Below are 57671 nucleotides of genomic sequence, written 5' to 3'. Positions count from 1 at the left end.
CCTTGGTGGATGGCAACGACCTTGGACGTGATGACCACCACGTCGCCGTCTTGCAAGTGGGGCAGGGCTGGATCGAGTGCGTCCCACAGATTATCCCGCGGTGGCAGGAGCGGTCTGGTCCTGATCCTGATCAGGGTTGTTTCTTCCAGCGCGTCTTTCATCTCGTTTTCTTTCGCTTCCAGCGCAGCCTTCGTCTGAACGCGAGCTGATGCCAACTGCTCCCGTTTCATGCGGCGTGCCACCCATGTTGAAGATAATGGCTTATCCTGTTCGGGAGCGCTATCGCATCAGTCTGGTGCGCGCCGAACATGGGGTCAAAAGGACCATCACTGGTCTGGTCGGCACAGCGCTGCGAGCCGCTGGTAACACAGCCGAAGCTCCGCCAGCACGGCACAATCCTGACCTGCGACGGTCTCACGTAATGTCGCCATCTTGTGGCAATAAAGGCGTATTGCAAAGGAGAGGTCATGGACTGGTTACGTCGAAAAGTTCTGGTGACCGGCGGTGCCGGGTTCCTCGGCGCCAACCTGTGTCACGCGTTGGCGGCGCGCGGCGCCCGCGTGGTCGCACTCGACGGGTTCCTGTTCGGTGGCGGCGCCAATGCGCGCAACCTCGACGGCGCCGACGTGGACCTGGTGCGTGGCGACATTCGCGAGATCGATCTGCGCCCGCTCTGCGAGGGCGCCGCGGTGATCTTCAACCTGGCGGCGCAGACCAGCCACATGGGCGGCCAGGCCGACCCGCTGGCCGACATCGCGGTGAACGCGGTCGCCCAGGTGCGGCTGATCCAGGCGGCGCGGGAAGCGGCGCCGGACGCTGTCGTCGTGCACGCCTCCACCCGCCAGTTCTACGGCCGGGTGGAAAAACTGCCGGTGGACGAGAACCAGCCGGTGGCACCGCCGGATGCCAACGGCGTCTCCAAGTTCGCCGGTGAGCAATACTGGATGCTGGAGCACCGCGTCCGCGGCCGTCCGGTCGTCTCGTTGCGGCTGACCAACTGCTACGGCCCGCGCCTGCGCATCCGTGACGCGCGCCAGACCTTCCTCGGCATCTGGATCCGCTGCGTGCTGGAGGACCGTCCGTTCGAGGTCTGGGGCGGCAGCCAGTTGCGTGACATGACCTATGTGGATGATGTGACCGCGGCGTTCCTGACGGCGGCCGAGACCCCGGCCTGCCACGGCCGGATTTTCAACATCGGCGGCGCCCCGCCGGCGTCGCTGCACGACTTGGCCGAGATGGTGGTGCAACTGTCCAGCGGCACCGCCCGCTACACCACGCGCGGGTTCCCGCCCGACCGGGCGCGGATCGACATCGGCAGCTACCACGCCGACGACAGCGCCTTCCGCGCCGCCTCCGGCTGGGCGCCGATCACCAGCCTGCGGGATGGCATCGGCCAGACCCTGGATTGGTATCGCACCCGCCTGGAGCACTACCTGTGAGTTCGCCAGTCTTGATCCCGCCAGTTTTAATTCCCCAGGCCAATCCCGGCGCCGGCTATCGCGCCCTGAAGACTGAGATCGATGCGGCGGTCAGCCGAACGCTGGCTTCCGGCTGGTATATCCTGGGCGCCGAACTGCGTGCGTTCGAGGCCGAATTCGCCGCCTGGCTCGGTGCCGGCGCGGTGGTCGGCTGCGGCAACGGCACCGATGCGATCGCACTGGCCCTGAGCGGCCTGGGCATCGGGTCCGGCTGCACCGTTGTCACCGTGTCGCACACCGCGGTCGCGACCGTGGCGGCGATTGAAATGGCCGGTGCCACGCCGCTGCTGGTCGACATCGATCCGCTTCACTACACCATGGACCCGAACGCGCTGCGCCAGGTGCTGAAGGCCCCGCCGCCCGGGTTGCCGCCGATCCGTGCGGTGATCCCGGTGCACCTTTATGGTCAGCCCGCCGACCTCGACCGAATTCTGCCGCTGTGCCGTGAACACCAGGTCGCGCTGATCGAGGACTGCGCCCAGGCGCATGGTGCTCGGCTGCACGGCCGACGCGTGGGAACCTTTGGCGACGCGGCGGCCTTCAGCTTCTATCCCACGAAGAACCTCGGTGCCCTGGGTGATGGCGGCGCCGTCGCGGTGGCTGACCCCGAACTGGCGATGCGTATTGCCGCCCTGCGTCAATACGGCTGGCACAATAACGCCATTTCCGACATCGTCGGCGTGAACAGCCGGCTGGACGAGATGCAGGCCGCGGTCCTGCGCGTCAAGCTGCCGTATCTGGACCGGCAAAACGAACGGCGAGCCGGGATCGCATCGGCATACGACGCCGCTTTGAAGGGACTGACCCCGCCGCAGCGGCGTCACGACGCAGCGCATGTCTTTCACCTTTATGTCGTTCGGAGCGACGACCGCGATGCGGTCCAGCTCGCCCTGCGGCGGAAAGGCATCGGGACGGGGATCCATTATCCCGTCCCTGTCGATCAGCAGCCGGCTTACGTCGGCCGCATCGCCCTGGCCGCCGCCGGCTGCCCACAAACCGAGGCCGCCGCCTTACAGGTTCTCAGCCTGCCGATGTACCCCGAACTGACGAATGATCAGGTCGTCGCGGTGTGCGACGCGTTGCGCGGCCTGTAGCGCCCGATTTATTTCGGTACGACGGACGGATTCCCACCCGGCGACCCAGGTGGTGGGATTACCGGCATCGTACCCTGCTGCCTGGGTGATGGACTGACCGTCATGCCCGGATCGACATTCGGCGGCCTGACCGTACCCTTCTGCCGGGACAACTGGCTGCTCAGGCTGCCGCTGCCACTACCCGGCTTGCCAGCGCCCTGATTGCCAACAGGCGGCGCCACCCGCTCCGGCGGCGGCGACGGTGCGTTCTGCGGCGCCATCGGAACCGTTGGATTTTCCGGTGCGGCTGTTTGTGGATTCTGCGCCAGTGCCGGTACAGCGATCAGGAGCAACGTCGATGCGGTAAAGAACACAACACGGTTCATGGTTCCGGCTTTCTGCTTTTCGACTTAACGCACGAATGGCCCTGGCGTTCCCCGCCGGGTCCGGTCGCTGTAGTCCGTGGCAACCGTCTCGGCCTGATCAAAGAAGCCCGCCAGCGCATCGCGAATGCGACCTGTTTGCCCGCTGAACGGATCAGCCCGCTCGCTGACCAAGCTCAGAGCAAGCACTTTTCGAGTCCGTACCCAACCGGCCGGATCCTCCGCGCGAACCGCCAGATGAGTGATAAGCTGACTCACCACCGTCTCTAGCGCGCTCAGGCGCGCAGAGATGTCATCGCTTTCCGACATTATTCTCTCCAGCATGGTTGCTGCTGATGAGTTGGATAGCACCGTCCGCGGCAGGCTGAACCGACAATCGGGCATCTGGCAGGATCGTGAGGCGGCGTTGCCAACGAGGCCAGTCCATTGCAAATATGCGCGATTTCCCGCATCAGCACCGGATGGATTGGCGGGACGCCCGCAGTCTGAGTTCGATCACCAAGTGGCGTTGCACGTTCGTTATTGTATCATTAGATCGCGTCGATCCACCTGGGTATCCGACATACTGAAATATCAGCCGTCTGATCGGCATGTTCAGCCGGCTGGCTGCCAAGCATGCTTGAACGCTCGCTTCACACGGGTCCTGCTCAGTCGATCCATTGAGCGTGATTGCCCGAGGCTGACCACTCAGAAGGCGCGAATCACGCAATCAAACAAAGAGTCAGGCCATGATCGGACGCCGGCGAAGGTGCAACCTCAGACGATCATGGTCCAAGCGCGGGACTGGCGTGTCCCGCGGCTTCGGCCGCCCATTGCGCGCGGCCCGGTCCAACACGATTCTGCCAGGCTATCAAATATATGCTGGATGGCCCCGTGATTTTCTGGAGCGTGCGGCGCAGAGAAGGACAGCCGGACAGAAGCGATACGACAGCCGCGTCGTGATCGGCATGGCTGCGATCGGCATGGCTTCGCCAGCCTCCCGACGATAATGTGCAGCCCATCGAACGCCGAGCGGCAAAGGAAACCACGCAGCATGCCACGACACCGAACTGGCTGGACATCATCCGTTATCTTGGCCTGCATCGGCGTAATGCAACCGCTGATGGCCGCGGCCCAGTCTGGCACACAAGTAACGACAGGACCGAAATCCAGCGATCTGGCGCAGCGGTACGTCCGCGATCCGGATCATGAGCCGGCACTGTCGGACGCTGACAAGCTCCGGCTGCTGCGGCAGAAGGTAAAGTACGTCTTTGTCCTGTATCAGGAGAACCGCTCGTTCGATTTTCAGTTCGGCACCTTCCCTGGTGCCGAGGGGCTGTTCTCCCACCCGGCGAACCAGACCCCGGGCTTCGTGCAGCCAATCGTCGGGACCGATGGCAGCATCGGGACAATCTCGCCGTTCTTGATCCCGCCAACTGTCACGGACGTCCACGGCCATGCGGTGCCGCTCTATCCGGCCGATACGGATTCAGTCGACCACTCGCACAAGGGCATCGACAACAGCCTCGACCTTGGCGCGGACGGCGTGCCGCGTAACGACCGCTACGCCCTGAACGCGGAAGGGCTGACGACCAGGAATGGCCAGATCGTCTCGCTGGCCACCGGCGCGCCGGCCACTTTCAACCCAACCCTGACGGCCAGACAGCGGGCGGAGCTGGTAATGTCGCACATCGACTGCGACACGATCCCGTTCATCTGGCAGTACGCCGACCGCTTCACGCTGCTGGACAATTTCCGCCAGACCACGATCGGGCCGTCCACGCCGAACGCGATCGCCATGATCGCCGGCCAGTCGGGCGAGACGCAGTGGGCGCTGCATCCCGAGCAAGCCAGCAACAACACCGCGAACCCCGCGGTCGCCAGCAGCCATGGTGTGCCGGTCGTCGCCGATCCCGGTCCGTTCCCCGGATCGAACCTCGACACCGCTTCGGTCAAGCCGCCCTACAACAGCGGCGATGTCAGTCCGGCCAAGCCAACGCTCAATCAGACCTATGCCAGCCTGCCGCTGTCCTTCATGGGCAACCAGATCGAGCAGACCATCAAGTCCGATGAGAACCCGGCGCTCGACCTGGTCGACGTGCAGCACGACGTCCAGACCATCGCTCGCGGTCTCGGTCCGATCAACTGGGGCTGGTACCAGGAAGGCTATGATGCGGAACCGACGGACACCGCGGGTTCGGCGTCGCATCGCAGCTATATCGTTCACCACAACGGACCCCAGTACTTTGGCTATATCGGCGACAACACGCAGGCTGTCTCCCATCTGCACGGATTGGGCGACTTCTTCGCCGATGTCGCCGCCAAACGCCTGCCGCAGGCCGGCGGCGTGTTCTACGTCCGCGGCGGATACAGCAATATCGCCGGCCTGAAGCCTGTCGATCCAAACCCGACGGTGCGGAAGAACTTCCTGGGCGATGACGATCACCCAGCCTATTCCGACGCACAGATCAGCGAGGCGCTGCTGGCGACCGAGATCAATGCGATCGCCGCCAGTCCATACTGGGCGAACAGCGCGATCATCATCACCTATGACGAGACCGACGGTCTCTATGATCATGTAGTGCCGCATATTCGGTCGTTCGATCCCGAAGGCGCTCCGCTTGCCGGCGGCCCGCGCATCCCGGCCATCGTGATCTCACCGTTCAGCCGAACGCACGCGATCGCGCACGCCTATGCGGAACATAGCTCGGTCATCAAGTTCATTGATGCGCTGTTCACTCTTACGCCTCTTGCCGACCTGCCGGACGAGGTCAGGGGCCGTGAACTTGGATTGCACGCAACCGGGCAGAAGGACCTTGGTCCCGCCGACGACAGGGTGCCGGAGATCAGCAACCTGTTCTCGGCGTTCGACAATGCGCGCCTGACCCGGGCGGCGGAACCGCTGCCGGCCGGATACGCCGAGATCCCCGCGGACGTGGTGGCGGCGCTGCCGCATTATGGCGGCAACGGCTGCGCCGCGCTGAACATCGTTCCCACCGACTATGCCGGCGGTAAACCAATCGACCCGCCGCCGGCCGACTTCAACCCGCGGCCGGCGACGACACCCGGCGTCCCGACCTCCGGCACCTGGACACCGTGAAAGGGGCGTCCGATCCGCCGGTTTCCTGTCGTCCGGCCCGTTCTCGCGCGCCGGGCAGGCTTGAGAGGACAACCGCGGACCAGCCGGGGCTCACCAGGCCGCCTCACCACAATGTCACGCCCAATTAAGGTTGGCTTAACCCGTTTCTTCGTTCCGTCCCAATACGTTCATACGAATGCAATCCTTCTGATGCTACCGCTGGCCCGTCGGCGGCTCAACCGGCTGGCGGAACATCATCAAGTCCATGCTTGCGCTGGTCTGTGCTGGTGCGTGGAGAAGGGATCCATAGGCGATGAAACGAAACGGAACGGCAAGAAGATCATGCGCGGCGCTGGCCGCTATCGGGATGATGCAGCCGTTGATGGCCAGCGCCCAATCCTCCGACAAGATGACAATCGGACCTAAATCCAGCGATCTGGTCCAGCAGTATGTGCGCGAACTTGACAAGGAGCCCTCGTTGTCAAGAGCCGAAAAGCTCCGTCTGCTGCAGCAGAAGGTCAAGTACGTCTTTGTGCTGTTCCAGGAAAACCGCTCGTTCGATTTCCACCTTGGCACCTTTCCCGGCGCCGACGGCCTGTTCTCCAAGCCGGCCAGCCAGACCCCCGGCTTCGTGCAGCCGATCGTTGACACCGATGGCAGCGTCGGAACCATTTCGCCGTTCCTGATACCGCAGACCGTCACCGACGTGAACGGCGCCACGGTGCCGCTGTATCCGGCCGACACCGACTCGGTCGATCACTCGCACAAGGGCCTGGACAACGACCTTGACGTCGACGCCAAGGGCGTGACGCTGAGCGACCGTTACGCGCTGAACGCGGAGGGACTGACGACGAAGAACGGGCAGATCGTCTCGCTGACCACCGGCGCCGCCGCCACGTCGAACCCGACTGAGGCAACCAAGCAAAAGGCCGAGCTGGTGGTATCGCATATCGATTGCGACACGATCCCGTTCATCTGGCAGTATGCCGATCGCTTCACCCTGTTCGACAACTTCCACCAAACGACGATCGGGCCGTCCACGCCCAATGCCCTCGCCATGATCGCCGGGCAGTCCGGTGAGACGCAGTGGGCGCTGCATCCGGAGCAAGGCAGCAACAACACCGCAAGCCCGGTGGTCATCGAAAGCGGCGGCCAACCGATTGTCAGCGATCCTGGACCGTTCCCTGGCTCCAATCTGGACACTTCTCCGGTCAAGCCGCCGAACAACCCGATTGACGAAAATCCCGCCACGCCGGCGCTTAATCAGACCTATGCCAGCCTGCCGCTGTCATTCATGGGCAACCAGATCGAGCAGGTCATCCAGTCCGACGAGAACCCCGCCCTCGACCTCGTCGACGTTCAGCACGACATCCGCACGATCGCCGGGGAGGGCGTCGCGCCGGTCAACTGGGGCTGGTATCAGGAAGGCTATGATACCGAACCGACCGACACATCAGGTTCGGCGTCCCATGCCAGCTATATCCTGCATCACAACGGACCGCAGTATTTCGGCTATATCGGCGACAACACGCAGGCGGTCAGCAACCTGCACGGGCTGAACGACTTCTTCACCGCGGTTGCCGCCAAAAATCTGCCGGCGGCCGGCGGCGTATTCTACGTCCGCGGCGGCTATGCCAACATCGTCAACCAGAAGCCTTCGGATCCGAACCCGACGGTGCAGAAGGATTTCCCTGGCGACGACGATCATCCCGGCTACTCGGACACCCAGATCAGCGAATCGCTGGTAGCGCGGGAAGTCAACGCTATCGCCGCCAGCCCGTACTGGGCGAACAGCGCGATCATCATCACCTACGACGAGACGGACGGTCTGTATGACCACGTCCCCTCGCGCATTCGGTCGCTCGACCCGGAAGGCAGTCCGCTGGCCGGCGGCCCGCGCATCCCGGCCATCGTGATCTCGCCGTTCAGCGCGGTGCACGCGATCTCGCACGCCTATACGGAACATAGCTCGGTCATCAAGTTCATCAACGCGTTGTTCAACCTCCAGCCGCTCGCCGACCTGCCGGACGAGGTCCGCGGTCGTCGTCTCGGCCAGCAGGCGTTCGGCCAGAAGGATCTTGGTCCGGCGGACGCCAAGGTGGCGGATATCGGCAACCTGTTCTCGGCGTTCGACAATGCCCGCCTGACCGGCGCGGCGGACCCGCTGCCGGCTGAATACGCCGAGATTCCAGCGGACGCGGTGAACGCGCTGCCGCCCTATGGCGGCAACGGCTGCTACACGCTGAACATCGTGCCCACCGACTACGCCGGCGGCAAGCTGCTCGATCCGGCGCCGGCCGACTTCAACCCGCGGCCCGGCACCACGCCGGGTATCCCGACCTCCGGCACCTGGACGCCATGAGGCTCCTGCTGATCGGTGCGTTCATCTTTGTGTCGTCCTGCCTCGCCCAGGAAAAGGCGCTGGCAGGCGACACATTGGACAACGTTCGCCAGGCCGGCCGCCTGGCCTGCGGCGTCAATATCGAGGAGGCCGACTACTCGAAGTCGCAGACCCACGGCAACCTGTCCGCACTTGGCCTGGATGTGTGCAAGGCGGTGGCGGCGGCCGTGCTGGGCGATGCCGGGAAGCTCACGCCGGTTGTCCTGCACGACGATCCCCAGAGTCTTGAAGCGCTCAAGTCCGGCAAGATCGCACTGCTGGCCGGCGGCACCCCCGACCTGACCAACCAGGCGGCGTTCGGCGTCGGCTTCGGACCCCCGGTTTTCCTCGACGGGCAGGGGTTCCTGGTCCACAAGGCCACCGGCGTGGACTCGATCACGGACCTGAGCGGCCGGCAGGTGTGCTTCCTGGCGGATACTCAGGCGGAGCAGGATCTGGACGACGGCCTCGCCCAGCGCGGTGTGTCATTCAGGCCGTTTCCATTCGAGGAAACCGGTGAGATGGAGGCCGCCCTGATAACTGGCCATTGCGCGGCAATCGCCGCCCCGATATCCGCGCTTGCCAACATGCGGCCCGGCTTCCACGGCCGGATATCGCAGTACGAGATCCTGCCCGAAACCATCACGCTGGAACCTTTCGTGCCGGTCTACCGCGCCGGCGATCCCCAATGGGCGGCGATCGTTGCCTGGACCATACATGCCCTGGTGCTGGCGGAGGATGCCGGCGTGACCCAGGCCAACGCCGCCGAACTGCGGCGGAACGGCCGGCCGGAGGTGCGCTACCTGCTGGGCGGAGCCGCCGGGATCGGCCGGCCACTCGGCCTGGATGACGACTGGGCATTGCGAGCGGTCCAGGCAGTCGGCAACTACGGCGAGGTGTTCGACCGGGACATCGGCGCCGCTTCACCACTCCGGCTGGAGCGCGGGCGCAACGCGCTGTGGACGCACGGAGGCATGATGTTCGCGCCGCCGATCCGTTAAGGCATGATCGCCTGGCGCCGCGGGCAGTCGAAGCGTGATTGTCGTGCCTTCACCGAGGCGCACATCGATATCCAGCGCGCCGCCGTGCATGGCTACCCGCTCCGCCAACGACCGGATGCCGTCGCTGCGCGCGGCCAGGTCGGCACCAGCGGCATCATCCGTCACGCTGATATGGATCTGCGCGCCACGATCCACCGCTGTCGTCAGAACGTGCCTGGCCCGCGCATGGTGGATCACAGCCGCCAGAAGCGCCTCCAGAAGATCGGTCAGGGCGGCGCCGGTCATCTGGACCAGCAGTCCCGGTAGTACTGCGATGTCGGCCTGAATGCCATGGCTGGCCAGGATGGGCATCAGCCGCCTGAGTGCGATGGACAGCGAATTCCGAACCTCCGCCGGGGCTTCACTGAAGGCCAAACCGGGCGCGGCGCCGGCGGACGGATCATGTTGCCACGACCGGACTTGATGCCACCTGAACCGCTTGGTCCACCAAAACACCGAGATGAACAACATGGCCATCATGGCCGCCGCGGCGAAATAAATCGCTAAAAAGGTCCGCAAGACGCCACCGAAGGATTTACCACCTTGGCGTATCTAAGCCCTGACCGTTAATTCGAAGTAAACAAAACCCGGTGCTTGAAGAGTCCGTGTTCAACAACTCTATCCCGCGTTGCCGCCCGGATAGTCGGCATCTGGCACGACCCGAAACGGCCCGGCATAGGTATCGATGTAGACAGTGTGTGAAACAAAGTCCTGCTTGCCCCGCCACGCGTGCAACTGGAAAGCAGGCGGTTCAAAATTAAACGCGCCGGGATCGTCCGGGTCAAACGACAGTTCCACCTGATGCGCGACGGACGGCGAAATCGACGCGATCGCGTGCGCACATCGCCCGACGATCGGGCGATGATGGTGGCCGCAGATGATCCGTTCGACCTGACGATGGCCTTTGATCAAGGCGCCAAACGCATCCAGGTTCCGCAGCGCGATCCTGTCCATCTGCGCCAGTCCGCATTCGAACGGTGGATGGTGCATCGCCAGCATCGTCGGCTTCGACGGCTGCGCCGCCAATGTCCGGTCCAGCCAGTCCAGTTGCGCCTGCGACAGTTCGCCGTGAGTGGCGCCAGGCACCAGGGTATCCAGCATGACCAGACGCACCGGTTGATCCTCGACCGCATATTGAACGAAGTGCGGATCGCTGGTGACACCCGGCAGGTGCGCCAGCGCGTGCCGAAGATTCTCCCGCCGGTCGTGGTTGCCCGGGATGACGTAGATCGGCATCGGCAGGGTGCGACGGAGGATCGCGGCGAGGTTGTCGTATTCGGCGGGAAGTCCGCAATCGGTCAGGTCACCGGTGATGACCACCACATCGGGGCGCGGCCTGAACGCGGCGGCCACGCGGCAGGCCCGCTCGGTGAACATGTTGGTTTCCGACACCCGGTTGGCGGCTTGGCCGCGGGGGCGGACATGCAGGTCGGTAAGCTGGCAAATCAGCATGCGTGGGTTCCTGTTTCGGCAGCTTTCCTATTCCGCCGAGACAGTGGGGACTAGAGTGGTTCCACCAGGCGTGGAACCACTCTAGTGGTCCGATCCTGACGCTTGGTTTCCAAGCGTTAGGTGAACGGCCCACCAAATCAAAGCCTAGTGGATAAATTCAACGGACCTATCCGTTGGATTTTATCCACTAGCTGTATTTCACGAGCAATTTCATCAGCCTGAGATCGCTTAGCTATTCCAGTCAGGCTGATGTTGCTCTAGCACCCGGTTTCATCGGCCGGCATGCGCTTGCGCCAGTGCCCCCTTGCAGGAGGCTGAGAGCCGGGTCTGGTTAGCCGCCAGGCAACTCATCGCTCGGCCGCCGCCCGGCCGGACGCCGCGGCAATACGCACGGAAATCGCCGCCGCACGCATTGCGCATCAGCCCGGCCTGCTGGCGTGGGGACATGGCGGACGGGGCGCCGGCGGGTGCCGTGGCCTGGGATGCGGCGGGGGAACGCGCGCTGCCGCCTGCCGCGGCCGCGCCGCCGCCTATACCGGCAACCGCGCTTTGGCAGGCCGGCGACAGGTCGGCCTGATGCTGCTGGAGGCACTGCAGCGCGGCGCTGCCGCCGGTGGGGACACTCGCGCAGTTCGACTGGTAGTCCGACCGGCAGGACTGCTTGATGGCGCTGATCTGGGCCTGGCTTGGCTGTTGCGCGCCGGCCGCGCCCGCCACGGCGCACAACACGAAACTGAACAGCAGTGTCGTCCCGATAAACCGGATGACTGGCGTCATGGGAACTGGCCTCCTTGATTTTGCTCTGGATGGTCTCAGCCGCGCCGGAAACGCCCGCCGCCGCCGCCGCCCCCGCCGCCGCCGCCAAACCGGCGCTGCGTGCCGGCGGAACGCGCCCCACGGTCTTGCTCCAGTTGCTGATACGAGCCGCTGTCCATCGACTGACGCGAATTACGCTGGCTTTGGCCGGTGCTGCTGCGCTGTTGCGCCTGCGGCGACTGGGCCAGGCTCGATGTTCCGCCAGCCGAACTGACGGATGAACCGTTCCGCGGTGTTTGCTGCCGGGTGGTGGGTGACGTGCCGGTGGACGCGGTCCCTGTGGACGCGGTCCCTGTGGACGCGGTCCCGGTGGATGATCGGTTGGTCGAGGCCGTGCTGGCAGCCGGCGTATTGGTGGACGATCGATTGCCCGAGGTGGTACTGGTCGAGGGCGGGTTCACCGGCTGCCAGCCCCCGTTGCTCCATTTCGACCATCCGTTTGACGTATGCTGGTAGGCGTTGCCGTCGTGGCCGGCATAGACATCGCCACTCTGGGTTTTCACGGCGCCCCCGCTGTTGCCGTTGACGCCGCGGTATCCGGCGCCTTGCGCCCCGGTGGACGAGGTGAAGCCGCCCGCCGAACCTCGGGCATTGCTGCCGCTCTCGGTGCGCACCGTCTGGTTCGGGCCGGTCATGGTGCTGGAACCCCAGCGGGCGTATGGGTTCGCGTTCTGGTTGGTCGATCCTGAAACGCCGGTGCGCGGATTGTAGTAGCTGCCCTGCGCGGAGCCGCCGTTCGCATTCCACGATGCGCTGCCGCGGGCGTATCCACCCGTGCTTGGGTTATAGTAGGAAACCCCTGCCACGCCGCCATTCGGACCGTAGATCGAGCCACCCCTGCCATAGGCGCCCGTGGTCGGATTATAGTAGCTGCCACCGGTCGCAACGCCGCCGTAGCGCCCATAGGCCGTGCCGCCCTGCACCCAGGCGCCGCTCGTGGTGTTGTAGGCGACGTTGCCGACGTAGGAGTACGGATAAGGATAATAGATCGGCAGCCGGCCTGGAATGACCACCGGCGGATAGTAATAGCCCGTGCCGTAGACAACGACACCGGCCGTGACAAAGCCCATCATGTAACCCGACGTGTAGCCATAAGTCACCGCGACCGGGGTCGCGCCATAGACCTTCACATAAGTAACATTATACAACGGGCTGCTCGGCGGGATCGTGTAGATCACCGGCGGCACGCTCGCCGCCAGGACCCACGGACCCGCTGGGGACGGTCCCACGAACCACGCGCCCTGATAGCAGACATAGTACTTGCCGCCCGTCTCGATCACCTCGAACGGCGTGTTCACCGCATACCGCATGGCCGTGCCGGGCACCGGCTTGAATTGCGGCTGACCCGCATACGTCACGGCCAGCTTGGCCGACTCGGTCTTCAGCGTCGCCTGCCGCGGCACCTGCGCCTGCAGCACCGCGAGCTGTGCCTGGGTGGTGCCGGGAACAGACGTGAGGATCGGCGCCTGCGGCCCGTCCGGCGGGATCAAGGCGAAGTCCGGCGGCAGGCTGTCGGTGGCGAAGCTCCAGGGTCCGTCCAGGCCATGCGACGAAAACCAACGCCCCGAGGCCTGCAGGAAGAACCGGCCGCTCGACGGTTCGAAGAACAGCACGCTGTTGGTGTTCTTGACGCTCTGCAGCCCGGTGCCGGCCACCGGCGCGAACTGCGGCGCCCCATCGGTGACGATGATCTCCGCCGGCTTGGTGCTGACGAAGATCGCCGGTTCGGCGGCCGGCCCATTCGCGGGCGGCGGAATCGCCTTGCGGGCCGCGGCGAAATTCGGGTCGGCCGGAATGGCGGAGAATGCTGGCGGCAGCTTGGTGATCCGATCCCACGGTCCGGTATAGGCGGCCGCCCCCATCCACGATCCGTTGTTCAACAGGTACCAGCCCTTGTCGTCGGTGAAGATCTCCCAGTTGGTATTCACCGCGAACGAAAGCGCCGTCTTGCCCACCGGCGCCAGCACCGGCTCACCATCGAACACCACGAGAGAGGCCGGCTTGGCGCTGTAGAAAACTGTAGGCGGATCGTTGTTGAGCGCGACGTTGTCAGGCTTTGCCTGCTGCGTCAGGCTGAGAAGCACGGACTGCAGCGCCACCGGCTGGGGCTTGATGTTGGGCAGCGCCAGCTTGATCTGCGCCTCGATCCGTGTCGCTTGTGCGGTATCCAGCGCGGGAAAGTGCGAAGCGAGAAGCTGGCCATTCGACAGGATGACATCGCCGGTCGTGGCATCGGTTTGGGTCGAGAACGAAATTTCGGTTGTGCCGACAATCGCCGTCTTGTCGTTTGCCGGCGTGATGGCAATCGCCTCCCGCGTGGTCAGCGTTTCATGCTCTGGCCAGTCGATCGCCTGCGGCTGATAGACCACCACATTGGCGCCATTGATGGTCAGCACATGTGGCCACGCCGGGGCCGGGGCCGGTGCTGCGGTCTGGGCGAACGCCGGAAGGCTGAAACCGGACAGCAGGCCGACAGCCGCCCAAGCAATGACATCCGGAAACATCCGTTCGCGCCGCATGATATCTCCCCGGACGGCGCTTCGACATGCGCGCGTGATGATTATGGTCAAGACTAAGCCTGTATTCAGCTCGATGGCAAGCCGTCGCACGTATTATTACGGGCCGCGCTAATCTCGTCGCGCTTCTATATGCAAGGTGACAAGGCGGGCCAGCAATATAGTCAGGTACAACTGGCCCAGAACGGACTCAAGATTGGCCAGGCTGCGGGCGATCGGATGCAGCGGCCGAATTTCGCCAAAGCCGGTCGAGGTCAAGGTCGAGAAGCTGAAATACAGCATGCCGCTGATCGCCGCGGCCTCGGGCTCGCCCGCCGGAACATCGACAAAGCCCGCTGGATCGAGTTCCGAAACCAGACGATAAGCCGAGGTGAACAATACGGCGATGTTAAGGTAGAGAATGACCGCGCCTTCGATCCGGTGATGCGTCACGCGTCCCGGCGCGAAGACCGCCTGTCCGATGACCCAGGAGATCGCAATCACCGCGACGATGGCGGCGCCATGCCCCAGCCAGATGGACTGGATCGATGGGTGACTGATACGAAAAGCCGCGCCCGCAAAAGCGAGAGCCGTCGCGAACGTGGCGAGCAGCCGCGCGCCCATGTTGGGCGAAATTATCACGATTGCGAGAGCAAGCGGAATGCCAAGCATGCCGCCGATCAGCAACGGGGACCGGATACCCATTCCCGCGAGCGGTGCGGCAACGAACAGCGTCAACGCTTCCAGCACAAGCAGCGCCGTCAACGCGTGATCCCTGATCGCGACGTCGCCGATGATCCTTTGACAGGGAAACGAAAGAAAATCCCCTCTGGTCATGCCCATGCTCCGTCAGGGGTGACATCCATAGTGCCCTGGTAACGTTCGAACGTGCCGCCGCTGGCACTGTCTGACCACGCAACGGAACCGATTGTGCGCCAGCGCGGCGGCACCCGCCTAAATGCGCGAGCGTGGCGTCAGCGGAGCGAGCGGGACGGCGCGGACGCTGCCGGTATCCAGTCCTGCTGCACGAAGAACTGTCCCAGGTTGTAGGCGATCCGGTTGCCCAGGTGCTGGCCTTCGCCCGCCACACCCTCCTTCTCGGCGTGTGCGCCCATCGCGCCGGACAGTGCGGCTGGCGCCAGGCTGCCACCGCCCGCGGCCGATGCGACACCGATCCCCATGCCGGGCTTGCGCCCGCTGTTCGCATTCGCGTCATAGGTCTGCAGCAACTGCGGCTGCGCGGTGCCTCGGTCATAATAGACCTGGACCTCGGCTTCGACCGAACTCCTGCCGGCGCCAAATCCGATCGCCAGGCGACGGGTCCTGTTGCCTTCGTCGATCTTGCGGATCTGGCCCTGGACCAGCAGGTCGCTCGGCCCTGGCGGCGTCCCGGCCGCGACGCGTTCCACCGGAAGGCCCATCTTGCGAATATCGTCCGACAAAGCCTCGGCGATGGCATTTTGCACCTGCGACGCCGGCGTTATCTCCGGTGCGTCGGACCCCATCGCCCGCATCACCCGCGGACCAACGCCCTGGTCAAGCTGCACGGCCTGTGAGTCCACCAGGAAATCCGTCACCAGCACGCGCCGCGGGCGCGGCATGGCACCGCCAGCCTGATCGCCCGCAGGCACGTAATTGCCGGTTTGCGTCACATGCGTCGAGCACGCGCCGAGTAAAAATAAAAATACCACAGCGCCGAGGGCTGGTCGTGCGGCGGAACATACCGGGTTCAACATCAGAAGACGTCTCCGCTTATATTTGGCATATCCGTACGCGGCCAATATTCGGCTTGAGGAACTCAGTCCTGGCAGTAATCATGGGCAATTCAAGGCCAGACACGAAGCAACGGGGCAGCGGCCAATGACAGATGGTAACCTAAGCATTTCGTAACCAGCCGGCACTGTCAACCGGAGCCTCGTCAATGCGTCCTACTTTCAGCGGAACATGCACTGCTATCATATTTGCCGGCGGTCATTATCGAGCACCTTACGGCGAACCACGGATACTTCGTCGCTTCCGGGTGCTATGATCCGGATAAGGAACGCTGACCGACGCCATGTTGAAAAGCTGTAGGCCGAGCCACCTCGGAAGCCTGGTTCTGGCGCAGGTTGCTTCGGCAAACTATAAGTCACTGGCGCATCAGCCCCGGCGCATCAGCTAAGGACGCCACCCGAATGGCCGGCATCCCGACTTACGCAATCTCCTCCAGCTTCCTTGGCGTCAGCCGCGGTGACCCGGCCGCCGACTTCGCCATTGCCGGCATCCCCATGGATCTTGGCACCACCAACCGTGCCGGCACCCGGGACGGTCCGGCGGCGATCCGTCGCGCCAGCCGCATGCTGACCGACGGCGACCATCCCGAGCACTGGGTCGAGCCAGCCCGCCTTGGCTTGTCCGACATTGGTGATTTCGCGCTGGCCCTCGGCGACATCCCGGCCAGCCTGGCGGCAATCCAGTCGCAGGCCCAACCGATCGGGCACCTGATCGCACTGGGCGGCGAGCATGGCATCACACTGCCGCTGCTGCGCGCGCTGACCCAGCGGCAGGGAAGTCCCGTCGCGCTGGTGCACTTCGACGCCCATGTCGACACCTGGCCCGACAACTTCGGCCAGCCCTACGCGCATGGCTCGCCGTTCTATCACGCCATCAATGAGGGCCTGGTCGATCCGCATCGCATGATCCAGGTCGGCATCCGTTCCCCGGTGCAGCGCGCGGTCATGGACTGGACCCTGTCCAAGGGCGTGACCGTCCTGTCGGCGCAAGATGTCCATGCGTCGGCGCCGACCGCCGTCGCGGCGCAAATCGAGGCGATTGTCGGCAACGCCCCGGCGTACCTCAGCTTCGACATCGACGCGCTGGACCCGGCCCATGCGCCGGGAACCGGCACGCCGGAGGTCGGTGGCCTGGCGTCCTGGCAGGCACAGGCCATCCTGCGCCGCCTGGGCACGGTCGGGTTCATCGGCATGGACCTGGTGGAGGTCTCGCCGGCCTACGACGTGGCGGAGATCACCGCGCTGGCCGCGGCGACGATGATCTGGGAGTACCTTGCCCTCCTGGGCAGCCAAGCTATGCGCTGATAGCTTATCAGTTCCCCAAAAAAGCATAACTACCGGGGGATTATGGACCCTATATCCGACGCCTCGCTCCTGCTCCGGGAGCGGTGACGCATCCGCACGTGCCGCGAGCCCACCTTGGGCACAGCAACGACGTAAACGCGTCCTTTTCGATAGACCCGGCCAACCGTGGGCCGGGGTCGTTAGGGAACACGCCTATGTCCGAACGCACCCGCGCGATGCGAAGTACCACCCGCATCGTCTGACCTCGGCCGAGCCGCATCCGCGCTCGCCGTTGGCCTTGTCCCCGTTCCGTCACGGGCGCGTTTGCGCGCGTCCGTATGTCCGCGAGGATTACCGCGATGTCTGTTGTCCGCCCTGTCATCAGCCGTACCCGTGCCGCCGTCAGCCCCCTGCGTCGCAGTTTCGTTGAATATCCGATCCAAGGTCCCGTTCGTCTGCCGAGTGTCGACCAGGTGGTTGCCGCCGACCGTCCGGAGGAGCCGATGCACTGCCTGCGTCCTACCGTCGTGGCCGGTACCGCGCGTGCCTTTGTGCAGGCGTTCCCGGGTGATGTCCTGTATGCCGTGAAGTGCAATGCCGACCCGGCGGTGCTGCGCGCGCTGCACGATGGCGGCGTGCGGCACTTCGACTGCGCCTCACTGCCGGAGGTGCGGCTGGTGCGCGGCATGTTCCCGCGGGCGGCGATCCACTTCATGCACCCGATCAAGGCGCGCGGCGCGATCCGCGAGGCCTGGGCACGGCACGACGTGCGCGACTTCGTGCTCGACAGCGCGGAGGAACTGGCGAAGATCCGGACCGAGATCGCCGCCACCGGCGTCGCCGGCGCGTTGGGCCTGATCGTGCGCATCGCGCTGCCAAGGGGTGGGGCGAAGCTGGATCTGTCCGGCAAGTTCGGCGCGGACATGCCCGATGCGGTGGCGCTGCTGCGCGAGGCGCGGGGCTGTGCGCGAACCCTCGGCGTCAGCTTTCACGTCGGCTCGCAGTGCCTTGATCCGCTGGCCTGGCGCGACGCAATGGATCTGACCGGGCAGGTGATCCGGGCGGCCGGCGTGAAGGTCGATGTGGTCGACGTCGGCGGCGGCTTTCCGGTGGCCTATCCGGACCAGGAGCCACCGCCGCTGGGCGCCTTCTTCGCCGAGGTCGAGGCAGGCTTCGAGCGCCTCGGCCTGTCCAGCGCCCATTTGGCGAACGCCCGCCTGTGGGCTGAACCGGGACGGACGCTGGTCGCAGCGGGCACCTCGGTGGTGGTGCAGGTGCAGGCCCGCCGGGGCAACGCGCTGTATGTCAACGACGGCGTCTACGGCAGCCTGGCGGATGCCGGCGCGTTGGGCTTCCGCTACCCGGCGCGGCTGATCCGCCCGGACAACCAGGCGGTCGGTCCGACCGTCGGGTTCTCGCTGTTCGGCCCCACCTGCGACAGCGCCGACGTCATGCATGGCCCGTTCATGCTGCCGGCCGACATCGCCGAGGGCGACTGGATCGAGATCGGCCAGTTGGGTGCCTATGGCGCCTGTCTGCGCACCGCCTTCAACGGGTTTGATCGTGCCCGGATTGTCGAGGTCGCGCACGAGGCGCCACAGCCCCCGCTGCGTGTCGCTGCCTGAGATGATTGTTTGAAGGCCGCTGGCAACCGCCGCCCGGGTGCCGTGCGCTAACATGGCGGCCGGCGCTTGTCGGTCGGCCGGGTGTCATGGCGGGCGAAGGCTTGCCCTCCACGACGTGCGGTGCTGATCGCGGCGAAGTCGTGGAGGTCGGCCTCCGGCGAGCATGACGCGGGGCGTGAAGGCCGCCTCGACAGCGCTATGTTAGCGTCCATGGGGACGCGCCCCGCGATGACGGCCGGAGCAACGTGTCGGGTTGCCATCGTGGTGCAAGTTGTCTGCTGGTTTGAAAGGAGTTCAACCCATGAAACACGTCGCGTTCGGCGGTCGCCTCGTCATGCTCGGCTTTGGCAGCATTGGCCAGGGCGTCCTGCCCCTGATCCTGCGCCACATCGACATGCCGCGGGAGCGTATCGCGATCGTCTCCGGCGATCCGCGCGGTCAGGATATCGCCGCCGCTTACGACGTGCGCTTCACCGTCATGCCGCTGACCCGCGACAATTTTCGCAGCGTGCTAAGTTCGCTGATGCAGCCAGGCGATTTTCTGCTCAATCTGAGTGTCGATGTGTCCTCGGTCGCGCTGATCAGGTTCTGTCAGGATAACGCTCTGCTTTATCTCGATACCTGCATCGAGCCGTGGGCCGGCGGCTACACCGATCCGTCGCTGTCGCCGTCGCAGCGGTCGAACTACGCGCTGCGGGAAAGCGTGCTGGCGCTGGCCGCCGACCCAGGGGGAGGTTCCGGAGGACAGTCTCGGCCGACCGCGGTGCTGACGCATGGCGCCAATCCGGGGCTGGTCTCCCACTTCGTCAAGCAGGCGCTGCTGAACATCGCGCGTGATACGGATGCCGAGACACCTGTCCCGACGGATCGCCCGGGCTGGGCGGCGCTGGCGCAAGGCCTAGGCGTGAAGGTGATCCACATCGCCGAGCGCGACACCCAAACCGCGGCGTTCGCCAAGCAGCCCGGAGAGTTCGTCAACACCTGGTCGATCGACGGCTTCGCCGGTGAGGGCTGCCAGCCCGCCGAACTCGGCTGGGGCACGCACGAGAAGGTGTTGCCGCCGGACGGCCGCCGCCACGACTTCGGCTCCGACGCGGCGATCTATCTGCTGCGGCCGGGTGCCTCCACCCGCGTGCGGACCTGGACGCCGATGGCCGGACCGCTGCACGGGTTCCTGATCACGCATAACGAGTCGATCTCGATCGCCGATTACTATGCGGTGAAGGATGGCGATCAGGTGCGGTATCGGCCGACGGTGCATTACGCCTACCATCCATGCGACGACGCGGTGCTGTCGGTGCACGAGATGGCTGGGCGGAACTGGCGGTTGCAGCCCAGGCAGCGGCTGATGATGGACGAAATCCGCACCGGCGTGGATGAACTCGGCGTCCTGCTGATGGGCCACCCGCGCGGCGCCTACTGGTATGGCTCGCGCCTGTCGATCGAGCAGGCCCGCGCGCTGGCGCCGCACAACAACGCCACGAGCCTGCAGGTGACGGCGGCGGTGCTGGGCGGTCTGGTCTGGGCGATGGAGAACCCGGCCGCCGGGATCGTCGAGGCGGATCATCTGGACCATGCGCGGGTGCTGCAGGTGGCGGAGCCGTATCTCGGGGACATGGTCGGGGCTTACAGCGACTGGACACCGCTGGTTGATCGCGGGCGGCTGTTTCCGGAGGATGTCGATGCGACGTGCCCCTGGCAGTTCGGCAATTTCCGGGTGGTGTGACGGTGGCTGCGTTACACATTATCGTCCGCTACCATGATGTCTTCAGCATTGACCCTGTGACGGGATTTTATGCCAGGCCTCGGAGATTGGATATTGCACAACGGGCAGAACTCGAGCACGACAAGTATAACTATCAGGGATAGGGCCTGCGATTAGGCTGGGGGTACGCCCGTGTTCATTCAGAAGCCCGACATAGGCGCGCTCATCGTCCGCTGCGTGGTCATACTGCGATGCGTCATTCACAATCACGGCGTGGCCCCACACCGCCCACGCACCTGCCCCCGACTGCGTAATTGATCTTATACCATGTGTGGACGGCCCCTTGGGTTCAAGACGGCTATGCACAGGATGAGCTGAGGGTCGCATGCGGTCATGTGTCCGGCCTGTTGGCGCGGTCGCATGACCGCTGGCCCAGATGGGATCCGCAAGCGAGTGCCAAACAACCGCGCGGCCTGGTTCGGCCACAGGTATAAACGGCATTTCTCGCTTGTCGGTGCGACCGTTGGTCATCTTGCTGTTGGCCTTGAACCCCGGCAGCCGCTGCGGCTAGGCGGTAGCCGGCTGATGCCGGTAGGCCTCGCCGCGCGACATCATCGCCCACACGATGCGGGCTGTCTTGTTGGCCAGCGCCACCGCAGCCAGCTTCTTTGGCTTGCGCGCGAGCAACGCCAGCAGCCAGGTGGAGGTGTTTGGCCTGCCTGGCCTGACATGCTGGATCACCGCGGTGGCGCCCACCACGAACAAGCTGCGCAACCGTTCATTGCCGGCTTTGCTGATGCGGCCCATGCGCTGCTTGCCGCCCGTCGAGTGCTCCTTCGGCGTGAGGCCAAGCCAGGCCGCGAAGTGGCGCGCGGAGGCGAAGTCCTGGCTATCAATGGCGAGTGCCAGGGTGATGGCGGTGACCGGGCCAATGCCGGGCACCTCAGCCAGCATGCGGCTGACCGGGTTGGCCTTGTGCTGGGCGAGCAACTCGGCATCGAGTTCGCCAATCTGGCGGTCAAGCTCTGCGATCTGCTCGCCGATGCGCACAAACATCGTCCGTGCCGCCGCTGGGATCGCCGTCTCGGCACCCAGCCTGTCCAGCAACGGTTGGACATGCGCCGTGCCTTTGCCGGCAATGACGCCGAACTCGGTGGCATGCCCGCGCAGGGCGTTTATTAATTGAGTGCGTTGGCCGACCAGCATCTCACGGTGGCGCAGAATGACCAGCGCGGCTTGCCGCTCGGCGCTCTTGACCGGCACCGAGGCCATGCCAGGGCGCGACGCCGCGTCATTGATCGCTTCGGCATCGGCGCGATCGTTTTTGGCGCGCTTGACGAACGGCTTGACGTACTGAGCCGGTATCAGGCGCACCGTATGGCCCAGCCGGGCCAGCAAGCGCCCCCAATGATGCGCGCCGCCGCACGCCTCCATGATCACCTCGGTGCTGGGAAGCTTGCCAAAGAAGGTTTCCATTTCTGCGCGCCTGAGATTCCTGCGCACAACAGGATGTTCCTGCTCATCGACGCCGTGCAGCGTGAAAACATGCTTGGAGGTATCAATGGCAATGCGCTTAAGCTTCATCTGGACGGTCCTCTTGTTGGAGCTATGACAACCCAACTTTGGCACGCGATGCCGTGGGGCCGTCCACCCCAACAAACGACTCATGAGGTGACCGTTTTTGCCCAGTCCCGTGTGGCGATTGATCGGATACGCTCTGGTGCGGCGATGAGTTTGTTCCAAGCCACGCAGCATGCGTCGATGATCGCTTCAGAGGTTGCGTAGACGCGGTTGCTGAGGTCGTTCTGTCGCAGGAATTCCCAGACGTTCTCGACGGGGTTCAACTCCGGCGAGTAGGGCGGCAGGTGCAACAGCCCGATATTCTCGGGCACCTCCAAGCGGTCGCCCGTCTGGTGCCATCCGGCGCCGTCCAGCGTCAGCACGGCGAACGCACCTTCGGCGACCTGGGTGCTGATTTCCTGCAGGTGCAGGTTCATCGCGTGGACGTTGGCGTGCGGCAGCACGAGCCCAGCCCCGACGCCCCGCGCCGGGCAGACCGCGCCGAACAGGTAGGCCCAGTCACTGCTGTCCGGTTTATTGACTAGGTTTGATGCGGAACGCCAGGAGTTCCGCCGGTTTCCAGGCCAAAACGGGTGGTGTCGACTTGAACGGCGCGTGCGCACAGGCTGCCGGGCTTTTGCCCGGAGAGCGCCGTGTATGCAGGCCAGACCTTATTCGCCCAACTGATGGACTTCGTCCCCTGGACAACGTTTGCGCGGCTTGTCCAGCGCTATGCAGGCGACAAGGGCGTCAAGACCCTGACCTGCGCGGAGCAGTACCGTGCGATGGCTTTCGCGCAACCGACGTACCGCGAGAGCCTGCGCGACATCGAGACCTGTCTTTCGGCGCAGCCCGGCAAGCTCTATCACATGGGCTTCCGCGAGGTGGTCCGCCGCTCGACCCTGGCCGACGCCAACGAGACGCGGGACTGGCGCATCTACGCCGGCCTCGCGCAGACGCTAATCGTTCGGGCGCGAAAGCTCTACGCGGGCGAAGACCTGGGCCTGGACCTAAAGAACACCGTCTACGCCCTGGACTCGACCACGATCGACCTTTGCCTGTCGATGTTCCCCTGGGCGCATTTCCGCGCGACAAAATCGGCCGTCAAGATGCACACCTTGCTCGATCTGCGCGGCAACATCCCCAGTTTCATCCATATTTCCGACGGCAAGCTGCATGATGTGCACGCGCTCGACCTGCTGGTGCCGGAGCCGGGCGCAATCTACGTCATGGATCGGGGCTACATTGACTTCGCCCGGTTGCACCGGCTGCACCAGGCCGGCGCCTTTTTTGTGACCCGAGCGAAGTCCAACCTCAAGGCGCGCCGGATGTACTCGGCAACGGCGGAAAAAGCCGCGGGGATTGTCGCCGATCAAACGATTGCGCTGGACGGTGTCCGGTCCGGCCAAGACTATCCGACGCACATGCGACGCGTCCGGTTCAAGGACCCGGCAACCGGCGAGACGCTGGTATTCCTGACCAACCAAGCCGCGCTGCCGGCGCTCACGATCTGCAATCTCTACAAGAGCCGCTGGCAGGTGGAACTCTTCTTCAAATGGATCAAGCAGCACCTGCGGATCAAGCGGTTCTACGGCACCTCCAAGAACGCGGTCAAAACGCAGATCTGGATCGCCGTGTCGGTCTACGTGCTGGCCGCGATCATTCGCAAGCGGCTGGGGATCCAGGCGTCACTCTACACATTGATGCAGGTCTTTTCGGTGGCAATATTCGAAAAGATGCCAATTAAAACAGCGTTTTTATCGGAAGCCTACAGTTCCACTACCGCTACAGAAAATAACCAATTGAAATTGTTTAGCAATTGACCGGACAGTAGTGAGGCCCAGTGGTAACGCTGATCCCGCGGTGCTGTGGGGCGGCTGCCGCGTTCCGCCCAGATGCGGGTCAGGCTGCCTTGTTGACCAACGCGGGCTTCGTCCTGCCACCAAAGCTCGATCGGCTTGCCGTGCGCGGCCGGCGGAATGGCAGCCGCGACCAGTTCGGCAAAGTTTTTTTATGCGCCTGCTGCGCTTCGGCATCCGCCTTGGGATGACGCGGCCGAACCGAGATGTGGCTGAACCCCAATGCCGACAGAATCCGCCCGACGCTGCGCTCATCCATCAGGACAAAGAAGCGCGCCAGGATCCGCTCCCGCAGGTCGCACAACCGCCAACGCACGACGCCATCTTCAGCAACAGTCGGCTTTTTGCCAACCCAGATCGCCAGTTGCGCCGTCTCCTCGACAGACAGTTTCGCCGCCGCCCCGCCGCCATGCGGACGGTCTGATAGACCCGCAATGCCGTGCTCGTTATAGCGGATTACCCAGTCGCGCAGCGTCTGCCGGTCCATCCCGCAGGTGTTCGCGGCATCCATCCGGTTATGACCTTCCAGCACCAGCGCCAGCGCCAGAAGTCGCCGCGCCACCGGCGCCTCGGTTGTGCGGCCAGCCTGCCAGCGCAGTGCGCCGGCATCGTGCTCCCGTCGCGTGATCTGTATCGTCATGGCTGTTCCACCCGTCATCAAGCTGGACCAAACCACCACGACGCCCCGAGCCGGCGGAAATCACGTACGAGTCAGCTCATTTGTCGGTTGGTATTATTGGGAAGTCGGTCCGGTTGAACTACATAATGCACGTCAGGCGTGTAAACAAGGGCTAGGGGGAGTAGCAACACTCGGCAGCCTCGAGCGCCGTGCAGGACCCAACCGGTTTTTCGCAACGAAACTTTGGCGGATCGATACCTCAGCGCCATATCGGCGCTATTCCCCTGGTGGCGGAATGGCAGACGCGGCAAATTTGCAATTTGCTGTCCGTCGGGATGTACGGGTTCGGGTCCCGTCAAGAGGGTTGTAGGCCCTTGTGTAAGGCCATTAACATGCCTGCGGACCGCAAAATGCACGTTAGCGCCACTAGCGGCGCTGTATAGGGTTCCGCACACGCGAGAGGACACGGAATTGGGCAAGGTCAAGGTCTATCGATTCAGGCTTTATGATATTACCAACGACGATTATCATCTATCACGCCGCTGGGGCACCCGTGAGGGCATCAAGGCCGTGTGCGGGATGGTGCTGGAAGATACGGAAACCGATATTGACATCGGCCTTGTCGGCGGCGAAGTCGAGGGTCTGACCGAGCGAGATTTCAACCCGCACCCTCGCGCCGGATTCCAGACCAAAGTTTGCTGAGCAGAGATGACCGGCTCCGTCGCCGGCTGATCGACTGCGCCACGGTTATTCTGCGGTTTGCCTGAACCTCCCCGACAGCATCGCGTGGTTTTCGATGCTTTGAACCGCCGCCAGCAAATCGTTCTCAGATTCGATACGCGAGGGCGCACATTAAATCGAAATTAATCTAAAAACAGAAATATGTTTCCGTAGTTTATGCGGCAAAAACAAACTCGGCCAGCTCGAGCGCTTCCTCATCCGCGGCACCAGGTCGGCGCCGCTAAATGTGGAGTAGAAAATGGGCCGTTATAATGCGTCGCCGTCGACCTTTAGCCAGGGCGGTACGAGCGATCCCCGCAAGCTTGGGTTTGGCTATTCGAACGAAAAACCTTCATCCTTCGGTCGGAACGGATGGTCGCGAAGTGCCGCCAGGTAGACGTTGCGCCTTGCAGGGCAGCAAGGGCCAATGAGCCCGCAGCGCTTCGCATACATCCTCCAAATCCTGGGCGTAGGCGTAGGCGTGGGCGTCGTGGCTAGGGCCTTCGATGTCGAAGCCGAAATTGTGCGGCAATGGCGTTCTAGGAAAGTCGACATCCCACTATCCGTCGCCGAAGTGTTTGAAGAACTAGCCGCCGAATATATAGCCACTCCCCAGACGCAAGGACCTGCATCCTGATCTGCTGCTTGTAGGGGTGCGGGCCAGGGAGGACAGACCACCCCCGCCTGGCCCGCACCAGGGCTGAATCGAACTTCCGGTTCCGTTATTACCGGACCGCCACTTTCATCCGATCGGCGGCAGGCCCACGTACTAGCAGCGTTCCGCAAGTCCGCTTGGGAGGTACTGCGACCATCGCTATTGAAATCGTCACTGATGTCGGTCCAGCTCAGCCATCGAATTACCTTCTCGATAACTTCGTGGCACACAAGCTGTCGTCCTTGACGACATGCGGCGCGCCAGAACTCGCCATGGAGAGCGCCTGGCTAAATAGTTTTATCCTACACAATCTCCATTCAGTGAGGCCGTCCGTCAAAGAACGCGCCTATCTCTTTAACTTCATTAGGCGCACAGAAGGGGCGTTTTCCGCCTACCGCGCAGCACGCCTCGCACTGATCGAATATGTCTCCACACCGCCAACCGTCATCTCTCCCTACTTCCGTTCGCTGTTGAACTTCGAGGTCTGCGTCTCGCAATGTTGGCAGGCTTGCGAGCTGGTGATGACGATGACTGGAGATAAAAAGGGGGCGTTCAAGCCAAACGACAACAGCGATGCGGAACGATTATATGGCCTCTATATTGACGCGAAGCACATGGACGACATGATCGACAAAGGGAACCTCCTCGATGCGGCGACGACCGGCCTCTGGATAACGAACCAAGGCCTTGAAAGCACTAGAACGCCGTCGGGCGTGGCTTTCAGCGAGCTCATCGAGATCTTAACGTCGATGGGGCAAGAAGCCGAAACGCTCGCGCGGCTCGACCCATTCAATCCGGACGCGCCGGCCGCTTGAGCGGCAGCCGATCGGCCCGAGTCAGGCGGGTTGCTGCCTCGCTCGGGATCTACACTGACGTGCCCTTGCGGCCCCGCCGCCCCGGATGCCGGGCGTAATCGAATTTATGGTAAGCTGCCCAACTTATCAGACAATATTTAAATGGCTGCAACGCCTAAACTCCCAGCGTTGGGAATTTGTGGTTTCTTGTTGAAACTATATCCGATACTATTGCGATACAAGAACAGTCAGCACCAACGTGTCTAACGAGATCCAGCATCCAGCGCCGCCTGCAGCATCCACGCAGCCGCAGCCCGATCCACCGCCACCGCCCGCTTGGCATGGGATAAATCCGCCTCCCCGATCAGGAACCGGTTGACCGCCGCGCTGGACAGCCGCTCGTCCCACAAGGCTGCCGGCAGCCCGGTGGCACCAACCAAAGCATGGGTCCAGTCCCGCGCCGCCTGAGCCGCCGGCCCCACCGTGCCATCCATCGACAGCGGCAGCCCGACCACCAGCCCGCCGGCACCCTCGCGCTGGGCGATCGCCGCGATCTCCGCCGCGTTCGCCCTCAGCTTGCCCCGTTTCAGGCTGCCATAGGGGGACGCCAGCACCCGCCGCACATCCGACAGCGCCAGTCCAATCGTCTTGCTGCCAAAGTCGATGCCGATTACCCGCTGGTCGCGTCCCACCGACCCCAGCAGATCCGTCAGGTTGAACAGAGCCATGCCCGTCGTTATGGTCCCGCGCCGCTACGCAGCCAAAGGAAATCCAGCCGCATGTCGCTCGATCACGCGACCGTCCGTCGCATCGCCGCGCTCGCCCGCATCCGGGTCGAGGACCACGAGGTCGAGCCGCTGTGCCAGGAACTGAATGGCATCCTGGGCTGGATCGAGCAGTTGAACGAGGTCGATGTCAGCGGCATCGCGCCGCTCGCCGGTGCGGCGAACATGGCGATGGCGATGCGGCCGGATGTGGTGACCGACGGCGGCTACCCGGACAAGGTGCTGTCCAACGCCCCGGAACGCAGCGGCGATTTCTACGTCGTGCCAAAGGTCGTCGAGTGATGCTGACCGATCTGACCATCACCGAGGCCCGCGACGGACTGCGCGAAAAGCGGTTCTCCGCCGTGGACCTGACGATGGCGCATCTGCAAGCGATCGAGGCGCTCAATCCGCGGCTGAACGCCTTCATCACCGTCAGCCACAGCCAGGCGGTGGACCAGGCCCGCGCCGCCGATGCCGCGCTGGCGGGTGGACAGGCGCGGGCACTGACCGGGATTCCCCTGGCGATCAAGGACCTGTTCTGCACCGCCGGCGTCAAGACGACAGCCGGCAGCAAGATCCTGGCACCATTCGTGCCGCCGTATGAAAGCACCGTCACCGCCAATCTGTTGCGCGACGGTGCGATATTCCTGGGCAAGACCAACATGGACGAGTTCGCCATGGGCTCGTCCAACATGACGTCGGCCTATGGACCGGTCGAGAATCCCTGGAAGCGCCGGCAGGACAACACCGCCGTGCTGGTGCCGGGCGGCTCGTCCGGCGGGTCCGCCTCGGCCGTCGCGGCACGTCTGGCAATGGGGGCGACCGGGACCGACACCGGCGGCTCGATCCGTCAGCCGGCGTCGTTCTGCGGGCTAGTAGGGGTGAAGCCGACCTATGGGCGCTGCTCGCGCTGGGGCGTTGTCGCCTTCGCCTCGTCGCTGGATCATCCCGGGCCGATCACCCGCACGGTGCGGGACGGTGCGATCCTGCTGGGTTCGATGGCCGGGCATGATCCAAAGGATGCCACCAGTGCCGCCGTGGCGGTGCCGGACTACGAGGCCGCCTGCGCGCGCAGCCTCAAGGGGCTGCGGATCGGCATCCCTAAGGAATACCGCTCGGACGGCATGCCGGCGGAGACCGAGGCACTCTGGCAGCAAGGCATAGATTGGCTGCGCGCGGCGGGCGCCGACATCGTCGACGTGTCCCTGCCACACACGAAGTACGGCCTGCCCACCTACTACATCGTCGCTCCGGCGGAGGCGTCATCCAACTTGGCGCGCTACGACGGGGTGCGATTCGGATCACGGCGGAACGGCGAAGACCTGCGCGATCTCTACGAACGCACCCGCGCCGACGGTTTCGGACCCGAAATCCGCCGCCGCGTGCTGATCGGCACCTATGTCCTGTCCGCCGGCTACTATGATGCGTACTACCTTCGGGCGCAGAAGATCCGTGCGCTGATCCTGAAGGACTTCACCGACGCGTTCACCCAGGTGGACGCGCTGCTGACCACCACCGCGCCAACCGCCCCGTTCGCGCAGGGCGAGAACATGGACGATCCGATCAAGATGTACCTGAACGACCTGTTCACCGTACCGGCCAATCTGGCCGGCGTGCCCGCGATCTCGATTCCGGCGGGCCTGGATGCGAATGGGTTGCCGGTGGGCTTGCAGGTCATCGGCAGGCCATTCGATGAGGAAACCGTCTTCGCCGTATCGGCCGCGATAGAGAACGCCGCCAGCTTCACGGCATTGCCGGCGATCAGGGCCGGTCATTAGCCGAGGTCGATGTCGGTCCGTGGGAAATCATTTCCCTTGCACAGCAATGGCGCGGCGAGCTGGCGTGCGCACGCATAGGCAAAACAGTCACCCATGTTCAGCGCGGCTGGATGGCTTCCCTTGCCAAAGCGCTGGAACGTCTCGATAGCCGTCCGCCCGGTCGCCTGATCGATAGCCACGACGGTGGCCTTGATTTCGCTGAGGAAGTGCTCGACCACCGCCAGCGCCTCGACAGGCCGAGCGTTGGCGATACGCGCCAATCCCGCGGCAGCCTCGAACATTGCCACGCCAGACGTGCGAACCTGACGTGCTTGCGCCAATCGTCCCGCCAGGCTGGCCGCATCCTCTTCCATCGCAATGATCGCGATCATGGCGGAGGCATCAACGAACATCGGCTTGACCTGACAGGTCGTCGAAGAAGGCCTTGTCGGCGGGATCGCCGCCTGGTTGCTTTAGCGCCAGGAATTGCGCCTGGATCGGGCGTAGCCGATCGATCAGCGATGGCATTTCGCTAATCGCGGCGTATTCGTGCTCTACCGCCTCACGGATCGTCTCCGTCAGGCTCTTTCCCTTGAGCCGCGCGAGCCTTCGCACCGCGATATCGGTATCGCAATCCCTCACATGAAAGGCCGTCAGATACACTCCTGGATCTAGCCGCGTAGATAGAGCGATCTATATCCAAGTCAAAGCATCAGGGTAATCGGCCTGATTGCGACGCTGGAGCGTGACGCCTAAAACATTGTCTCCGGCCTCGGCTCCATATGAAAGGCACCGTGATGACCTACGCCATCGAAGGCACCACCGGCCCCTGGGAGGTCGTCGTCGGCCTGGAGGTCCACGCCCAGGTCACCAGCAACGCCAAGCTGTTCAGCGGCGCCGCCACCGCGTTCGGTGCCGAACCGAACAGCCAGGTTAGCTTCGTCGATGCGGCCTTTCCTGGCATGCTGCCGGTCATCAACGGCGAATGCGTGGCCCAGGCGGTGCGCACCGGCCTCGGCCTGAACGCGCGCATCAACCCCGTCAGCCGCTTCGACCGGAAGAACTATTTCTATGCCGACCTGCCCGCCGGCTACCAGATCAGCCAGTACGAACACCCGATCGTCGGCACCGGCATGGTCGAGGTGGAACTGGCCGATGGCACCACGAAAATGATCGGCATCACCCGGCTGCATCTGGAGCAGGACGCCGGCAAATCGTTGCACGACCAGCACCCGGCCAAATCCTTCATCGACCTGAACCGTGCCGGCGTCGCATTGATGGAAATCGTCTCCGAACCCGACATCCGCGGCCCGGAGGAGGCCGGTGCCTACATCAGGAAACTTCGTTCCATCCTGCGCTACCTGGGCACCTGCGACGGCAACATGGAGGAAGGCTCCTTGCGCGCCGACGTCAACGTATCGGTGCGCAAAATTAACGAACTCTATCGCACCCGCTGCGAGATCAAGAACCTCAACTCCGTCCGCTTCATCATGCAAGCCATCGAGGCCGAGGCTCGGCGTCAGGTCGAGGTTTGGGAAGCCGGCGGCACGGTGATGCAGGAGACCCGCTTGTTCGACAGCGGCCGCAACCTGACCCGCTCGATGCGGTCGAAGGAGGACGCGCACGATTATCGTTACTTTCCCGACCCGGACCTGCTGCCGCTGGTGCTGGAGGAGGATTGGATCGCCGCGCTGAAAGCATCGTTGCCGGAGCTGCCCGACGCGAAGCGCGCCCGGTTCATACAAATGTATGGACTTTCGCCCTACGACGCCGCTGTCCTGGTGGCCGAAAAAGCCACCGCCGACTATTACGAGACGGTCGCCCGCGGCCGCGACCCAAAGATCGCCGCCAACTGGGTGACCGGGGATTTCTTTGCCGCGCTGAACCGCCTGGGCCGCTCGATCGACGACCCGCCGGTCACCGCCGCCGCCCTGGGTGGCTTGCTGGACCTGATGGCCGACAACACGATCAACGGGCGCATCGCCAAGGACGTGTTCGAGGCCATGCTGGAAACCGGCCAGGACGCGGCGACAATCGTCGACGAACGCGGACTGCGCCAGGTCACCGACACCGGCGCGATCGATGCCGCGGTGGATCGCATCCTGGCGGCCAATCCGGGCAAGGTGGCGGAATACCGATCGGGCAAGGACAAGCTGTTCGGCTTTTTTGTCGGCCAGACGATGAAGGCGATGGCGGGGAAGGGGAACCCGGGCCTGATCAACGCGGTCCTCAAGCAGCGGCTGGATGCCCAGAAGGAGTAGGCCAGCCGTCCGGGGAACCCTCGCGGCTGACCCGTCCCCTTACTTCCGGATCAAAATGATCTTGACCTTGATGGTCAGGATCACCACCATCTTTCTTAGGCAGTTCGATGGGTGTGAGCCATCGTTACCTCCTTCCTACACGGCGGCCGAACCATCCAGCCGCCGTTTGCGTATAGCGGCTGACCGGTTAACAAGCGCTTGCCAATCCCGCCTTGATGACCGTGCTGTCTTCGCCTCTGTTTTCACACCTGATCTGGCATTAGCCTTGGGGCCGGCAGGGGGGCCAAAGCGGCACGCCCATACCGCACCCGCAGCGGCTTCAGCATGGCCACCGCCAGCAGCGCCGTCAGCAGGTCCGCGGCAATCCCCACGCCGAACACCGCTGTCCACGTCCCCGTCGCCTGATGCAGCAACGACGCCATCGGGCCGCCAAAAATCGCCCCGATCCCCTGCGCGATATACAGACACCCATAGTTGCGGGTCGCATTCCGCGTGCCGAACGTATCCGTCAAGGTCGAGGGAAACAGCGAGAAGATCTCGCCCCAGCCAAAGAACACCACACCCGACAGCAGCACGAACAGCAGCGGGTCGCCGCGGGTCGCCAGCCACAGCGCCATCGCCACGCCCTCCAGTCCGAAGGCGAGGCACATCGTGTTCTCCCGGCCGATCCGGTCCGACACCCAGCCGAAGAACGGCCGGGTCAGCCCGTTGGTGAAGCGGTCGATCGTCAGCGCCAGCGGCAGCGCGGCAAGGCCCCACACCACCGCCTTGGTAATGCCGAAGTCACCGGCGAACGCCGCCATCTGCGACGTCACCATCAACCCGGAGGTCGACATCAGCGTCATCATCACGAACATCAGCCAGAACACCGGGCTGCGCAGCATGTCGCCGGTCGACACCCCCGCCGCCGCATTGTTCATGTCCGCGGTCGCTGGGGCTGGCTTCAACCCAAGCGCCGCCAGCAGTCCGACCAGCGCGAACCCCGCGCCGAATTGCAGCAGCGTCATCTGGTAGCCGACCGAGGCCAGCGAGTTGCTGATCGGAAACGTCGTGACGATCGCGCCCATGCCATAGCCGGCCGCCACCACGCCGGCGGCGAAGCCACGACGGTCGGGAAACCAGCCCACCATCTGGCCCACCACGCCGACATAGACAATGCCGGTGCCCAGACCGCCGACAAGTCCATACGTCAGGTAAAGCATCGTCAGTGACGACGCATACGATGCCAGCACCCAGGACAGGCCCGACAGGACACAGCCCAGACCGATCAGCCGCCGCGGACCGAACCGGTCCACCAGCCAGCCCTGGAACGGCGAGAAGAACGTCTGCAGCACGATCAGCAGGGAGAATGTCACCTGCACCGCCGCCGGCGACACCGCCAGCGCGTTGCCGATCGGTTTGGCGAACAAGGTCCAGACGTATTGCGGGCTGGAGATCGCCATCATGCACACCAGACCCAGGCCCAACTGGCTCCAGCGAGTCATACTGGAAGTGCGTATGGCGGACGCGTGTGTGGTGGTCTCGGTCATGCTGAGCGGCCCTCTTGGAAGCCACTCAGCCATAGCAAACGTTGCGCCACCTTAAATCAGGTCGCTAACCAAACAATTTGCCTAATTCGACGTCAGTTTCCGCGCGGATGCCGGTTTGTACGCCATCAAGATTTCAGTCGATCGAGAAGCTCGTCCCGCAGCCGCAGGCGGATTTGGCGTTGGGATTGCGCACCGCAAAGTGACTGCCCATCAACTCGTCGGTGTAGTCCAGCTCCGAGCCGGCGAGCAGGTCCAGGCTGGCCGGGTCGACCACGACCTTGGCGGGACCGCGCTCGATGATCAGATCATCGGGTTGTGTGGCGTCATCCAGTTCAAAGCGATACTGGAAGCCGCTGCATCCGCCGGCCAGGACAGCCACGCGCAGGGCGGTCCCCCCCACGGCAGCAGTGTCGGCGACGATCTCGGCGATACGGGTGGCGGCGCGGTCTGTCAGGGCGAACTGTTCCATACCGGCTAAGATAGGACGTCTGGGGGCGGAATTGAAGCGGCTTCCGCCTAGGTGTAAGCCGCTGCCGCATGTCCGTCCGTCCCCCCCTGGTGCGCTACGCCGTGTCCCCCGCCAACGCCCGCGGCCGGCTGCACCCGGAGCCGGAGGCGGCTACCCGTTCGCCCTGGCAGCGCGACCGCGACCGCATCATCCACTGCTCCGCCTTTCGCAAGCTGCAATACAAGACCCAGGTATTCGTCAACCACGAGGGCGACTTCTACCGCACCCGCCTGACCCACAGCATCGAGGTGGCGCAGATCGCCCGCTCCGTCGCCCGCGCCCTTGGTCTGGACGAGGACCTGACCGAAGCCCTGGCCCTGGCGCACGACCTGGGTCACCCACCGTTCGGCCACGCCGGGGAGGAGGCACTGAACCTGGCGATGAAACCCTTCGGCGGCTTCGACCACAACGCCCAGAGCCTGCGCATCGTCACCCTGCTGGAAAGCCGCTACGCCGCCTGGGACGGCCTGAACCTGACCTGGGAGACGCTGGAGGGCCTGGTCAAGCACAACGGCCCGCTGCGCAACCCCGCACCTTACATCGCCGACTATAACGACCGCTACAAGCTTGATTTGAACACGCAGCCGAGTGCCGAGGCACAGGTGGCGGCAATTGCCGATGATGTGGCGTACCACAGTCACGACCTCGACGATGGCCTGCGCGCCCGGCTGTTCGCGCCGGAGGATCTGAAACACCTTCCCGTGGTCGGCGACGCGCTGGCCGCCGCCAGATTGTCCAGCCTGGATGTGCCGCCGCCGCGGCTGCGGCATGAGACGATCCGGCGGGTGATCAACGCCATGGTCAGCGACCTGCTCGCCGAGACGACGAAGCGATTGAACAAACTCGATCCCGCCACCCCGGATGCGATCCGCCGGTCGCGACATCGCGTGGTGGCGTTCACCGCCGGCATGGCCGAGGCAAACCAGGCCATCAAGGATTTCCTGTTCGCCCGCATGTATCGCCACTGGCGCGTCAACCGCATGTCAGCCAAGGCTCGGCGGCTAACCGAAGAGATCTACCGGCTGCTGCACGCCGATCCGTCGCTGCTGCCGGACGACTGGCGGGCGCGGGCCGGGGAGGCGGGCACACAACGGGCGGCGACGATCGTTGGCGATTACGTGGCCGGGATGACCGACCGCTACGCGATGGATGAGCACCGGCGGCTGACCGATATCAGCCTGAACGGTTAAGTCAGTGTGCCGGATATCCAGATGTTGCGGCAACCCAAGGCATCAGTTTCGGTTTCACCGGATCAGGGAAAGCCTGCCGTGACGTGAAGCCGCGACAAAAGCAGACTGGCTGGATGATTTTTTTCGGGTGTCGGCACCCAAACCCGGCGTCTGGTTTTACCGGTCGGAACGCGGCCCGGTTTGTCGCCGCACCTGCCGTTGAGGAGGAAAGCTGAAATGGGCGAAGGTTTTGAGAGTCATTGGGATGCAAGCTGGTTCTGGCACAAGGCAAGGCAATGCCGGGAACTGGCCTCCGTCGTCGCGGACATGACCATTCGGGCAACCTTGGAGGAAATGGCCACCGATCTTGACACGCAGGGCAACGTCGCCGCCGAAGCTGCGAAGTCGGTCCCTAGGTCAGCCTGACTGGAACCATCGGGCTGCTGATGTTGCTTGTCAGGTCAATGACTGACTGTTCTGATCTACCCGCTGGTAAGTCGGCGTTTATAATCTAGATCGACCTAATCAATGTCACATCGGCATTGCGTCATTCAAAAGACTAATGATGTGTGATAACCTTTCGATTATGATTCGGACAGCCGGGGACATCATGGGGCAGCTTAATCGGATTACCAGCGATCCCGCTGTCTTCGGCGGAAAGCCGATCGTGCGCGGCATGCGTATTTCGGTGGAACTAGTCTTGAGCTTGCTGGCTCAGGGTGAAACCCAGAAAGCCATTCTGGACGATTACCCCGGCTTACAGGTGGAAGACATCCGCGCCTGCTTGGCCTATGCCCATGCCGTGGTGGCTAACGATCGGCTGGACGACGTGGTGGTAGCCCACGGTTGAAGTTCCTGGTCGATCGCTGCGCCGGCCGACGGCTGTCGGAATGGCTGAAGGCGATGGGACACGATGTGCGGACTGCCTGGGAGCAACAGCCTGATCCCGGCGATATAGCCCTGCTGCGAATGGCGGTGGGGGAAGCGCGGATTCTTATAACCATTGACAGTGACTTTGGCACGTTGGTTTATTTGCTTGGTGAGGTGCACACTGGGATCATCCGGCTGCCAGATGTACCCGCCGCCGCGCGAATTACGTTGATGGCCAATTTGCTGGACCGGCATGGACCGGATTTGCCGGGATCAATCGTGACGATACGCAGCGGGCGTATTCGTATATCGCAAACACCTCCGGGTGATTGAACCAGACGCTGCCAATTCCGCTGATAGAACCAGGCGACAAGCGGCTGATGCCTGTATAGCCGAGACCGCGCCGGATTTCCGATCGGCCGCCCGTGCTGGGCGGTGCGGTCGCCGGCCGGACCGGAACGACCGACGACATCATCGACCCGTACCCCGATTCCGCGCTAACACCCGTGCATGAGCGCCACCGACCTCTACACCCACCTGCGGGAAACTGTCCTCACCGCCCTGGCCCAGATCGTCCCCGACCTCCCGCCGGACATCGCCGCGCGCGTTGAGGTTACTCCCACGCGCGATCCCGCGCACGGCGACATGGCAACCAACGCCGCCATGGTCTCCGCCAAGGCCGCCCGCCAGCCGCCGGCGCGGATCGCCGCTGCGCTGGTCGAACGGCTTGCCCAGGCGCCACGGATCGCTTCGGCCGAGGCCGCCGGACCCGGCTTCGTCAACCTCCGCCTGCATCCGGAAACCTTCCGCGCCTTGCTGCCCGTCATCCTGACCGCCGGCGAAGCCTACGGCGATTCCACCACCGGCGCCGGCATCAAGGTCAACGTGGAATATGTCTCCGCCAACCCCACCGGCCCAATGCATATCGGCCATTGCCGTGGCGCCGTGGTGGGGGACGCGCTGGCCAACCTGCTGTCCAAGGCGGGCTACGCCGTCACCAAGGAGTATTACATCAACGATGCCGGTGCCCAGGTGACCGCGCTCGCCTGGGCCGCCTACTGGCGCTATCTGCAAGCCATCGGCTCACCACTGACCGAGGAGAGCTTCGCCGCAAGCGTGCCGAACGGCCTGCAATACCGTGGCGATTACCTGATCGCGGTCGGCGAAGCGCTTGCCGCCCAGTATGGCTCTACCCTGGCCACGGAAGACCTTGGCATCGCCGCGCCGGAAATCTGGCTGGATGCCGTGCGCGACCTCACCATCGACGCCATGATGGCCGAAGTGCGCGAAGACCTGCGCCGGCTCGGCGTCCGCCACGACCTGTTCACGTCGGAGCGCGCGCTGGTCGCCTCCGGCGCCGCCGACGCCATGATCACGCGTCTGACGGACGAGGGCCTGATCTACCAGGGCGTGCTGGAGCCGCCGAAAGGCAAGACGCCAGACGACTGGGAACCGCGGCCGCAAACCCTGTTCCGGTCCACGAAATTCGGCGATGACGTGGATCGGCCGCTGCGCAAGTCCGACGGCGGCAACACCTATTTCGCCAACGACATCGCCTACCACGCCGACAAGGTCGCCCGCGGCTTCGACGTGCTGATCGACGTCCTCGGTGCCGACCACGGCGGCTACGTGCCGCGCATGAAGGCCGCCGTCCGGGCAATCTCCGCCGGCCGGGTCAAGTTCGAGGCTGTCCTCTGCCAGATCGTCCATATCATGCGCGGCGGTCAGCCGATGAAGATGTCCAAGCGCGCCGGCAGCTATGTCACCTTGCGCGACCTGCTGGACGAGGTTGGCCGCGACGCCGTCCGCTTCACCATGCTGACCCGCAAGGCCGACGCGCAGATGGAGTTCGATCTCGATCAGGTCTTGGCGACCACGCGTGAGAACCCGGTGTTCTACGTCCAGTACGCGCACGCCCGCTGCCGCTCCGTGCTGCGCGCCGCCGGCGAAATGTTCACCGCCGGATCGATCGCCTCCGGTGCGTTGTGCCAGGTCCCGCTGGACACCCTGACCGGGGAAGCCGAATTGACCGTGATACGCCGCCTGGCAACTTGGCCGCGCATCGTCGAAAGTGCCGCAACTGCACAGGAACCCCACCGAATCGCATTTTTTCTCTATGACTTGGCGGGTGACTTTCATATGCTGTGGAACCGAGGTCGAGAGGATACGACGCTTCGATTTCTGCAGTCCGACCAGCCGACCGAGACGCTCGCGCGTCTCGCGCTGGTGGCCGCGACCGCCGTCGTCATTCGTTCCGGCTTAGCCGTGATGGGGGTCGAGCCCGTCGAGGAAATGCGCTGACCACCGGATCATCTCCGGCGGCGGCCCAGCGGAAAGAGCCAGGCAGTGTCGGATGATGTGAGCATTCCCAATTCTGGCTACCGCGGCAGACGGGCGGGTCGCCACGGTCGGCTGCGATCGGGCATCAACCCTGCCACCCAGCGGCTGATGCTGTTCGCGGGTGGGCTTTGTCTCGTCCTGGGCGGCCTGATCGGAGCATCCATGTTCTTCGGCCATCGCAGCACGACGATACCCGTCGTCGCGGCCGATACCGGTCCGATCCGGATCAAGCCGGTCAATCCTGGCGGCATGCAAATCGACGGCGCGGAAAACGATGTCTTCGCCGGCGGCGTCGATGGCGGCAACGTCAAGCTGGCCCCGGCAGCGGAGGCGCCCAACCCGGATGGCATGAACGCCGCCGCCATGGCGCCGCTGGCGACAACACCGGCACCGCTGCCACCGGCCGCGGCCCAGCCCACACCACCAAGACCGTTGGTCGTGCCTGCTCCGGCTGCCATCGCGCCGGCAAGGCCGCCCGCCACACCGCAGGCGCCCGCGGCTGCCACTCGGACGCCATCAGCCTTGCCTGGCCGAACCGCCACGGTGCAGCTTGCCGCGCTCACCACGGAACAGGCCGCCCGCAATGAATGGCAGCAACTGCTGCGGCGAATGCCGGACCTGTTGAACGGACGCCAGCCGAATTTCTCGCGCGCGGAGCGGGAGGGACACACGTTCTGGCGCGTGCGTACATCCGGATTTGCAGATCTGCCCCAGGCACGTGCCTTCTGTGAGCATGTGCGTGCCAAGGGTGGCGCGTGCTCGGTCGCCGACTTCTAGAACGGATGCGGACTTGATGATCCCTTCAGTGATCCCCCCGGTGATCCCATTGCGTGCGCGGCGGCTTTAGCGGACGTCGGTGACCACCGCGACACCACGGCGGACACCTCGGGCGGCAATCGTTGGCATCGCCGGGTCGTCCCTGCTGCCTGATGAAGCCGCGCTGCTTCAGGCGTTCCCACCGGCCGGGGTCATCCTGTTCGCACGGAACATCCAGGACCCGGATCAGCTCGCGGCGTTGACAACGGCATTGCGCGCGGTGTTGCCGCGGGACGCCGACCTGATGGTCGATCAGGAAGGCGGCCGGGTCGCGCGCCTGCGCCCGCCGCACTGGCGAGCCCATCCGCCCGCCGCCGCCCTCGGCGCGATATTCGAACGCGACGAAGCGGCAGGTCTCCGAACTGCCTGGCTGACTGGCGCGCTGATCGGCGAGGACACCAGGTCGGCTGGCTTTACCGTGGCGGCGGCGCCGGTGCTGGATCTGTCGGTGCCGGGGGCGCATGACGTGATTGGCGATCGTGCGCTGGGTCGGCATCCGGCAGCGGTGGGCCGCCTTGGCGGCGCGGTGGCGGACGGGCTGCTGGCGGCTGGAGTCATGCCGGTCGGCAAGCATATTCCGGGCCATGGCAGGGCTGCGGTGGACAGTCATCTTGCACTGCCGCGGGTGAGTGACAATGATCTGGATGCCGACATCCAGCCTTTCGTCTTGAACGCCGAACTGCCCTGGATGATGACGGCGCATATCGTCTATGAGGCCTTCGACCCCGTCTTGCCGGCGACGCTGTCCGTCCGGGTGATCGAGACCGTGATCCGCGGCCGTATCGGCTACAAAGGGGTATTGGTGACCGACGATCTGGCAATGAAGGCCCTCTCGGGCGAGCCATCCGACCTGGCGCGTCAGGCGCTGGCGGCCGGCTGCGACATCGCGCTGTACTGCCGCGGCGACTTCGCGCCGACCGAGGCGCTGCTGCGCGCCTGCCCGGACCTGACGCCGGCCGCTGGGGCAAGGCTGCGGGCGGGGCGGGCCATGCTGACCGCGCGATGGAGTATCCTGGACCCCGCCGCATTGGCGGATGAACGTGCCCACCTGCTTAAGGCGGGTGGCTTGCTGCCATGAGCGGCGGTCCGTTGTTCGACCTGGCGCTGGCGGTGATCCCGGTGGTGCTGGCGATCACCTTGCATGAGGCCGCGCATGGCTACGCGGCGCTGGCCTTGGGTGACACGACGGCGCGCGAGGCCGGGCGCCTGTCGCTCAATCCGATCAAGCATATCGACCGGGTGGGCACCATCCTGTTGCCGGGCGTGCTGCTGATCAGTCAGCTTCTGTTGCCGCCGCACCGGATCTTCTTCATGTTCGGCTGGGCCAAGCCGGTGCCGGTTTCGGCCTGGAAGTTCCGCGATCCGCGGCGGATAATGGCGGTGGTGGCGATCGCCGGGCCGGTGATGAACTTCTTCCTGGCGTGGCTCGCCGCCCTGGTCATGCCGCTGACGCCCGTGTCAGGTTCGGCCGCGGCGATCCTCGCGCATTTCCTGACGTATTTCATGCTGGCCAACATCGTGCTGGGGCTGTTCAACCTGCTGCCGATCCCGCCGCTGGATGGCGGGCGCATCGCTGTCGGCGTGCTGCCGCTGTCGCTCGCCCGCGTCTGGGCGAGGCTGGAGCGGGCCGGCATCGTGCTGGTGCTGCTGGTGGTCTTCATCCTGCCGCGCCTGATCGGCTTCGATCCGGTCGGCCAGGCGCTGGACACCGTGCTGCCCTGGACCTTCCGGACGATCTTCTGGCTGGCCGGCCAGCCGGTCGATGGGCTGGATGCCGCCACCATCTGAAACCGTCCCGGCTGAACTGGCGCTTGACGGCGGCGAAAACCTGCTGCTGCGGCTGGACGGCTTCGAGGGGCCGATGGACCTGCTGCTGGACCTCGCCCGGTCGCAGAAGGTCGATCTGGCGAGGATCTCCATCCTGTCCCTGGTGGACCAGTACCTGGCGGTGATTGAGGGCGCCAGGCGCATTCGTCTGGAACTGGCGGCCGACTGGCTGGTGATGGCCGCCTGGCTGACCTGGCTGAAATCCCGTCTGCTGGTGCCGGCGGCGAACGACGATCTGGAGGACGGCACCGTCGCCGCCGAGGCACTGGCCGAACGCCTGCGCGAGATGAACCTGATCCGCAGCCTCGCCGCCTGGCTGGGCGCAAGGCCCGTGCTCGGCCAGGACGTCTTCGCCCGCGGCGCGCCGGAGAGCCATGTGGACCTGGATCGCTCGCGCATCGTGCTGGAAGCCGGCCCCTTCGTGCGGGCCTATCTCGAGGCAATGCGCCGCGGCACGCGGTCCGCCCGCTACACGCCGCGCGCTTTGACCCTGTGGACCGTGCGGGACGCACTGCGCCGGCTGGCCGATCTGGTCGGCGGTCTGCCCGACTGGTCGGACCTTGAAGCCTTTCTGCCGGACAACCTGATCGGCCCGATGGAACGGCGCGCGGCCCTTTCCAGCACCTTGCTCGCCGGCCTGGAGATGGCGCGCGGCGGCGTGGTGCGGCTGCGGCAGGAGGCTGCGTTCGGCCCGATCCTGGTGCGGCGGTCCGAGGCTGGTGTAGATCAGGGCGCATGACAGACGAACCGGTTCCCGAGGCGCCTGATGCACCGTCCGCTTCACACGAGCCTGATGAGGACGCGCTGCGCCTGGCCGAGGCGCTGGTGTTCTCCAGCGACGAACCGGTCACCCCGCGCGGCCTGGCGCGGGTGCTGCCGGATGATGTCGATGCCGAGGCCGTGCTGGCCACGCTGCGGCTGCGCTACGCCGGACGCGGGGTGGAACTGGTGGATGCCGGCCCCGGCGTAATGTTCCGAACCGCACTGGACCTGGCGCCTCGGTTGCGCAAGGTGATCGAGGCACCGCGCCGGCTGCCGCGCGTGGCGATGGAGACGTTGGCGATTGTCGCCTACCACCAGCCGATGACCCGGCCGGAGATCGAACACATCCGCGGTGCCGCTTTGTCGCAGCAGACCTTGGATCAGTTGCTGGAGCTGAACCTGATCGCGCCGCAGGGGCGGCGGGAGACGCCGGGCCGGCCGACCTTGTGGGGCACCACACCAGCGTTCCTAGCGCATTTCGGGCTGAAGGATCTTCGCGAGCTGCCGCGGCGGGAGGATCTGTTGCTGGAGCCGATGCCGCCCGCGGCGGCGGTGACGGCGGACTTGCAGCCGCCAGCGGAGGAGAAGGCGGGGTAGCGCGCAGGCGATGCCAGCCATCCCCGCAGTCGATCCTTTCAGATCCGGGTTCAGGCGGTGGTGCAGGAGCGCGAAGCCAGCTTTCGTATCACAACTGTTTGCGACCACGCCGCTTGATATCTCGTTGCAAGCTGCACACGTCCTTGTTGTAAGCTATTGGGAAAGATCATGAAGTACGGTCGCGGCTTTGCGCTTGCCTGCCTCACGCTCAGCGCCTGCGCCAGCAATCCCATGCCGCCAGCGAACGGGGTCCGCGCGACATTTGATCGCAGCGCCCAAGCCATCCAGGTTGTTGTCAGCAATGTCCAGGCGCCGCATGACGCCTTCCTTGTTGGCGCGGACGGAAGGCAATATGCTGTTGTACTGACGTTGATCAGTAGCCCGCATGTCAAATACAGCGCACCCCCAAGTATCGGCCTCGGTCTCGGCGGATTTGGCGGGGGCGTTGGCGGCGGCCTCGGTTTCGGTGTCCCACTCGGTGGGCCTCGAGCCACCGGCCTCGACGATCAGTATGTTGCCTCGGCACGGTTCGGGGCACCGCCCGACTACGCCCAGCATTGGCCACAGTACCACGTCGAGGTACACGTAGGCGCCCAGGCGCTTGAGATACCGGCGCCTTCACCCATCCGCTCTTAGTCCAGGTCAAACCGCCGCGGCGGCTCTTCGCGGGCCAAGCATCCTGAAACGGCGACGGACTCAGTGTCCGGTTTGTCCTGCTGGCGGAAACGCGCACGTGGGCCTGCCTCATTTACGGCAATAGCCCGGTCCACAACAAGATTATGCCGTGCTAGATTACTTCCCCTCATCCGCTCGGCCGGCCCGCTTCAGTCGCATAGATAATGATGCAGGCGCGTCACGTCCCTGTCGTTGGCGCCGGCGACGTGACGCGGTCGCCCGGCCGGCGACTGGCCCGACCTTCATCCGGCGTTCCGGGCGTTGGCCGAGATGTTCCGGTTCCCAATCGGCTGGGTTCAGCAATCCGACCATTTCCATCCCTCAGCGATCCAGCTTTGTTCTCCCGGCCCGCGACCCATGCTAAACCCGGCTCACCATGCCTCCGCACGCGCAACCGCTCCTCGACCGCCGCATCATCCATATCGACATGGATGCATTCTACGCGTCCGTGGAACAACGCGACGACCCGGCTCTGCGCGGCCTGCCGGTCGCCGTGGGCGGCAGCCGGGAACGAGGCGTTGTCGCCGCCGCCAGCTATGAGGCGCGCCGCTTTGGCGTACGCTCCGCCATGCCGTCGATCACCGCGCGCCGGCAGTGCCCGGACCTGGTGTTCGTGCCGCCGCGCTTTGACGTCTACAAGGCTGTCTCGCGGCAGATCCACGACATATTCGCCAGATACACATCCCTTGTTCAGCCGCTGTCGCTCGATGAGGCCTATCTCGACGTAACCGCGCCGCTGCTCGATCGAGGTTCGGCGACGGCGATCGCGCAGGAGATCAGGGCGGCGATCCGCGCGGAAACCGGCCTGACCGCGTCGGCCGGCGTCTCATACAACAAGTTCCTCGCCAAGCTCGCCTCTGATCACCGCAAGCCGGACGGGTTGTTCGTCATCACCCCACGGATGGGGCCGCTGTTCGTGGAGACCCTGCCGGTCGGCAAGTTTCACGGCGTCGGTCCGGTGACGGCGGCCCGGATGAACGCCCTCGGCATTCACACCGGCCTTGATCTCCGTCGCCAGTCGCACGCGTTCCTGGCGGAGCACTTCGGCAAGGCCGCGGATTACTACCACGGCGTCGCGCGCGGTCAGGATGACCGGCCGGTCGACGCCGACCGGCTGCGCAAGTCGGTCGGCGCCGAGACCACTTTCGCGCGTGATCTGACCCAATGGGCCGAGGTGGTGCCGGCCCTGGCGCCAGTCTTCGGCAAGGTCTGGGCAGCCTGCGTCCGAGGCGGCCATACAGGGCGAACGGTCACGGTGAAGGTCAAATACGCCGATTTCCAGCAGATCACCCGCAGCCGCTCCTGCGTGGAGCGTATTGCCTCGCAGGCGGAACTTGAGCAGGTCGGCCTGGCGCTGCTGCGACCCTGCTTTCCGCCACGGCACGGTGTCCGGCTGCTGGGTGTCACGATCTCCAACCTTGAAGCCGCGGATGATGCAAAGCGCCCGCAGCTCGCGCTGTTGCTGACGCCTCGCAGCCTTGGTAGGCGGTAGACGGCGGGTAGGTATCAGCGTTGATATTATTCCAGGGAAAAAGCAGCACGAAGGAATGTCTTGGCAGGGTACTAAGCGACTGGCCGTGCGACTGCCGCCAATCCTGCGATTATAACGGTTAACACAACAAATTCTACGACTGCGGTTGGCTTGTCGCGGCCCTCTAGTTGGCGCACCGCCGGCGTGCACGGTGCACGCCGACGGCGGCCGGTCGGACTGTCAGGATTACTCGGCTGCCTGCCGCCGCTGATCGAGCCCCAAACCTTTCGCGATACGCCCGCCGAGGTCCGGATGCACCTTGTGCCAGTGCTTCAGCATCCGTTCCTGGATCGGCCGCGGATCAGCTATCCCCATGGTCGGGTTGCTCATGCTGCCGACGATGTTCTCCACCAAATTAGTACGACCCTGATCATCCAAAGCCTTCTCCCACAGCGCTCGCGGCTGGCCATAGAGATCGTTGTCGTCTCCCGGATAGGTGGTGTAGCGGTCGGCGTTGCCATCGATCCGGATCGGCGGTTCGGCCACCGACGGATCCTCCTTCGGACCGTTGAACGAGTTCGGCTCGTAGTCGACGCCACCGCCGCCATTCCCATCGACGCGCAGCAGGCCGTCACGGTTATAGGTGGCGACAGGCGCCTTCGGCTGATTGATCGGCACCTGTTGATAGTTGACGCCCATGCGATAGCGGTGCGCGTCGCCGTAGGACAGTATGCGGTTCTGCAGAACCTTGTCCGGGCTGAAGCCGATGCCGGGCACGACGTTGCTCGGCTCGAACGCCGCCTGCTCAACCTCGGCGAAATAGTTCTCAACGTTGCGGTTCAGCTCCATGACGCCGACGTCATGTAATGGATAGTCGTCGTGCGGCCAGACCTTCGTCAGGTCGAACGGGTTCCACTTGTAGGTCTCGGCGTCCCGCTCCGGCATCAACTGGACCTTCATCGTCCACTTCGGGAAGTCGCCGGCGGCAATTGCGTCGTGCAGGTCCTTGGTCGAGCTGTCCGGGTTCTCGCCCATCAGCCGCGTCGCCTCGGCATCGCTCGCGTTCTTGATGCCCTGCTGGCTGATCAGGTGGAACTTCACCCAGGTGCGCTCACCCGCATTGTTCCAGAAGCTGAATGTGTGGCTGCCATAGCCATGCATGAAGCGCGCGGAGTAGGGCGTTCCGCGATCCGAATACAGGATCATCACCTGGTGGATCGCCTCCGGCGACAGGCTCCAGTAATCCCAGCGGCGCCAATGCGGCTTGAGGTGCGTGCCCGGGTCGCGCTTCTGCGTGCGGATGAAGTCGCTGAACTTCAGCGGGTCGCGGATAAAGAAGATCGGCGTGTTGTTGCCGACTAGGTCCCAGTTGCCTTCCTCAGTATAGAACTTCAACGAAAAGCCGCGCGGATCGCGGGCGATGTCGGCCGACCCGCTCTCGCCGCCGACGGTCGAGAACCGGGCGAACATCGGGCAACTGTTGCCGACCTTGCTGAACAGCTTGGCACGGGTGAACTTGCTGATGTCCTGCGTGATGGTGAAGGTGCCGTGCGCGCCGTAGCCCTTGGCGTGGACGACGCGCTCCGGCACGCGCTCGCGGTTGAAGTGCGCCATCTTCTCGATCAGCGCGTAGTCTTGCATCAGCATCGGGCCGCGTGGCCCGGCGGTCAGGGAATTCTGGTTATTGGGAATCGCATTGCCTGATTCCGTCGTCATCGTGGGCCGCGTCGTGTCGGACTTCTCCAAGATCAGTCTCCTGTTGTTGTGCTTGATCAAAGCCCGTCGGCGGCGGACTCTGCGGCGGCACCGCTAGCTTGAGGCGCCGCTTCCTTCCAGACAAAACGATAGAGCAAGCCGGCCATCACGGCCCCGAGAACCTGAGCCGCCAGGTATATCGACAGCTCGCTATAGTCACCGCTGGCGACGGCGGGTCCCAAGGTACGCGCCGGATTTAGACTGCCGCCGGTCACCGACCCGAACGCCATGATGCAGAAAGACACCGTCATGCCGATAGCAAAAGGCGCCAGCCTGCCCGCGGTTCCACGGATCGCGGTATTGAGGACGGTATTCGCGAGAAAAAAGGTGCCGATCGCTTCCAGGATGAAACCGCCGAGCAGTGTGGTGCGGTTCAGGTCGATAAGTGTCGCGCCCAGATGATGTGGCGCGCCGGCGCCGTAGACGAACGCCAACAGCGCCGCTCCCGCGATTCCGCCAAGCAACTGGGCCACGATGACCTGTATCACGTCCGCGACCGCGTGTTCGCCGGCGACCAAGCCCGCGATGGCAAGCGCTGGATTGATATAGGATCGGCTATCATTGCCAAAAGCATAAGCAAACGTCATGATGACAAAACCATGTGCCAGCGCGACCGCAACGGTTTCGTTCGGCGCCAGCACGGTCACCGCGCCTGCTCCGATGAATACCAGTGCAAACGTCCCGATAAACTCAGCCAGAAGGGGTTTTCCGAGGCGCATGATTGTATCGTCCGCTGCTACCGTGCGGACATGCGCTCGGCCATTATGAAAAATCAGGGGGTATGCTCCCTAAAGTATTGATCATAGTATGAAGTGCAGTTCATGAAGTGCTAGAGCATAATTGCGCCAAGCGGACCGTTGGTGGTCCGAAGGACACGCTGTTCGCGCGAGGCGCGTGAATCCTGCGATCAGATAAAGCGCTGGTGTCCTCCCCCCGAAGTTCGTCGCATCTTGTGACAGACGCAGGGGAAAGCACGTCACTGAAAACAAAGATCTGGTGGCCGGGATCAGGGGTTCGCTCACTATGGCGAACGTCTGATCCAGGACACTGGCGTAAGGTTTATCTTGAGGTAGGCCGCTTTGGCGTCGCACGCGGCCGGCCGCGTCCCCACATGCCGGACGTAGGATAGGAGCCGACTTGGCCAAGGTACTCCTGATCGAAGACGACAGCGACACGGCTGAAGAAGTCGTGCTCGAACTCCAGCGCTACGGACACACGGTGACGCATGCGGCGAGCGGCAGCCACGGCCTTCTGGCCGCGCGTGAAAGCTTTGATGTCCTGGTGGTGGATCGTCTGCTTCCTGGCCTTGAGGGCCTCGACGTCATCAAGGCCCTGCGAACCGAGGGGATCCGCACGCCGGCTCTCATCATCAGTGCGCTTGGCCGACTGGACGAGCGGGTCAGGGGGCTGCGTGCCGGAGGCGACGATTACCTGCCAAAACCCTTCGCCATGATCGAGCTGGTGGCCCGGCTTGACGCGCTGCTCCGCCGGCCGTCCGAGACGCGAGAGACGTTGCTGCGTTGCGGACCACTCGAACTTGACCTGCTGAGCAAGACCGCGACCCGCTCCAGCCGCACACTTGATCTCCAGACCAGGGAGTTCGAACTGTTGGAGTATCTGGTCCGACGGCCCGGCAGGGTGGTAACCCGATCGATGCTGCTGCAGGACGTCTGGGGCTACCGCTTCGAGCCGCGCTCGAATGTCATTGACGTTCACATGAGCAAGCTTAGGCGGAAGGTGGACATGCCTGATCAGGTCGCGCTGATCCGCAACGTGCGTGGCGAAGGCTATCGGCTCGATGAAGCTTGGTGAAGCCGCGAGGACGACCACGTTCCTGTGGAGCGTCGGCATCGCCATTGCCCTGATTGCCCAATCAACGGCTCTATCAGGGCTGTTCTATTGGTGGACCGCGCGCCATGCCACCGCGCGGGTCACCGCGGCCTTGCAGTCGGAGTGCCGCTCGCTGCAGCGGCTCGACCTGGCTGACATGATCAACGCCATCCGCCAAGAGGTCGCCGCCGACGTCCACCGCGTTCACCTCGTCGGGCTTTTTGGCCCGAACGGCCAAAGCCTGGCGGGCAACATCGCGACCTTGCCGCCAACGCTCGACGGCCACACCGGCCCGCTGACCGTCGGATTGATGCGCACGGACATCGCCGACACGTCGCCGAACGCCAGCCTTGGAATTGCCTGTCCCGGCACGAACGGAAACCGCCTCGTGGTCGCTTATGACATGGACGCCCTCGACTATATTCATACCCTGATTGAACAAGCGCTGATCCTGATAGCAGCGCCGGCGGCATGCCTGGCGGCGATCCTGGGCCTTATCCTGAGCCTCAGGGCACAGCGCCGCTTCCGGCTTGTCCTCAACGCGATCGAAGACGTTATTGCGGGCCATCTGCAACGCCGGCTACCGGTGCGCTCTTCGCCCGATCCGTTCGACCGGCTTTCTCGCGCCGTGAACGCCATGCTCGACCGGCTCGAGGAGGCGTTCAACGATCTGGCCGCACTTGGCGACGATCTCGCGCACGAGTTGCGTACGCCCCTGACCCGCCTGCGTGCCCGGCTGGACCGCGGCTACCACGACGCGCGGACGCAAGCGGACTTCCGCGAAGTTGGCGAACGTGCCACGGCCGACGTCAATCACGCTCTCTCGATTGTCTCCGCAATCCTGCGGATCCGTTCAATCGAGGAGACCAGGCGAGAATCGGCGTTCGCCAGGATCAACGCAAGGGATCTGCTCAGACAGGCGGCCGAACTCTATGGGCCGATCGCCGAACTTCGAGCCGTCGCCATCGAGGTCGAGGCCGGACCATCCGCTTACATTATGGCTGATCGAGACCTGATGATGGAGGCGATCTGCAACCTGATTGACAACGCGATCAAGTTTTCACCAGAAGGCGGGCTGGTACAATGCCGGCTCCGCGTTCGGGACGAGGACGTCGAGGCGATCAGCATCGCCGATAATGGACCTGGCATTGCGCCGGCCGAACGGAACGCGGTGTTTCGACGCTTTCATCGGGGTGCCGGTCCGAATTACACCAGCGAAGGACACGGCATCGGCTTGAGCCTGGTCGCGGCAATCGTCCGGCTCCATCGCTTCTCGATAGGCGTTCACGATGCGGCTCCGGGTTGCGAAATGACGATCAAGTGTAACACGGACCAACCGGCGGTAAAGTAGGGGTGGCTCTTGTCGGATTTCGGGCTGGTGCAAGCGTCAGACGGCCTAGGCACGTCATGGACGGCGGGTACGGGGCAGGGAATCGCTCATCGCCAAGCTCGGATCAAGACCGCTTCGTCGCCGCAAGCGGGCGCTCCGGCGACAGCGCCACGATCAGGCAGGCGCAAGCCGCCACGACCGCCCCCGCGAGGAAAGTCGTGGCGAGGCCATGCCGATAGGCGAACACCACGGCCGCGTGCTCAGCCTCCGTCATCCGGCCGCCCACGCTGGCACCGCCGATCCCACCCGGCATCAGCGTCTGCAGCCGAGCGGTCAGGATCGCGCCGGACAGGGCAACGCCGACGGCGCCACCCAAGGAGCGGAAGAAAGCGGAGGTCGCCGTGGCCGCGCCAAGATCCGCCCGCTCCACCGCGTTCTGGATCGCCGTGGTCAGATTGGGAAAGGTGACCCCGATCCCCAGCCCCAGGACAGCAAGGATCGCCTCGCTGATCGCCACGCCGCCGCCGGCCACGGCGCTCCAGGCCAGCGTCGCGAAGCTCAGCGTGGCCGCCAGCAGGCCGCAGGTCACCAGCGCCTTGTAGCGCCCGGTGCGCGAGACCAGCCGCCCGCCGCCGACCGAGGCGACGATGACGCCGCCCATCATCGGCGAGATCATCAGGCCCGCCGCCGTCGGGCTCGCCCCCTGCACCAACTGGAAATACAACGGCAGGAACACCGAGGCCGCGAACAGGCCCATCGCCGCCAAGCCGATCGTCAGCACGCTGAGAACAAAGATCCGGCTGCGGAACAGGCGCGGCGGCAGCAGCGGTTCCACCGCCCGCCGCTCGTTCATCGTCAGAAATCCAATCGAGACAACCGCCGTACCGCCCAGCCCCAGGATCATCAGTGAGGACCACGGATAGGTATTGCCACCCCAGCTCAGCCCAAGCAGCGCGCAGCAGGTCGCGACGCTGAGCCACAGCGCGCCAAGGTAGTCGACCCGGTGCCGGACGCGATTGGGACGATGTTTCAGGCCGATCCCGATCAGCACCATGGCGGCCGCGCCGACCGGCAGGTTGACGTAGAAGATCCAGTGCCAGGACAGCGCCTGGGTGATCATGCCGCCGAGCAATGGGCCGGCGACGCTGCAGGCGGCGAAGACGCCGGCGAACAGGCCTTGGTACCGCCCACGCTCCCGCGGCGACACCAGATCGCCGACGACGGTCTGCGACAGCGTGATCAGGCCGCCCGCGCCCAGCCCCTGTATGGCGCGGAACACGATCAGCGCCGTCATGCTGCGGGACAGGCCGCACAGCGCCGATCCGATCAGAAAGATCATGATGGAGACGAAGAAGGCGGGCTTGCGTCCGAAGATATCGCTGAGCTTGCCATACAGCGGCGTCGTCATCGTCGAGGCCACCATGAAGGCGGTCACCACCCAGGACAGGTGCGCCAGGCCGCCGAGATCGCTGACGATGCGCGGCAACGCGGTCGCGACGATGTTCTGGTCCAGCGCGGCCAGCACAAGCGCCAGCATCAATCCGGCGAAGGCAAGCCAGAGCTTCTGTCCGTCCGCCTCGGTCCTCGGCAGCTTGGGTGCGTCGGTCGCGGACGTGGTACGATCCATTGCGATCAGATAGCGCCCGGGAGGCGGCCTTTACGCCTCCACGTCATGACCGGCGGACGCCCGCCGTCCACGCCCTTATCAAGACCGCAAGAGCGCGGCATGAATGGCTGCCCAGCCCCCGCCACGATGTCACGGTCGGCACGCACCGGGAAAAACAACGCGATCATTGCCAACCAGGCCCCAACGCAGTGCATTCGTCCACCCACCCGGCCTGCGACGATGAATCCGTGGTCAAGGTGTCTGGCCAGGTCAAAGCGTCCGCGATGGAGCGGACGGCGCGACAGTATGCTCGTTCCAGCCGCCGCCGAGCGCCCTGTACAGCGTCACCAGGTTGGCAAGCTGCGCCTGCTTCAGGCTCAGCAGCGTCTGTTGCGCCGAATACAGCGTCTGCTGCGCCGTGAGCACCGGCAGAAAATTGTCCACCCCGGCGCGGAACCGCATCGTCGACAAGCGGACGCTATCGGCCGCGGCATTCACCAGTTGCTGCTGCGCCCGCACCTGATCGATGTAGGTGGCGCGCGCCGTCAGCGCGTCCGCCACCTCGCGGAACGCCGTCTGGATGGTGTTTTCATATTGCGCGATTTGGATGTTCTTCTGCGCCTTGGCCAGTTGCAGGTTGCCCAGGTTCTGCCCCGCCGTGAAGATCGGGATGTTGATCTGCGGCTCGAAGCTCCAGGTCAGCCCGTTGGCGGTGAACAGGCGGTTCAACTGGCTGCCGGCCACGCCGCCGCTGCCGGTCAGCGTGATGCTGGGAAAGAACGCGGCGCGGGCGGCGCCGATATTGGCATTGGCGGCGAGCAGGTTGTGTTCCGCGGCCACCACATCCGGCCGGCGGAACAGCAGGTCGGACGGCAGTCCCGGCGGCAGGTCGCTCAGCAGGCCCTGTTCATCCAGGTTCTTGCCGGTCGGCAGATCGGCCGGCATCGGCTGGCCCAGCAGCAGCACCAGCGCGTTCTCGTCCTGCGCCTCCTGCCGCGTGTACAGCGACAGGTTGGCGCGGGCGGTATCGACCGCCGTCTCCGCCTGGCGCAGGCTTAGCAGCGTCGTGGTGCCATGCCTGAACATGGCGTCGGTCACATTGTAGCTTTCCGTCTCGCTCTTCAGCGTGTCCTGCGTGACCTTCAGCAGCGCCTGATCCGCCAGCACCGTCAGGTAGCCGCTGGCAACCTCCGACACCAGGGTGATCTGCGTGTTGCGCGCTGTCCCGGAATAGCCGAGATACTGCTCGAACGCCTGCGCCGTCAGGCTGCGCAGGCGGCCAAAAAGATCCAGTTCGTACGACGCGAATCCAACGCCGACACTATAGTAGCGGTAGGAGACATGCTCACTGGCGGGGGTCGGGATCACGGTGGTGGCTGGGCTGGCCGCGCCGCCCTGCGCCGTTCCCCCACCGGCGGCCGCCCCAACCCCGCCACTGACCGGAATTCCGGCACTGGCCGGCAACTGACCATATTCGCCGATGTCGCTGCTGCTGATATGCGGGAACAGGTCGGAACGCTGCACCCGAAACTGCGCCTGCGCCGCCGCCACGTTCAGCATCGCGACCCGCAGATTCCGGTTGTTGTGAAGCGCGATGTCGATCAGCGACTGCAGCCGCTGGTCAGCAAAGAAATCCCGCCAGCCGATGGCATCGGCGGACAGCGCCGTCCGCTCCGGCGGCTGATTCGTATTCTTGTAGGCATCACCCGTCGGATAAGTGGGGGCGACCGGCAGCCTCGGGCGGGCATAGTTCGGGATCAACGTGCAGCCGCCCAGAAGCGTCAAGCCGCCCGCGAGTGTCAGGGCGCGCATGACGATCGGGCCGCGCATGACGATCGGGCCGCGCATGACGATCGGGGCGCGCATGACAATCGGGCCGCGCATGGCGATAGGTGCGCGCATGACTGTCAAGGCGCGCCGGGCGGCGTGGGATCGCTGCTTCATGCGCCTCAGTCTCCCGCCACCGGCTGGCGCTCGGGCACTCTCGCACGCTCCCTCTGGTTGATCCGCTGCACGCGGAACAGGCGCAGCACGACGACGAAGAACACCGGCACCAGGAAGATCGCCAGCACGGTGGCACTCAGCATGCCGCCGACCACGCCGGTGCCGATGGCGTTCTGGCCGCCGGAGCCGGCGCCGGTGGAAATCGCCAGCGGCGCCACCCCCAGGATGAACGCCAGCGAGGTCATCAGGATCGGCCGCAGACGTTCCCGCGCCGCGGTCGCCGCCGCGTCGGCCAGGCTTTGACCCGCCTCGAAATTCGCCTTGGCGAATTCCACGATCAAGATGGCGTTCTTCGACGACAGGCCGATCGTCGTCAGCAGGCCGACCTGGAAATACACGTTGTTGTCCAGCCCGCGCAGCGAAGTCGCCAGCACCGCGCCCACCACGCCGAGCGGCACCACCAGCAGCACTGCGGCCGGGATCGACCAGCTTTCATACAGCGCGGCCAGACACAGGAACACGACGACCAGCGATCCGCTGTACAGCAGCCCGGTCTGCGAGCCGGATTTCTGCTCCTCATAGGATAACCCGGTCCATTCGTAGCCGAAGCCGGCCGGCAGCTTGCTAGCGAGTTCCTGCATCGCCTGCATGGCGGTGCCGGTGCTCTGCCCCGGCGCCGGCGAGCCGAGGATCTCGATCGACGGCACCCCGTCATAACGCTCCAGCTTGGGTGAGCCATAGGTCCAGTGCCCGGTGGCGAAGGACGAGAACCTGACCATCTGGCCCTGGCTGTTGCGCACATACCAGTCGTCCAACTGATCAGGCAGCATGCGGGAATTGCTCTCGCCCTGCAGATAAACCCGCTTGACCCGGCCGCGGTCAACGAAGTCGTTGACATAGGCCGAACCCCAGGCGGCTGACAGGGTGGTGTTGATGTCGGCGATGCTCAGGCTCTGCGCGTTCGCCTTCTCCCGGTCGATGGCGATGGTGTATTGCGGCTCGTCGTTCAGGCCGTTCGGGCGCACCGCCATCAGCCTTGGGTCCTTGGCCGCCGCGGCCAGCAACTGGTTGCGTGCCGCCATCAGCTTGTCGTGGCTGGCATTGCTGCGGTCCATCAGCTCGAAATCGAAGCCGGTGGCATTACCGAGTTCCAGCACCGCCGGCGGCGCGAAGGCGAACACCTGCGCGTCCTTGATCTGCTTGAAGTGCGCCATCGCCCGGGCGGCGATCGCCGCCACCTTGTTCTGCGCCCCAGGACGCTGGCTCCAGTCCGTCAGCTTGACAAAGGCCAGACCGGCGTTCTGGCCGCGCCCGCCGAAGCTGAAGCCGTTGACCTCGAACACGCCCTGCACGTTGCTGGCCTCATCCGTGCGCAGGTAGTTGGAGACGTCGTCCAGCACCTGCTGCGTGCGCACGCTGGTGGCGCCGGGCGGGCCGGTGATCTGGATGAACATCACGCCCTGGTCCTCGTCCGGCAGGAAGCCGCTGGGGATTTGCAGGAACACCACCGCCAGTACGCCGACCACGCCGGCGAACACCAGGAACGACAGGACCGGGTGGCCGATCGCCCGCTTCACGACGCCAACGTACCGGCTGTTGCCGCGGTCGAAGCTGCGGTTGAACCAGCCGAAGAAGCCGCGCTTCGCCCCCGGTTTTGGGCGCTTCAGGATCGTCGCGCACAGCGCCGGCGTGAAGATCAACGCAACCAGCACCGACAGCACCATGGAGGAAACGATCGTTATGGAGAACTGCCGGTAGATCACGCCGATCGAGCCGCTGAAGAACGACATCGGCAGGAACACCGCCGTCAGCACCAGGGCGATGCCGACCAGCGCGCCGGAAATCTCGTCCATCGACTTGCGGGTGGCTTGCTTGGGCGAGAGATCCGGCTCCTCCGCCATGACCCGCTCGACGTTTTCGACCACCACGATCGCATCGTCCACCAGCAAACCGATGGCGAGCACCATGCCGAACATCGTCAGGCTGTTGATCGAGAACCCGGCCAGCGACAGGACCGCGCAGGTCCCCAGCAGCACGACCGGCACGGCGATGGTCGGGATCAGCGTCGCCCGCAGGTTCTGCAGGAACAGGTACATGATCAGGAACACCAGCACGATGGCGATGCCCAGGGTCACCGCCACGTCATGGATCGAGAGTTCCACGAACGGCGTGGTGTCGTATGGATAGATCGGCTCGACACCCTGCGGGAAGTTCGGCCGCAGTTGCTCGATCGTCGCGCGCACCGCCTTGACCGTCTCCAGCGCATTGGCGCCGCTGGCGAGCTTCACCGCCAGGGCCGAGGACGGATGGCCGTTGTACTTCGTGGTCATCGAGTAGGTTTCGGCGCCCAGCTCGATCCGTGCCACGTCGCGCAGCAGCACCTTGGCCCCGTTCGGCTGCACCCGCAGCAGGATGTTGCCGAACTGCTCCGGCTTCTGCATGTACGACGGGCCGATGATGGTGGCGTTGAGCTGCTGGTTTGCCACCGACGGCAGGCCGCCGAGTTCGCCGGCCGCCACCTGAACGTTCTGCGCCTGGATCGCCGTGCTGACATCGCCGGGCGTCAGTCCATAATTGAACAGCTTCGCCGGGTCGAGCCAGATCCGCATGGCATATTGCGAGCCGAAAAGCTGATAGTCACCGACGCCGTTGGTGCGGCTGATGGGGTCCTGCACCGTGGATGCGATGAAATCGCCCAGGTCGGCGGAACTCATGGAATCATCGGTGGAGACGAAGCCGACCACGACCAGGAAGTTCTTCGTCGCCTTCGCCACCTGGATACCCTGCTGCTGCACCACCTGCGGCAGCCGCGGTTCCGCCAACTGCAGCTTGTTCTGCACCTGCACCTGGGCGATGTCGGGGCTGGTGCCCTGGTCGAAGTACAGCGTGATGGTGATGCTGCCGTCCTTGTCGCTTTCCGACGAGAAGTACAGCAGGTGATCCAGACCGCTGAGCTGCTGCTCGATCACCTGCACCACCGTGCTCTGCACCGTCTCGGCGGAGGCGCCGGGGTAGGTGACGGTGATCGAGACCGCCGGCGGCGCGATGCTGGGATATTGCGCGATCGGCAGCGTGACGACGGCGACGGCGCCGGCCAGCATCAGCACGATGGCCAGCACCCAGGCGAAGACCGGACGGTCGATAAAGAAACGCGACATGGGATGCCTTACTTCGCGGCCGGTGTGGCAGTCTGAGACGCCGGCGACGAGGCTGGCGTCGGCGAAGACGGCGCGGCGCTGTCGTCGAGCTTCACCTCGTTGGCGGTCACCTCCAGTCCGGGGTGCACCATCTGCACCCCCTTGACGATCAGCCTGTCGCCGTCGTTCAGACCCTTGCTGACCAGCCAGAAATCGCCGATCGCGCGGTCGGTGGTCAGGCTCCGGCGCTGCACCTTGCCGTCGGCAGCCACCACCAGCGCGGTCGGCTCGCCCTTCTGATCATGCGTCACACCCTGCTGCGGTGCCAGGATGCCGTTCTGCCGGATGCCTTCCTGCAGTTCCTCGCGAACGAACATGCCCGGCAGCAGCAGCCCGGAATCGTTCGGGAACACCGCGCGCAAGGTAACCGCTCCGGTTCCCTGGTCGACCGTCACCTCGCTGAACTGCATCTTGCCGCTCTGATCGTAGCGGGAGCCGTCTTCCAGCATCAGCGTGACAGGAACCTTGTTGTCGCCGGTCGTCTTGATCTGCCCGCTGGCCAACTCCCGTTTCAGCCGAAGGATGGTGGTGCTGGGCTGGGTGACGTCGACGTAGATCGGGTTGAGATCGGTGACCGTGACCAGCGACGTCGTCTGGTCGGCCGTCACCAGCGCACCCTCGGTCACCGAGGAGCGGCTGCTGCGCCCGGCGATCGGCGACAGCACCTTGGTATAGGCCAGGTTGATGGCGGCGCTCTTGATTGCCGCCTGGGCCGATGCGACGTCCGCCTGGTTCTGCTGCAGCGTGCCGACCGCGTTGTCCAGGTCCTGCGAGCTGACCGCATAGGCGGCGACCAGCGGGCGATAGCGGCTGACGGTCGATTGCGCGGTCTTCACCGAGGCCTGCGCCCGCATCAGGCTTGCCTGTGCGCTGGCCAGGCTGGCCTCATACGGCGCCGGGTCGATCTGGTAGAGCTGCTGGCCGGCCCGCACCACATCGCCCTCGATGAACAGCCGCTTGAGGATGACCCCGCTGACCTGCGGCCGGACTTCCGCCGTTCGATAGGCCGAGGTACGTCCCGGCAGCTCGGTCGTCAGCTTCACCGGCTGAGCATGCAGCGTCACCACGTCGACGGATGGCTTGGGCGGCGGTCCAGCGGCCTGAGTCGGCTTGTCCTTGCACCCCGACAGGCACAGACAGAGCACCGTCACGGCAGCCGTGCCGATATGCGACGCCCGGTTTCGTCGGATCGTCATGGATATACCTCACTCGAACCCCGGGGAAAAATGACCATGGCTGCTGTTCGGGCATTGCACGACATCCCATGCGCAATGCAAGAGCGCCCGCATACGGAATGTGCGACGTCGTGCCGCACGATCGGAACGGCCGGCGCCTCCAATTGCGAAACTGCTTGGTTTCCTTGCCTGGAAACTGAACAGTTTTGGTATTCCTGTCAATGGGTCTACTTCTGCTCCGGCAATGCATCGCCCCGCGGACCGGGAGCTGATCAGGCGGGAGGCTTAACGGTGGAAACAAGAACCTTGGGAGCGCCGAACATGCCAGCCAGGAGCCCCGGCGGTAGCCATGCCGGCCGGCCGCGGCAAATGTCGGAAGCCGAGCGGCGTGCACACTTGGTCGCCGTCGCCGGCACGATGTTCCTGCAGAGAGGTTACCGCGCCACGACGATGGACGACATCGCGCAGTGTGCCGGCATGTCGAAGAAGACGGTCTATCAAATATTTCCGGCGAAATCAGAGCTGTTCGATGCCTTGCTGACGGCATGGCTGGCGCCCTTCACCCTGCCGGTCGAAACCGGTGGGCGATCACCCCGTGAGGTCTTGAACGACGTCTTGTGCCGGCTGGTGAACTTCGCGCTGTCCGAGCGGCAGATCTCGATGACCCGGCTGCTGATCGCCGAGACCCCGTATTCGAAGGATATCGCCATCGTGCTG

At 64.6% G+C, this 57671-nt stretch carries 52 protein-coding genes and 1 pseudogene (2 of these 53 cut by a window edge); 29 read left to right on the top strand and 24 right to left on the bottom strand.

The window, feature by feature from the left end; all coding sequences use genetic code 11:
• Positions 1-161 carry the 5' portion of a coenzyme F420-0:L-glutamate ligase gene (locus tag ACQY4S_RS07215; protein ID WP_428484507.1) on the bottom strand. 607 nt of this gene lie to the left of the window's left edge, so 161 of the gene's 768 nt are visible here — the first part of the coding sequence; its start codon is at positions 159-161; the stop codon falls past the left edge of the window.
• Positions 162-467: 306 nt separating this feature from the next.
• On the opposite strand from ACQY4S_RS07215, the gene ACQY4S_RS07210 reads away from it, so the two are divergent.
• Both ACQY4S_RS07210 and ACQY4S_RS07205 read left to right on the top strand, forming a co-directional pair.
• Complete coding sequence (locus ACQY4S_RS07210; RefSeq protein ID WP_428484506.1) at positions 468-1439, top strand: NAD-dependent epimerase/dehydratase family protein; 972 nt, start codon at positions 468-470, stop codon at positions 1437-1439.
• Positions 1436-2572, top strand: coding sequence for a DegT/DnrJ/EryC1/StrS family aminotransferase (locus tag ACQY4S_RS07205; protein ID WP_428484505.1), 1137 nt, complete (start codon positions 1436-1438; stop codon positions 2570-2572). Before ACQY4S_RS07210 ends, ACQY4S_RS07205 begins: the two co-directional genes overlap by 4 nt.
• 8 nt (positions 2573-2580) lie before the next feature.
• Here the strand turns inward: ACQY4S_RS07205 and ACQY4S_RS07200 are convergent, their stop codons facing one another.
• Positions 2581-2937: a hypothetical protein gene (locus ACQY4S_RS07200; RefSeq protein WP_428484504.1), complete on the bottom strand. Its 357-nt coding sequence runs from the start codon at positions 2935-2937 to the stop codon at positions 2581-2583.
• A 24-nt stretch (positions 2938-2961) separates the two neighbouring features.
• Positions 2962-3243 (bottom strand): hypothetical protein, encoded by a 282-nt coding sequence (locus ACQY4S_RS07195; protein WP_428484503.1) that lies wholly within the window; start codon positions 3241-3243, stop codon positions 2962-2964.
• Positions 3244-3967: 724 nt separating this feature from the next.
• Here ACQY4S_RS07195 and ACQY4S_RS07190 point away from each other — a divergent pair.
• Positions 3968-6013 (top strand): phospholipase C, encoded by a 2046-nt coding sequence (locus ACQY4S_RS07190; RefSeq protein ID WP_428484502.1) that lies wholly within the window; start codon positions 3968-3970, stop codon positions 6011-6013.
• 192 nt (positions 6014-6205) lie between these two features.
• Here ACQY4S_RS07190 and ACQY4S_RS07185 read toward each other — a convergent pair whose 3' ends face one another.
• On the bottom strand, positions 6206-6400 hold the full coding sequence (locus tag ACQY4S_RS07185) for a hypothetical protein (RefSeq protein ID WP_428484501.1): 195 nt from the start codon (positions 6398-6400) through the stop codon (positions 6206-6208).
• Positions 6401-6470: 70 nt separating this feature from the next.
• Here ACQY4S_RS07185 and ACQY4S_RS07180 point away from each other — a divergent pair, with 70 nt between their 5' ends.
• Together ACQY4S_RS07180 and ACQY4S_RS07175 are read left to right on the top strand one after the other, a co-directional pair.
• Complete coding sequence (locus tag ACQY4S_RS07180) at positions 6471-8354, top strand: phospholipase C (RefSeq protein ID WP_428484500.1); 1884 nt, start codon at positions 6471-6473, stop codon at positions 8352-8354.
• Positions 8351-9373, top strand: a complete 1023-nt coding sequence (locus tag ACQY4S_RS07175; RefSeq protein ID WP_428484499.1) for an amino acid ABC transporter substrate-binding protein — start codon at positions 8351-8353, stop codon at positions 9371-9373. Before ACQY4S_RS07180 ends, ACQY4S_RS07175 begins: the two co-directional genes overlap by 4 nt.
• On the opposite strand, the gene ACQY4S_RS07170 is transcribed toward ACQY4S_RS07175, so the two are convergent.
• The 6 genes from ACQY4S_RS07170 to ACQY4S_RS07145 all read right to left on the bottom strand — a co-directional run bounded on the left by ACQY4S_RS07170 (position 9296) and on the right by ACQY4S_RS07145 (position 15776).
• Positions 9296-9724, bottom strand: a complete 429-nt coding sequence (locus ACQY4S_RS07170; RefSeq protein ID WP_428484498.1) for a hypothetical protein — start codon at positions 9722-9724, stop codon at positions 9296-9298. The two genes, ACQY4S_RS07175 and ACQY4S_RS07170, sit on opposite strands and share 78 nt — an antisense overlap.
• 306 nt (positions 9725-10030) lie before the next feature.
• Positions 10031-10864 (bottom strand): phosphodiesterase, encoded by an 834-nt coding sequence (locus ACQY4S_RS07165; protein ID WP_428484497.1) that lies wholly within the window; start codon positions 10862-10864, stop codon positions 10031-10033.
• 270 nt (positions 10865-11134) lie between these two features.
• Positions 11135-11641, bottom strand: a complete 507-nt coding sequence (locus ACQY4S_RS07160) for a cysteine rich repeat-containing protein (protein WP_428484496.1) — start codon at positions 11639-11641, stop codon at positions 11135-11137.
• Positions 11642-11676: 35 nt separating this feature from the next.
• A complete protein-coding gene (locus ACQY4S_RS07155; protein WP_428484495.1) occupies positions 11677-14199 on the bottom strand; it encodes a hypothetical protein in 2523 nt (840 codons plus the stop codon).
• A gap of 108 nt (positions 14200-14307) precedes the next feature.
• Positions 14308-15012 (bottom strand): ion channel, encoded by a 705-nt coding sequence (locus ACQY4S_RS07150; RefSeq protein ID WP_428484494.1) that lies wholly within the window; start codon positions 15010-15012, stop codon positions 14308-14310.
• A 137-nt stretch (positions 15013-15149) separates the two neighbouring features.
• Positions 15150-15776, bottom strand: coding sequence for a DUF4410 domain-containing protein (locus ACQY4S_RS07145; RefSeq protein WP_428484493.1), 627 nt, complete (start codon positions 15774-15776; stop codon positions 15150-15152).
• 573 nt (positions 15777-16349) lie between these two features.
• Here ACQY4S_RS07145 and speB point away from each other — a divergent pair.
• From speB to ACQY4S_RS07130, 3 genes are all read left to right on the top strand, one after another.
• The gene (gene speB, locus ACQY4S_RS07140) at positions 16350-17252 is read left to right on the top strand and encodes an agmatinase (protein WP_428484492.1); all 903 of its coding nucleotides are present in this window, start codon (positions 16350-16352) and stop codon (positions 17250-17252) included.
• A gap of 338 nt (positions 17253-17590) precedes the next feature.
• Positions 17591-18856 carry a type III PLP-dependent enzyme gene (locus tag ACQY4S_RS07135; protein ID WP_428484491.1) on the top strand — a complete coding sequence of 422 codons (1266 nt, stop codon included), beginning with the start codon at positions 17591-17593 and terminating at the stop codon, positions 18854-18856.
• Between the two features lie 301 nt (positions 18857-19157).
• Entirely contained in the window at positions 19158-20582 is a 1425-nt protein-coding gene (locus ACQY4S_RS07130) for a homospermidine synthase (RefSeq protein ID WP_428484490.1), read from the top strand.
• Positions 20583-21128: 546 nt separating this feature from the next.
• Here ACQY4S_RS07130 and ACQY4S_RS07125 read toward each other — a convergent pair.
• Both ACQY4S_RS07125 and ACQY4S_RS07120 read right to left on the bottom strand, forming a co-directional pair.
• On the bottom strand, positions 21129-22145 hold the full coding sequence (locus ACQY4S_RS07125) for an IS110 family transposase (RefSeq protein WP_428483443.1): 1017 nt from the start codon (positions 22143-22145) through the stop codon (positions 21129-21131).
• 80 nt (positions 22146-22225) lie between these two features.
• Positions 22226-22744, bottom strand: a complete 519-nt coding sequence (locus tag ACQY4S_RS07120) for a transposase (RefSeq protein WP_428484489.1) — start codon at positions 22742-22744, stop codon at positions 22226-22228.
• A 30-nt stretch (positions 22745-22774) separates the two neighbouring features.
• Here ACQY4S_RS07120 and ACQY4S_RS07115 point away from each other — a divergent pair, with 30 nt between their 5' ends.
• Complete coding sequence (locus ACQY4S_RS07115) at positions 22775-23944, top strand: IS4 family transposase (RefSeq protein WP_428484488.1); 1170 nt, start codon at positions 22775-22777, stop codon at positions 23942-23944.
• 8 nt (positions 23945-23952) lie between these two features.
• On the opposite strand, the pseudogene ACQY4S_RS07110 reads toward ACQY4S_RS07115, so the two are convergent.
• Positions 23953-24620 (bottom strand): annotated as a pseudogene (locus ACQY4S_RS07110) (IS630 family transposase); the annotation flags it as partial.
• Positions 24621-25070: 450 nt separating this feature from the next.
• Here ACQY4S_RS07110 and ACQY4S_RS07105 point away from each other — a divergent pair.
• Together ACQY4S_RS07105 and ACQY4S_RS07100 are read left to right on the top strand one after the other, a co-directional pair.
• On the top strand, positions 25071-25301 hold the full coding sequence (locus ACQY4S_RS07105) for a hypothetical protein (protein WP_428484487.1): 231 nt from the start codon (positions 25071-25073) through the stop codon (positions 25299-25301).
• An 810-nt stretch (positions 25302-26111) separates the two neighbouring features.
• Positions 26112-26789, top strand: coding sequence for a hypothetical protein (locus ACQY4S_RS07100; RefSeq protein ID WP_428484486.1), 678 nt, complete (start codon positions 26112-26114; stop codon positions 26787-26789).
• Positions 26790-27031: 242 nt separating this feature from the next.
• Here the strand turns inward: ACQY4S_RS07100 and ruvX are convergent, their stop codons facing one another.
• Positions 27032-27496, bottom strand: a complete 465-nt coding sequence (gene ruvX / locus ACQY4S_RS07095; RefSeq protein ID WP_428484485.1) for a Holliday junction resolvase RuvX — start codon at positions 27494-27496, stop codon at positions 27032-27034.
• A gap of 51 nt (positions 27497-27547) precedes the next feature.
• Here ruvX and gatC point away from each other — a divergent pair, with 51 nt between their 5' ends.
• Complete coding sequence (gatC, locus tag ACQY4S_RS07090; protein WP_428484484.1) at positions 27548-27835, top strand: Asp-tRNA(Asn)/Glu-tRNA(Gln) amidotransferase subunit GatC; 288 nt, start codon at positions 27548-27550, stop codon at positions 27833-27835.
• Positions 27835-29313, top strand: a complete 1479-nt coding sequence (gatA, locus tag ACQY4S_RS07085) for an Asp-tRNA(Asn)/Glu-tRNA(Gln) amidotransferase subunit GatA (RefSeq protein ID WP_428484483.1) — start codon at positions 27835-27837, stop codon at positions 29311-29313. Before gatC ends, gatA begins: the two co-directional genes overlap by 1 nt.
• Here the strand turns inward: gatA and ACQY4S_RS07080 are convergent.
• Positions 29310-29684, bottom strand: coding sequence for a type II toxin-antitoxin system VapC family toxin (locus tag ACQY4S_RS07080; RefSeq protein ID WP_428484482.1), 375 nt, complete (start codon positions 29682-29684; stop codon positions 29310-29312). The two genes, gatA and ACQY4S_RS07080, sit on opposite strands and share 4 nt — an antisense overlap.
• Before the next feature lie 10 nt (positions 29685-29694).
• On the bottom strand, positions 29695-29955 hold the full coding sequence (locus tag ACQY4S_RS07075) for a type II toxin-antitoxin system VapB family antitoxin (RefSeq protein ID WP_428484481.1): 261 nt from the start codon (positions 29953-29955) through the stop codon (positions 29695-29697).
• 134 nt (positions 29956-30089) lie between these two features.
• Here ACQY4S_RS07075 and gatB point away from each other — a divergent pair, with 134 nt between their 5' ends.
• Positions 30090-31553, top strand: coding sequence for an Asp-tRNA(Asn)/Glu-tRNA(Gln) amidotransferase subunit GatB (gene gatB / locus ACQY4S_RS07070; protein WP_428484480.1), 1464 nt, complete (start codon positions 30090-30092; stop codon positions 31551-31553).
• Positions 31554-31795: 242 nt separating this feature from the next.
• On the opposite strand, the gene oxlT is transcribed toward gatB, so the two are convergent.
• Positions 31796-33082: an oxalate/formate MFS antiporter gene (oxlT, locus tag ACQY4S_RS07065; RefSeq protein ID WP_428484479.1), complete on the bottom strand. Its 1287-nt coding sequence runs from the start codon at positions 33080-33082 to the stop codon at positions 31796-31798.
• Positions 33083-33215: 133 nt separating this feature from the next.
• Positions 33216-33551 (bottom strand): iron-sulfur cluster insertion protein ErpA, encoded by a 336-nt coding sequence (gene erpA, locus ACQY4S_RS07060; protein ID WP_428484478.1) that lies wholly within the window; start codon positions 33549-33551, stop codon positions 33216-33218.
• 68 nt (positions 33552-33619) lie between these two features.
• On the opposite strand from erpA, the gene ACQY4S_RS07055 reads away from it, so the two are divergent.
• The 12 genes from ACQY4S_RS07055 (at position 33620) to dinB (ending at position 44138) form a co-directional block, all read left to right on the top strand.
• On the top strand, positions 33620-34780 hold the full coding sequence (locus ACQY4S_RS07055) for a deoxyguanosinetriphosphate triphosphohydrolase (RefSeq protein WP_428484477.1): 1161 nt from the start codon (positions 33620-33622) through the stop codon (positions 34778-34780).
• A gap of 216 nt (positions 34781-34996) precedes the next feature.
• Entirely contained in the window at positions 34997-35185 is a 189-nt protein-coding gene (locus tag ACQY4S_RS07050; protein WP_428484476.1) for a hypothetical protein, read from the top strand.
• 160 nt (positions 35186-35345) lie between these two features.
• Complete coding sequence (locus ACQY4S_RS07045) at positions 35346-35609, top strand: DUF433 domain-containing protein (protein ID WP_428484475.1); 264 nt, start codon at positions 35346-35348, stop codon at positions 35607-35609.
• Positions 35606-35962: a DUF5615 family PIN-like protein gene (locus ACQY4S_RS07040; protein WP_428484474.1), complete on the top strand. Its 357-nt coding sequence runs from the start codon at positions 35606-35608 to the stop codon at positions 35960-35962. Before ACQY4S_RS07045 ends, ACQY4S_RS07040 begins: the two co-directional genes overlap by 4 nt.
• 177 nt (positions 35963-36139) lie before the next feature.
• Positions 36140-37930: an arginine--tRNA ligase gene (gene argS / locus ACQY4S_RS07035; protein ID WP_428484473.1), complete on the top strand. Its 1791-nt coding sequence runs from the start codon at positions 36140-36142 to the stop codon at positions 37928-37930.
• Positions 37931-37975: 45 nt separating this feature from the next.
• Positions 37976-38746 carry an SPOR domain-containing protein gene (locus ACQY4S_RS07030; protein ID WP_428484472.1) on the top strand — a complete coding sequence of 257 codons (771 nt, stop codon included), beginning with the start codon at positions 37976-37978 and terminating at the stop codon, positions 38744-38746.
• Between the two features lie 79 nt (positions 38747-38825).
• A complete protein-coding gene (gene nagZ, locus ACQY4S_RS07025; protein WP_428484471.1) occupies positions 38826-39863 on the top strand; it encodes a beta-N-acetylhexosaminidase in 1038 nt (345 codons plus the stop codon).
• Complete coding sequence (locus ACQY4S_RS07020; RefSeq protein WP_428484470.1) at positions 39860-40573, top strand: site-2 protease family protein; 714 nt, start codon at positions 39860-39862, stop codon at positions 40571-40573. Before nagZ ends, ACQY4S_RS07020 begins: the two co-directional genes overlap by 4 nt.
• Positions 40557-41351 (top strand): segregation and condensation protein A, encoded by a 795-nt coding sequence (locus ACQY4S_RS07015; RefSeq protein WP_428484469.1) that lies wholly within the window; start codon positions 40557-40559, stop codon positions 41349-41351. The genes ACQY4S_RS07020 and ACQY4S_RS07015 overlap by 17 nt, the downstream gene beginning before the upstream one ends.
• A complete protein-coding gene (gene scpB / locus ACQY4S_RS07010) occupies positions 41348-41971 on the top strand; it encodes an SMC-Scp complex subunit ScpB (protein ID WP_428484468.1) in 624 nt (207 codons plus the stop codon). The genes ACQY4S_RS07015 and scpB overlap by 4 nt, the downstream gene beginning before the upstream one ends.
• 168 nt (positions 41972-42139) lie before the next feature.
• Positions 42140-42607 carry a hypothetical protein gene (locus ACQY4S_RS07005; RefSeq protein ID WP_428484467.1) on the top strand — a complete coding sequence of 156 codons (468 nt, stop codon included), beginning with the start codon at positions 42140-42142 and terminating at the stop codon, positions 42605-42607.
• 415 nt (positions 42608-43022) lie between these two features.
• Complete coding sequence (dinB, locus tag ACQY4S_RS07000) at positions 43023-44138, top strand: DNA polymerase IV (protein WP_428484466.1); 1116 nt, start codon at positions 43023-43025, stop codon at positions 44136-44138.
• Between the two features lie 225 nt (positions 44139-44363).
• On the opposite strand, the gene ACQY4S_RS06995 is transcribed toward dinB, so the two are convergent.
• Together ACQY4S_RS06995 and ACQY4S_RS06990 are read right to left on the bottom strand one after the other, a co-directional pair.
• Positions 44364-45863, bottom strand: a complete 1500-nt coding sequence (locus tag ACQY4S_RS06995) for a catalase (protein ID WP_428484465.1) — start codon at positions 45861-45863, stop codon at positions 44364-44366.
• Between the two features lie 26 nt (positions 45864-45889).
• Positions 45890-46591, bottom strand: coding sequence for an MIP/aquaporin family protein (locus tag ACQY4S_RS06990; RefSeq protein ID WP_428484464.1), 702 nt, complete (start codon positions 46589-46591; stop codon positions 45890-45892).
• A gap of 418 nt (positions 46592-47009) precedes the next feature.
• Here ACQY4S_RS06990 and ACQY4S_RS06985 point away from each other — a divergent pair, with 418 nt between their 5' ends.
• Both ACQY4S_RS06985 and ACQY4S_RS06980 read left to right on the top strand, forming a co-directional pair.
• Positions 47010-47684 carry a response regulator transcription factor gene (locus tag ACQY4S_RS06985; RefSeq protein WP_428484463.1) on the top strand — a complete coding sequence of 225 codons (675 nt, stop codon included), beginning with the start codon at positions 47010-47012 and terminating at the stop codon, positions 47682-47684.
• The gene (locus ACQY4S_RS06980; protein WP_428484462.1) at positions 47671-49053 is read left to right on the top strand and encodes an ATP-binding protein; all 1383 of its coding nucleotides are present in this window, start codon (positions 47671-47673) and stop codon (positions 49051-49053) included. Before ACQY4S_RS06985 ends, ACQY4S_RS06980 begins: the two co-directional genes overlap by 14 nt.
• Before the next feature lie 103 nt (positions 49054-49156).
• On the opposite strand, the gene ACQY4S_RS06975 is transcribed toward ACQY4S_RS06980, so the two are convergent.
• The 4 genes from ACQY4S_RS06975 to ACQY4S_RS06960 all read right to left on the bottom strand — a co-directional run bounded on the left by ACQY4S_RS06975 (position 49157) and on the right by ACQY4S_RS06960 (position 56975).
• The gene (locus tag ACQY4S_RS06975; protein WP_428484461.1) at positions 49157-50659 is read right to left on the bottom strand and encodes an MDR family MFS transporter; all 1503 of its coding nucleotides are present in this window, start codon (positions 50657-50659) and stop codon (positions 49157-49159) included.
• Positions 50660-50908: 249 nt separating this feature from the next.
• Positions 50909-52582 (bottom strand): efflux transporter outer membrane subunit, encoded by a 1674-nt coding sequence (locus ACQY4S_RS06970; RefSeq protein WP_428484460.1) that lies wholly within the window; start codon positions 52580-52582, stop codon positions 50909-50911.
• 5 nt (positions 52583-52587) lie between these two features.
• Positions 52588-55740 carry an efflux RND transporter permease subunit gene (locus ACQY4S_RS06965; protein ID WP_428484459.1) on the bottom strand — a complete coding sequence of 1051 codons (3153 nt, stop codon included), beginning with the start codon at positions 55738-55740 and terminating at the stop codon, positions 52588-52590.
• Positions 55741-55748: 8 nt separating this feature from the next.
• A complete protein-coding gene (locus tag ACQY4S_RS06960) occupies positions 55749-56975 on the bottom strand; it encodes an efflux RND transporter periplasmic adaptor subunit (protein WP_428484458.1) in 1227 nt (408 codons plus the stop codon).
• 300 nt (positions 56976-57275) lie between these two features.
• On the opposite strand from ACQY4S_RS06960, the gene ACQY4S_RS06955 reads away from it, so the two are divergent.
• Positions 57276-57671, top strand: the 5' portion of a protein-coding gene (locus ACQY4S_RS06955) for a TetR/AcrR family transcriptional regulator (protein WP_428484457.1). Its footprint extends 237 nt past the window's final position; the window shows 396 of its 633 coding nt (coding positions 1-396); the start codon lies at positions 57276-57278; the stop codon falls past the right edge of the window.

Source organism: Rhodopila sp. (assembly GCF_965276935.1).
GTDB lineage: Bacteria > Pseudomonadota > Alphaproteobacteria > Acetobacterales > Acetobacteraceae > Rhodopila.
Note: the sequence above shows the minus strand (reverse complement) of the source record. Positions and strands in the feature narration are given on the sequence as shown.

Coding starts and splice junctions, on each gene's coding strand:
- ACQY4S_RS07150 (WP_428484494.1), bottom strand. CDS start 15,012: ATGACCAGAGGGGATTTTCTTTCGTTTCCCTGTCAAAGGATCATCGGC.
- ACQY4S_RS06975 (WP_428484461.1), bottom strand. CDS start 50,659: ATGGATCGTACCACGTCCGCGACCGACGCACCCAAGCTGCCGAGGACC.
- ACQY4S_RS06980 (WP_428484462.1), top strand. CDS start 47,671: ATGAAGCTTGGTGAAGCCGCGAGGACGACCACGTTCCTGTGGAGCGTC.
- gatA (WP_428484483.1), top strand. CDS start 27,835: ATGCTGACCGATCTGACCATCACCGAGGCCCGCGACGGACTGCGCGAA.
- ACQY4S_RS07200 (WP_428484504.1), bottom strand. CDS start 2,937: ATGAACCGTGTTGTGTTCTTTACCGCATCGACGTTGCTCCTGATCGCT.
- ACQY4S_RS07080 (WP_428484482.1), bottom strand. CDS start 29,684: ATGATCGCGATCATTGCGATGGAAGAGGATGCGGCCAGCCTGGCGGGA.
- ACQY4S_RS07050 (WP_428484476.1), top strand. CDS start 34,997: ATGGGCGAAGGTTTTGAGAGTCATTGGGATGCAAGCTGGTTCTGGCAC.
- gatC (WP_428484484.1), top strand. CDS start 27,548: ATGTCGCTCGATCACGCGACCGTCCGTCGCATCGCCGCGCTCGCCCGC.
- ACQY4S_RS06965 (WP_428484459.1), bottom strand. CDS start 55,740: ATGTCGCGTTTCTTTATCGACCGTCCGGTCTTCGCCTGGGTGCTGGCC.
- ACQY4S_RS07045 (WP_428484475.1), top strand. CDS start 35,346: ATGATTCGGACAGCCGGGGACATCATGGGGCAGCTTAATCGGATTACC.
- ACQY4S_RS07175 (WP_428484499.1), top strand. CDS start 8,351: ATGAGGCTCCTGCTGATCGGTGCGTTCATCTTTGTGTCGTCCTGCCTC.
- ACQY4S_RS06960 (WP_428484458.1), bottom strand. CDS start 56,975: ATGACGATCCGACGAAACCGGGCGTCGCATATCGGCACGGCTGCCGTG.
- ACQY4S_RS07210 (WP_428484506.1), top strand. CDS start 468: ATGGACTGGTTACGTCGAAAAGTTCTGGTGACCGGCGGTGCCGGGTTC.
- gatB (WP_428484480.1), top strand. CDS start 30,090: ATGACCTACGCCATCGAAGGCACCACCGGCCCCTGGGAGGTCGTCGTC.
- ACQY4S_RS06990 (WP_428484464.1), bottom strand. CDS start 46,591: ATGCGCCTCGGAAAACCCCTTCTGGCTGAGTTTATCGGGACGTTTGCA.
- ACQY4S_RS07055 (WP_428484477.1), top strand. CDS start 33,620: ATGTCCGTCCGTCCCCCCCTGGTGCGCTACGCCGTGTCCCCCGCCAAC.
- ACQY4S_RS07155 (WP_428484495.1), bottom strand. CDS start 14,199: ATGCGGCGCGAACGGATGTTTCCGGATGTCATTGCTTGGGCGGCTGTC.
- ACQY4S_RS07160 (WP_428484496.1), bottom strand. CDS start 11,641: ATGACGCCAGTCATCCGGTTTATCGGGACGACACTGCTGTTCAGTTTC.
- argS (WP_428484473.1), top strand. CDS start 36,140: ATGAGCGCCACCGACCTCTACACCCACCTGCGGGAAACTGTCCTCACC.
- ACQY4S_RS07190 (WP_428484502.1), top strand. CDS start 3,968: ATGCCACGACACCGAACTGGCTGGACATCATCCGTTATCTTGGCCTGC.
- scpB (WP_428484468.1), top strand. CDS start 41,348: ATGACAGACGAACCGGTTCCCGAGGCGCCTGATGCACCGTCCGCTTCA.
- ACQY4S_RS07020 (WP_428484470.1), top strand. CDS start 39,860: ATGAGCGGCGGTCCGTTGTTCGACCTGGCGCTGGCGGTGATCCCGGTG.
- oxlT (WP_428484479.1), bottom strand. CDS start 33,082: ATGACCGAGACCACCACACACGCGTCCGCCATACGCACTTCCAGTATG.
- dinB (WP_428484466.1), top strand. CDS start 43,023: ATGCCTCCGCACGCGCAACCGCTCCTCGACCGCCGCATCATCCATATC.
- speB (WP_428484492.1), top strand. CDS start 16,350: ATGGCCGGCATCCCGACTTACGCAATCTCCTCCAGCTTCCTTGGCGTC.
- ACQY4S_RS07015 (WP_428484469.1), top strand. CDS start 40,557: ATGCCGCCACCATCTGAAACCGTCCCGGCTGAACTGGCGCTTGACGGC.
- ACQY4S_RS07195 (WP_428484503.1), bottom strand. CDS start 3,243: ATGTCGGAAAGCGATGACATCTCTGCGCGCCTGAGCGCGCTAGAGACG.
- erpA (WP_428484478.1), bottom strand. CDS start 33,551: ATGGAACAGTTCGCCCTGACAGACCGCGCCGCCACCCGTATCGCCGAG.
- ACQY4S_RS06970 (WP_428484460.1), bottom strand. CDS start 52,582: ATGAAGCAGCGATCCCACGCCGCCCGGCGCGCCTTGACAGTCATGCGC.
- ACQY4S_RS07165 (WP_428484497.1), bottom strand. CDS start 10,864: ATGCTGATTTGCCAGCTTACCGACCTGCATGTCCGCCCCCGCGGCCAA.
- ACQY4S_RS07005 (WP_428484467.1), top strand. CDS start 42,140: ATGAAGTACGGTCGCGGCTTTGCGCTTGCCTGCCTCACGCTCAGCGCC.
- ruvX (WP_428484485.1), bottom strand. CDS start 27,496: ATGGCTCTGTTCAACCTGACGGATCTGCTGGGGTCGGTGGGACGCGAC.
- ACQY4S_RS07135 (WP_428484491.1), top strand. CDS start 17,591: ATGTCTGTTGTCCGCCCTGTCATCAGCCGTACCCGTGCCGCCGTCAGC.
- ACQY4S_RS07125 (WP_428483443.1), bottom strand. CDS start 22,145: ATGAAGCTTAAGCGCATTGCCATTGATACCTCCAAGCATGTTTTCACG.
- ACQY4S_RS07145 (WP_428484493.1), bottom strand. CDS start 15,776: ATGCCGCGCCCGCGGCGCGTGCTGGTGACGGATTTCCTGGTGGACTCA.
- ACQY4S_RS07130 (WP_428484490.1), top strand. CDS start 19,158: ATGAAACACGTCGCGTTCGGCGGTCGCCTCGTCATGCTCGGCTTTGGC.
- ACQY4S_RS07170 (WP_428484498.1), bottom strand. CDS start 9,724: ATGCCCATCCTGGCCAGCCATGGCATTCAGGCCGACATCGCAGTACTA.